Below are 55,657 nucleotides of genomic sequence, written 5' to 3' on the forward strand. Positions count from 1 at the left end.
GCGCCGCCCACATCGCGACCGAGAACCTGCCCGAACTCAGCGCGATGCTGCCGGACCTGATCGTCTCGGACGTGCTCACCGCGGGCGGCGGGATGGCGGCCGAGCGGCTCGGCCTGCCGTGGGTCGAACTGTCCCCGCATCCGCTGTACCTGCCCTCGAAAGCGTTGCCGCCGATCGGCAGTGGTCTCGCGCCGGGGGAGGGCGTGCGCGGGCGGGTGCGCGACGGTGTGCTGCGCACGATGACCGCCCGCGCGGTCAAGGCGGGCAATCGGCAGCGTTCGGCGGCGCGCGAGAGCATCGGCCTGCCCGCCGAGGATCCCGGCCCCACCGCCCGGCTGGTCGCGACGCTGCCCGCGCTGGAGGTCGACCGGCCCGACTGGCCCGCCGACACCCATGTCGTCGGGCCGCTGCTGTGGGAGCCGACCGACGCGATCCTGCCGGTCCCGCCGGGCGACGCGCCGCTGGTGATGGTGGCCCCGTCCACCGCGCATACGGGGGTGGACGCCATGGTCGACACCGTGCTGGCCGGACTGGCCGGGCTCGGTGTCCGGGCCGCGGTCTCCATGCTCGACACCCCACCGGCCGAGCTGCCCGACTGGGCGACCGCCGGGCTGGGCCGCCAGGACACCCTGCTCACCGAGGCGGCGGTGGTCGTCGGCGGCGGTGGCCACGGCCTGCTCGCGAAATCCCTGGCCGCCGGGGTGCCGGTGGTGACCGTGCCCGGCGGCGGTGACCAGTGGGAACTGGCCAATCGCGCGGTGCGCCAGGGGAGTTCGGTGCTGGTGCGGCCGCTGACCCCCGAGGCGGTCGGCGCCGCGGTGCGGCAGGTGCTCGACGACCCGGCCTACACCGCCGCGGCCCGGCGCGCGGCCGCCGGGCGGGCCGAGGTGGAGGATCCGGTCGAGATCTGCCAGAAGGCGGCCGAGCGCTGATCCCTGGGGTCGCGGGGGTGCGCTCGGGCGCCGGTGACCCTGTCGGGTGTCGCCGAGCGCGAGTATCTTGGGCTTCGTGCGGTTGACCGAATTCCAGGAGCTGATGCAGACCGAGTTCGGCGTGGCGCGCGCCGACGCCATGCTGGCCGATCACGTGATCCCGGCGCTCGGGCGGACCGGTGCCGCCGCGATCGAGGCGGGCGTCGACCCGCGAGACGTGTGGCGCGCCCTGTGCGCCGACTTCGATGTTCCCCGAACCCGATGGTGAGCAGGTCATGGCTGTGACAGCGCAGAACCCGGACACCCGGCCGTACCGGTTCGACGAGCGGCTGCGGATGATCCCGGTCGATCCCGAGACGCTCGCGGCCAGGGTCGCGGTCGCCGACCCCCACGATTTCGGCGGCCTGCGCAGGCTCGGCATCGCGCTGATGCTGCTCGGCCGCCACGACGAGGCCCTCGACCGGCTCGATCAGGCGCTGGAACTGGCCGATACCGAGCGGCGCCGGATCACCGTGTGGATCAACCTCGCCGACGTGTACCGCTACCAGGGCGAACCCGCGCCCGCGGAGATCCTGTACCGGCGCGCGCTCGACGCCAGCCGCGCCCTCGATCCCGAGCTCGTCTCCTTCGCCGCCCATCACCTGGGCAAGTCGCTGGCCGAGCAGCACCGGCCGCGGGAGGCGCGGGAACTGCTCAACGAGGCGATGCGGCTGCGGGTGGCCGACGGCGACTCCGAACTCATCGAGTCCACCCGGGCGGCCCTGGACCATCTCGACGAACTTGCCCTGCCGCTGCCGCCCGCGATCGCCGAGCTGCTCGGCCCGGTGCCCGCGTGGTCGGACGACCACGAGGGCCGTGGCGGCAATCTCGCGCGGTCGGGCGGGTACTGGATCAAGCGCGGGCCGCGCGCCGTCGCCGAGCACGCTCGGCTGATCTGGTTGCGCGACAACGGTATCGCGGTGCCCGCCGTGGCCGCCTTCGCCGAGGACATCCTGGTGCTGGCCGACGCCGAGGCCCGTTCGCTCACCGATCTGGCCGGTGATCCGGCCGAGGTCGGCAGCGTGATGGGGCGGGCCCTGCGCGCGCTGCACGCCCTGCCGGTCACCGGCTGCCCGTTCGACGGCCGCCTCGAGGTGACCCTCGCGCAGGCCCGCAGGCAGGTCGTCGAAGAGTTCGTCGACACCGCCGATTTCGACCCCGACCATCGCGAACTCACCGCGGAGGCGATCCACGAGCACCTGGTGGCGCAGCGCCCGTCCGAGGAGGATCTGGTCGTCGCGCACGGCGACTTCACCCCGGGCAATGTGCTCGCCGGTGGCGTGCTGATCGATGTCGGCGCGCTGGGGGTGGCCGACCGCTATCGCGATCTGGCCCTCGCCGAGCGCGACCTGGCCGGGGATTTCGGCATCGACGCGGTGGCCGCGTTCTTCACCGCCTACGGCCTGACCGGGCCCGACCGCGCGAAGCTCGAGTACTACCGGCTGCTCGACGAATTGTTCTGAGGCCGTGGCGCTGCGGCGCTCAGCTGGTCTTGGCGTAGTGCCGCGCGGCCTTGGTGCGGTTGCCGCAGGTCGCCATGGAGTGCCAGCGCCGGGTGCCGTTCTTGGACGTGTCGTAGAAGAACAGCACGCAGTCCGGGTGCGCGCACTGGCGGATCCGGTGCGGCGCCGCGGCGATCAGGCGCAGCAGATCGTCGGCCGCGAGCCAGCCCGGCAGCCAGGCCGGATCGGCTACCTCGGGGATGTCGCGCGGGCCGTCGGCGGTGAGTTCACGGCGCAGCCTGCCGCGGTCGAGCACCTGATTGAGCGCGGTGGGGTCGGCGGCGGTGACCGCCGCGTGGACGGCGTCGCGGGCGGTGTGCAGCGCGGTGAGGGTGTGCTCGTCGGCGGGCACGCGGTCGGCGAGTCCGGTGAGCTCGAGCCACAGCCGCAGCCCGTCGAGATCGGTGAGCAGGTCACCGGGGGTGGCGCCCGCCCACCGCGTGTTGAGCAGGTCCAGAGCCGGTGGTTCGCCGGTGTGCGGACGGGGATCGCGCATGCCTGAGGTTACCAACTCATCTCCTAACCACTGTCGCGATTTCACGGGTTGACGACGCTGTCGGGTCACCCTACTGTCTAACCTGTCAACACTGGATAGATAGTTAACATTCCGGAAGGGGTCCCCCGTGCGACCGCTACTGCCACCCTTCGACCTCGAATCCGCGCGCGCCAAGGTGCTCGCCGCCGAAAACGCCTGGAACACCCGCGATCCCGAGCGGGTCGCCGCGGCCTACACCGAGGATTCGGTGTGGCGCAACCGCGACGAGTTCTTCACCGGCCACGCCGCCATCGTCGAGTTCCTCACCCGCAAGTGGTCCACCGAGAACGGCTACGCCCTGCGCAAGGACCTGTGGGCCTTCCACGACAACCACATCGCCGTGCGCTTCCAGTACGAGTGGCACGACGAGACCGGGCAGTGGTGGCGCAGCTACGGCAACGAGCAGTGGGAGTTCGCGCCGGACGGGCGGATGGCGCGGCGCGAGGCCAGCATCAACGACGTGCGGATCGACGAATCCGAGCGGCGGATCTTCGGGCCGCGCGCCGAAGGCGACGATTCGGTGCTGCCGCAGCGGTGACGGCGAGGTCCGCGGTGCGTGATGTGCGCCGGGTTTGCGGGTCCTCGCGTGTTGCCGGGCGCGTCGCTTGACTCGAATGGGTGTTCGACTAATCTGGGCGCCAGAACTTGTCGGTGCCGGCCTCTACTGTGGGCGCCAACCAGAGAGACACTCACCTCGAGAAGGGGACCACATCATGGCACCGCAGGCCTACGATCGCGACAAAGCGCTGGAGCTGGCACTGGCGCAGGTGGAGAAGAGCTTCGGCAAGGGCGCGGTCATGCGCCTGGGCGAGGAGGCCCGCCAGCCCATCTCCGTCATCCCGACCGGCTCCATCGCGCTCGATGTCGCGCTCGGTATCGGCGGGTTGCCGCGCGGTCGCGTCGTCGAGATCTACGGCCCGGAATCCTCGGGTAAGACCACGGTCGCGCTGCACGCGGTGGCCAACGCCCAGGCCGCCGGCGGCGTCGCCGCGTTCATCGACGCCGAGCACGCGCTGGACCCCGACTACGCCCGCAAGCTGGGCGTCGACACCGACGCGCTGCTGGTCTCCCAGCCCGACACCGGTGAGCAGGCGCTCGAGATCGCCGACATGCTGGTGCGTTCCGGCGCCATCGACATCATCGTCATCGACTCCGTCGCCGCCCTGGTGCCGCGCGCCGAGATCGAGGGCGAGATGGGTGACAGCCACGTCGGTCTGCAGGCCCGTCTCATGAGCCAGGCGCTGCGCAAGATGACCGGTGCGCTCAACAGCTCGGGCACCACCGCCATCTTCATCAACCAGCTGCGCGAGAAGATCGGCGTCATGTTCGGCTCGCCGGAGACCACCACCGGTGGTAAGGCGCTGAAGTTCTACGCCTCCGTGCGCCTGGACGTGCGCCGCATCGAGACCCTCAAGGACGGCTCCGACGCGGTCGGCAACCGTACCCGCGTGAAGGTCGTCAAGAACAAGGTGAGCCCGCCGTTCAAGCAGGCCGAGTTCGACATCCTCTACGGCCAGGGCATCTCCAAGGAGGGCTCGCTCATCGACATGGGCGTCGAGCACGGCTTCATCCGCAAGTCCGGCTCCTGGTACACCTACGAGGGCGACCAGCTGGGCCAGGGCAAGGAGAACGCCCGCAAGTTCCTGCTGGAGAACACCGACGTGCGCGACGAGATCGAGAAGAAGATCAAGGAGAAGCTGGGCATCGGCGCCGACCTGACCGCCGAGGCCGACGCGCCCGCCGACTTCTAGCCGATGGGCTCGCCGACCTCCGGCGGCCGGGCGTCCCGCGACGCGGTGGATCCGGTCGAGGACATGCGCAGGCAGCTGGCCCGCCTCGGCATCGAGGTAGCGCCGGAACCGCCGCAGCGGCGAGACCGTCACCGCGACAGCGCGGACACCGAACTCGTCCGGTCGGCTCGGGCACACCGGGCCGAACTGGACGCCAGGGGAATTCGGTCGGGTGCGGGCGATCCGCAGCGCGCGCACCCGACCGGATTCGCCGATCATGATCAACCACACGATTCCGCTGCGCGGATCGGGGATGATCATGAAGAGTGGGGGAGCGGGGCGCGGCCCCGTGGCGCGCGGCGCGGACGGAAGTCCGGCCGGCGCGAGAAAGACTCCCTGTCGACCGGCGTCGGTGGTGACGACGGGCGGCAGGTGGATCCGGTGGCGGCCGGATCCCAGCCGGGAGAGCCCGACAGGCGGGCCGGCACACGCCGGCTCGCCCCGGGCGACCGTCCGAAGGCGACCGTCGACCAGGCCAAGGACGCCTGCCTCAATCTGCTGGCCGTGCGCGCCCGCAGCCGGGCCGAGCTGGAGAAACGTCTCGGGGAGAAAGGCTTCCGGCTCGAGGTGACCGCGGCCGCGCTCGACCGGCTCGCCGAAGTCGGCCTCGTCGACGACGGCTCCTTCGCCGAACAGTGGGTGCACGAGCGCCATACGTACTTCGGCCGCGGAAAGCGCGCCCTGCAGCGCGAACTGCGCGACAAGGGCGTCGCCCCCGCCGAGGCCGAGAACGCGCTGGCGAGCGTCACCGACGACGCCGAACGCGCCCGCGCCACCGACCTGGTCCGCCGCAAACTGACCACCCTGTCCCGAGACCTGGACCGCGACAAGGCCGTCCGGCGTCTCGTCGGCATGCTGGCCCGGCGCGGCTATGACCAGTCCACGGCGTTCGCCGTCGTCACGGCCGAACTCGCCGAGGCAGGCTTCGAACAGGCACCCCCGCGGCCGCGCCGGGTGTCCGGGCCCGATGCGGGCGCGACCGGACCGTCCCACGATGTCCGGCGACTCGAACGACCCGAGGGCGCGCCGCGCTGCCCGGTCCCCGGCGACGAGCAAGACGCCGCCGACCTGGTCCGCCGCAAACTCCGCGGCATGCCCACCGATCTCGACCGCGCCAAGGCCACCCGCCGCCTGGTCGATATGCTCGCCCGCCGCGGCTACAGCGCCTCCATCGCCTACGCGGTCGTCAAAGCCGAACTGGCCGAGGCCGATCGCTGAGTCGGTGGCGAACGCCCTGAGCGCACCGCCCGCGCGAGAACCGCCCCGGGTCGGAGGCGCGGCGCGTAGGATGATTCGGCGCCGGTGAAACGTGGTTTCGCGCAGGCGGATTCGAGCGTCGCAAGCTGCGGCGGGGGTGTGGTGACGGGGTGTTTCACCCGAGGTCGGGGTGGGCATTCCGGGGGACAGGGCCCGGTGTGGCCGCCGAACTACGGGGAGGTGGACCCTGGACGCGTTGTGGTCGTTCGTGGTGAACCGGCGCGAGCAGTTGCTGGTCGATTCGTATCTGCACGTGTCGGCGGTGGTGCAGTCGCTGGCGCTGGCGACGATCGTCGCGGTGCTCGTCGGGGTGCTCGTGTACCGGAGCCCGCTCGGCTCCGCGGCGGCGACCGCGAGCGCGGGGGCGATCCTCACCGTCCCGTCGTTCGCGCTGCTCGGCCTGCTGATCCCGTTCCTCGGCCTCGGGGTCGGGCCGACGATCGTGGCACTGGTGCTGTACGCGCTGCTGCCGATCCTGCGCAACACCGTGCTCGGGCTGGCGTCGGTGGATCCGGCGGTGATCGATGCCGCGCGCGGCGTCGGGATGAACCGGCTGCGGCTGCTGACCGCGATCGAGCTGCCGCTGGCGTGGCCGTCGATCCTGGCCGGGATGCGGGTCAGCACCCAGATGATCATGGGCATCCTGGCCCTGGCCGCGTACGCGAAAGGCCCCGGCCTCGGCAATCTCATCTTCTCCGGGCTCTCGCGTCTGGGCAGCCCGAACGCGGTGCCGCAGGCACTGACCGGGACCGTGCTCATCGTCGTGCTCGCACTCGCGCTCGACGGCGTCCTGATGCTGCTCGGCCGGCTCACCATCTCGAGGGGAATTCGTGACTGACACCGACACCACCACCGGCACCGCCGCGGTCTCCGGGGTCGAGATCGTGCTCGACCGGGTCACCAAGCGCTATCCCGACCAGCCCGATCCGGCGGTCGAGGAGGTCAGCATGACCATCCCGGCCGGGGAGATCGTGGTGCTGGTCGGGCCCTCCGGGTGCGGCAAGACCACCACCATGCGGATGATCAACCGGCTGATCGAGCCGACCTCGGGCACCGTCACCATCGGCGGCCGCGACGCCGCCGCCATCGACGCCGACGAATTGCGCCGTGGCATCGGCTATTCCATCCAGCAGGCCGGGCTGTTCCCGCACCTGACCGTCGCCAGGAACATCGCCACGGTGCCGGGCCTGCTCGGCTGGGACCGCAAGCGCACCCAGGCCCGCGTGGACGAGATGCTCGGCCTCGTCGGCCTCGACCCCGCCGTCTACCGAGGCCGCTATCCGCGCCAGCTCTCCGGCGGGCAGCAGCAGCGCGTCGGGGTGGCCAGGGCGCTGGCGGCCGATCCGCCGGTCCTGCTGATGGACGAGCCGTTCGGCGCCGTCGATCCGATCACCCGTGCGCTGCTCCAGGACGAATTGCTGCGCCTGCAGGGCGAACTCGGCAAGACCATCGTCTTCGTCACCCACGATTTCGGCGAGGCCGTGAAACTCGGCGACCGGATCGCCGTCCTGGGCGAGCGGTCCCGCATCCTCCAGTACGACACCCCGGCGGCGATCCTGGCCGCCCCCGCCGACGACACCGTCGCCGGATTCGTCGGCAACACCGCCACCATCGACCGCCTCGGTCTCGCCGTCCTCGCCGACCTGGACCTGGACCAGGGCATCGCCGTCCCCGAGGACACCGCCCCGGCCGACCTCACCGACCGCCTGCGCACCGCGCGGCAGGACTGGGGCATCGTCCTGTCCGCCGACCGCACCCCGGCCCGCCGGATCGCGGCGGGCGAACTCGCGCACGCGGATTCACTGCGCGACCTCGGCGCCCCGATCCGGACCACACTGCCCACCGACGCGACCCTCCAGGACGCGCTCGCGATCCTGCTCACCGAACGCACGGCCTCGGCCGTGGTCGTCGACAACACCGGCGCGTTCGCGGGCGTGGTCACCGTCGACACGCTGATCAGCCACCTGGCCGCCGCCGGGACCGCCGAGACGGTCCAGGCATGACCGCGAACGCGCCCGCCGCACCCGCCGCGCAGCGGCGCGCCGAATTCCTGCGGCTGCTCGTGCAGCCGGTGATCGTGCTGATCCTCACCGTCGGCGTGCTGGTGTGGGCGTTCCGGCGCGACCTCACGCTCACCCAGCAGGCCAGCATCAGCGCAGGCAACATCGCCGAGGTCACCTGGCAGCACATCCTGATCACCGCGGCGGTGGTGCTCATCGTGGTCGCGGTGGCGGTGCCGCTGGGCACGCTGCTCACCCGGCCCGGCTTCCGCGGGTTCGCGCCGATCGTCGTCGGCATCGCCAATATCGGGGCCTCGGCGCCCGCCATCGGCCTGATCGTGCTGTGCTACCTGGTCACCCGCACCACCGGATTCTGGGTCGGGGTCGCGCCGATCGCGTTCTGCTCGCTGCTGCCGGTGCTGCGCAACACGATCCTGGGCTACCAGGAGGTCGACCCGGCGCTGGTCGACGCCGGTCGCGGACAGGGGATGTCGGCGGCGCAGGTGTTGCGGCGCATCGAGTTCCCGCTCGCGGTGCCCTACATCCTGGCCGGGCTGCGCACCTCGCTGGTGCTGGCCGTCGGCACCGCGACGCTGTCGTTCCTGGTGAGCGCGGGCGGGCTCGGCATCCTCATCGACACCGGCTACAAGCTGCGCGACACCGTCACCCTGACGGTGGGCGCGGTGCTGGCCGTGGCCCTTGCCCTGTTCGTCGACTGGCTGGGCGCACTGGCCGAACAGTTCCTCGGACCGAGGGGGTTGCGGTGAGGATCACCCGATGGCTCGGCGTGGCCGGGGTGCTGCTGCTGGCGAGTTGTGGTCTGCAGTCGGGCGGTTCGGTGCCGCTGCCGGTGGGACCGGGCAGCATCGTGGCCGTGCCCGCGCTCGACGGGGTCGCGGTCACCGTGGGCTCCAAGGACTTCACCGAGGCCAACATCCTCGGCTACCTGATCGAATTCGCGCTCACCGCGGCGGGCGCGAACGTGCGTGACCTGACCAATATCCAGGGCTCCAACAGCCTGCGCGACGCCCAGCTGCACGGTCAGGTCGACATCGCCTACGACTACACCGGCACGGGCTGGATCAACTATCTGGGCAACGAGACACCCGAACCCGACGAGGTGCGCCAGTTCGAACTCGTCCGCGACGCCGACCGCGCCGAGCACGACATGGTGTGGGCCGCGATGGCGCCGATGAACAACACCTACGCCCTGGTCACCAGCAGGCGCACCGCCGAGGAGACCGGGGTGCGCACGCTGTCGGACTACGCGGCCCTGATCGCGAAGAACCCGGCCGCGGCCGGTACCTGCGTGGGCACCGAGTTCAACGTCCGCCAGGACGGCTACCCGGGAATGGCCCGCAAGTACGGCATCGATGTCGGTGCCGTGCCGAAACAGATCGTCCAGGACGCGCTCGTCTACCAGGCGACCGCCGACGCGAAGCAGTGCCGGTTCGGCTCGGTCGCCGCCACCGACGGCCGCATCCCGGCGCTGGATCTGGTGTTGCTCGACGACGACCGCGGCTTCTTCCCGAAGTACAACGCCGCGCTGGTCATGCACGGCCCGTTCGCCGACGCGCACCCCGAAGTCGCGTCGATCATGGCGCCGATCTCCGCGCGGCTGACCAACGCGGTGATCACCGAGCTCAACCGCCAGGTCGATATCGGCGGCCGCGAACCGGCCGACGTCGCCCGCGACTGGATGGTCGCGGAGGGACTGGTCACCGCGGGCTGACCCACCGCGGCGGTTTGCCGAACTGTTACCGGCGTCCGCCCGGGATGTCCGAAACGCGGGACTTCTTCACACCACGCGCTCAGCTTCCCGGGCCATGATGGACGGCGGTGGAGACACCGGCAACCGAAACGCGGAGCGGCGTGGGGGTCCGCTTCCCGACTGGGAGGATGACGCATGACGATCGAATTCCGCAAGGTGACCGTCCTGGGGACGGGGGTGCTCGGATCCCAGATCGCGTTCCAGACCGCCTTCCACGGCTTCGAGGTGACCGCCTACGACATCGACGACAAGGCGATCACCGCGGCGCGCGCCCGATTCGACGAACTCGCCACGGTGTACCAGCAGGACGTCGACGGCGCCGACGCGAGCAACACCACAGCGACCGCCGCGGGTATCGCGCTCACCACCGATCTGGCCGCCGCCGCGAGTGCGGCGGACCTGATCATCGAGGCGGTGCCCGAGGTCCTCGAGATCAAGCGCGACCTCTACGGCAAGCTCGCGACGCTCGCGCCCGAACGCACCGTGTTCGCGACGAACTCCTCGACGCTGCTGCCCAGCGACATCGTCGACGCCACCGGCCGCCCCGACCGGTTCCTGGCGCTGCACTTCGCCAACCACGTCTGGAAGTTCAACACCGCCGAGGTGATGGGCACCGAGCGCACCGATCCGGCGGTGTTCCAGGCCGTGGTCGCGTTCGCCCGGGCCATCGGCATGGTGCCGATCGAATTGCACAAGGAGAAGGCGGGCTACGTCCTCAACTCACTGCTCGTGCCGTTCCTGAACTCGGGCATCGAACTCGCCGCGGGCGGCTACGCCGAACCCGCCGCCGTCGACGAGACCTGGCGCATCGCCACCGGCGCCCCGATGGGCCCGTTCCAGATCCTCGACATCGTCGGCCTGAGCACCCCGTACAACATCCTGGTCAACGGCAACGACGCGCACAAGAAGCTCGCGGCCTGGCTCAAGGAGAACTACATCGACAAGGGCAAGCTCGGCGCCGCCACCGGGGAGGGGTTCTACCGCTACACCGCTTAGTCCCGCTCGACATCGCCGCCAACGGACAGAGGAGTCGGATGTACTACAGCAGTGGTAACTACGAAGCGTTCGCCCGTCCGCGCAAACCCGAAGGGGTGGACCGCAAGTCGGCCTGGTTCGTCGGGGCAGGCCTGGCATCGCTGTCGGGCGCGGCCTTCCTGATCAGGGACGGGCAGCTGCCCGGAGACCGCATCACCGTCCTGGAACGGCTGAAGCTGCCCGGCGGCGCGCTCGACGGCATCAGGGAACCGAAGAAGGGGTTCGTCATCCGCGGTGGGCGCGAGATGGAGAACCACTTCGAATGTCTGTGGGATCTCTACCGTTCGGTGCCCTCGATCGAGATCGACGGCGCCAGCGTGCTCGACGAGTTCTACTGGCTCAACAAGGACGACCCCAACTTCTCGTTGCAGCGCGCCACCGTGAAACGCGGCCAGGACGCGCACACCGACGGCCTGTTCACCCTCACCGATCGCGCGCAGAAGGACATCGTGAAGGTGTTCCTGGCGACCCGCGAGCAGATGGAGAACAAGCGCATCGACGAGGTGTTCGGCGCGGACTTCCTGGCCAGCAATTTCTGGCTGTACTGGCGCACCATGTTCGCGTTCGAGGAATGGCACAGCGCGCTCGAGATGAAGCTGTACCTGCACCGGTTCATCCACCACATCGGCGGCCTGCCGGACTTCTCGGCGCTGAAGTTCACCAAGTACAACCAGTACGAGTCGCTGGTGCTGCCGCTGTACCGCTGGCTGCTCGACCAGGGGGTGGAGTTCCGGTTCGACACCGAGGTCACCGACGTCGACTTCGACATCAGCGGGCCGCGCAAGCAGGCCACCCGGCTGCACTGGGTGTCCGAGGGCGTCGACGGCGGCGTCGACCTGACCGCGGACGACCTGCTGTTCGTCACCATCGGCTCGCTCACCGAGAACTCCGACGAGGGCGATCAGCACACGCCGGCGAAACTCGACGAGGGCCCGGCCCCGGCCTGGGATCTGTGGCGGCGCATCGCGGCCAAGGACCCCGCGTTCGGGCATCCCGACGTCTTCGGCGGCCACATCCCGGAGACCAAATGGGAATCGGCCACGGTCACCACCCTCGACGAACGCATCCCGCGCTACATCCAGAAGATCTGCAAGCGTGACCCGTTCAGCGGCAAGGTGGTCACCGGCGGCATCGTGACGGTGCGGGATTCGTCCTGGCTGATGAGCTGGACGGTGAACCGGCAGCCGCATTTCAAACAGCAGCCCGCCGACCAGATCGTGGTGTGGGTGTACGCGCTTTTCGTCGACAAGCCGGGCGATTTCGTGAAGAAGCCGATGCAGGACTGCACCGGCGCGGAGATCACCCAGGAATGGCTCTACCACCTGGGCGTGCCCGAGGCGGAGATCGCGGAGATGGCCGCCGACGCCGCGACCTGCGTGCCGGTGATGATGCCGTACGTGACGGCGTTCTTCATGCCCCGCCAGGCGGGCGACCGGCCCGACGTGGTGCCAGCGGGCGCGGTGAACTTCGCCTTCATCGGCCAGTTCGCCGAGACGACGCGCGACTGTATCTTCACCACCGAGTACTCGGTGCGCACCGGCATGGAGGCGGCCTACCGGCTGCTCGACATCGAGCGCGGGGTGCCGGAGGTGTTCGCCTCCACCTACGACATCCGGTCGCTGCTGGCCGCCACCAGCCGCCTGCGTGACGGTGCGGAGATGAGCTTGCCCGGACCGGATTTCGTCCGCCGCCGGCTGCTGAAGAAGCTCGACGACACCGAGATCGGGCCGCTGCTGCACGAGTTCGGCCTCCTCGGCGAGGACTAGCGAACACACCGCGGGGCCCGATCCGTCCGGACCGGGCCCCGCGGTGGGTCGTCGACTAGTTCTTGGTGATGTCCACGCCGGGAGCGGCGTCGGTGACGATCGAATCGGTGGCCAGGACCGCACCGCCGCCCTTCTTGCGCCGCGACCGCAGCCGCTTCTCCAGCGTGGTCGCCAGGAAGGTCAGTGCCAGGTTCAGCGAGATCATGATCAGCGCCACGACCATCAGCGCGGGGATGGTGTTCTGCTGCGCGGCACCTTCCTGCTGACCGGCGCGCACCAGTTCCACGTAGGTGATCTGGTAGCCCAGCGCGGTGTCCTTGAGCACCACCACCATCTGCGAGACCAGGGCGGGCAGCATCGCCGTGACCGCCTGCGGCAGCAGGATCAGGCGCATCAGCTGGGTCTTGCGCATGCCCAGCGCCACCGCGGCCTCGGTCTGGCCCTTGGGCAGCGACCGGATGCCCGCGCGCACGATCTCGGCGATGACCGAGGCGTTGTAGATGACCAGCGCGATGACGACCGCGGCCAGCGCCAGATCGTCGGACCGGAAGACCTTGTACTCGCCGAACACGGCGAACAGGAAGATCATCAGGATCAGCACGGGGATCGCCCTGGCCAGCTCGACGATCGCGCCGGCGATCCAGCGGACCCACTTGTGGTCCGACAGCCGCAGGATGCCGAAGATCATGCCGAAGATCAGCGCGAACACGATCGAGATGACCGCCGCGGTCAGCGTGCCCCGCAGACCCGGCAGCAGGTAGGTCTCCCAGACACCCGCTTCCAGGAACGGCTTCCACTTCTCGGCGGTGAACTGGCCCTGCTCGGCGAACGCGTCGTACAGCAGCCAGCCGAAGGCGGCCAGCGCGACGACGACCAGGACCGAGTAGAAGTGATGCCGGACGCGCGCGCGGGGGCCCGGCGCGTCGAACAGGACCGACGCTGCGCTCATCGGGCTACCTCGAATCGCTTGGCCAGCCAGCCGAAGAACAGGCCGGTCGGCAGGGTGAGAATGACGAAGCCGAGGGCGAAGATCGCGCCGATCGCGAGCAGCGCGGCCTCGTTCTCGTTCATCTCGCTCATCAGGAACGCGGCCTCGCCGACGCCGATCACCGAGGCGATGGTCGAGTTCTTCGTCAGGGCGATCAGCACGCTGCCCAGCGGGGCGATGACCGCGCGGAAGGCCTGCGGCAGCACCACCAGGCGCAGGTTCTGCGCGAAGCCGAAGCCGAGCGAGCGGCCCGCCTCGGACTGGCCGAGCGGCACCGTGTTGATGCCCGCGCGCAGCGACTCGCACACGAACGCCGCCGTGTAGACGCTCAGGCCGACGATCGCCCAGCGATAGTTGTTGTCCGCCAGCGAATCACCGGCCAGCTTCCAGCCCAGCGTGGTGTACAGGCCGAGCGAGCAGAAGACGATGATCAGCGTCAGCGGGGTGTTGCGGAAGATCGAGACGTAGACGGAGCCGACCCAGCGCGCGACCGGGATGGGGGACACGCGCATGCCGGCGACGAGGGTGCCGAGGACCAGCGCGCCGATCGCGGAGAAGAACGTCAGCTTGATGGTCACCCAGAAGGCGTCGAGGATTTCGGAGTCGTACCTCGAGATCAGGTCGAACACGGACGCGCGTCCTCCGATCGATGTGGAAGGGTCAGCGGGACTTCACCCGCGATGGCGGCCCGGGAAGTCCCGGGCCGCCATCGCGGAGGTGATCAGTAGCGGTCGACGGTCGGCGGCTGCGGGATCGCGAAACCGGTGCCCGCGAAGGACTTCTCCAGCGCGGCCTTCCACGAACCGTCGGCGATCATGGCCTCGATCGCGTCGTTGATCTTGGTGCGCGCCTCGGACTCGCCCTTCTTGATACCGATGCCGTACTTCTCGGTGGTGAAGGGCTTGTTGACGAGCTTGTAGGAGCCCGGCGACTGCGCGGCGTAGCCGGCGAGGATGACGTTGTCGGTGGTGACCGCGTCCATCGCGCCGCCACGCAGCGCCTCGATGCACAGCGAGTACGTGTCGTAGGTCTGCAGCTGCGCCTGCGGGTACTTGTCCTTGATGTTCTGCGCCGGGGTGGAGCCCTTGACGGAGCAGACCTTCTTGCCCGCGAGCGAGTCGGGGCCGGTGATGTCGGTGTTGTCGGCGCGCACCAGCAGGTCCTGGCCGGCGATGTAGTACGGGCCGGCGAAGTCGACCTTCTCCTTGCGCTTGTCGGTGATCGAGTAGGTCGCGACGACGTAGTCGACCTGACCGTTCTCCAGCAGCGTCTCGCGCTGCGCCGACGGCGACTCCTTGAAGGTGATGTTCTCCGGCTTCACGCCCAGCTTGTCGGCGACGTACTTGGCCACCTCGACGTCGAATCCGCTGTAGGTGCCGTCGGTGTTGCGCAGGCCGAGGCCCGGCTGGTCGAACTTGATGCCGACGGTCAGCTTGCCGTCCTTGGCGTGGTCGAGCACCGACCCCTCGTCACCGCCGCCGCAGCCCGCGGTGAGCGTGGCAGCCAATGCCAGTGCCGCGGCGCCGATTCCGACCCGCATCGCACGATTGATCCTCATCGAGTGTCCTTCTCCTGGTGATGGGTGGATGGTCAGTGACTGAGAATTTTGCCGAGGAAGTCCTTGGCACGGTCCGAGGCGGGCGCGGTGAAGAAGGTCTCGGGCGCGGTGTCCTCGACGATCTCGCCGTCGGCCATGAACAGCACGCGGTCGCCCGCCCGGCGGGCGAAGCCCATCTCGTGGGTCACGACGAGCATCGTCATGCCCTCCTTGGCGAGCGAGACCATCACCTCGAGCACCTCGTTGACCATCTCCGGGTCCAGCGCCGAGGTGGGCTCGTCGAAGAGCATGACCTTCGGGTCCATCGCGAGCGAGCGGGCGATGGCCACGCGCTGCTGCTGACCACCCGAGAGCTGCGCCGGGTACTTCTCGGCCTGGTTGGCGATGCCGACCCGGTCGAGCAGGGCGAGCGCGTTCTTGCGCGCGTCGTCCTTCTTGATGCCGCGGACCTTCAGCGGCGCGAGCATGACGTTCTCGAGGATCGTCTTGTGCGCGAACAGATTGAACGACTGGAACACCATGCCGACCTCGGCGCGCAGCGCGGCCAGCGCCTTGCCTTCGGCGGGCAGGGCGACACCGTCGACGGCGATGTCACCGGAGTCGATCGGTTCGAGCCGGTTGATCGTGCGGCACAGGGTGGACTTGCCCGAGCCCGAGGGGCCCAGGACGATCACGACCTGCCCGCGCGGAACTTCCAGGTTGATGTGGCGCAGAACGTGGAGATCACCGAAGTGTTTGTCCACGTTGCGCATCGAGATCATCGGCGGCGCGCCAGCAGTGGCTGCGGCGTCGGCTTTCCCGGTCGCGGGTGCGGCGTCGTCGGTCATGGTCAGAAACCTTAGGCGTTCTTCGGAGATTTGCCCGGCTTTCCGTGACTCGCCGCAACGGCACGCCGAAACGACACCGGCCGGTAACCTGCCGGTACCACGGGGGACTCCCGGACGCGACGCAGACCACCGCGGGTGCGGCCCGTACCCTGGACGGGTGGATTCGAACGGACAGAACGCGACGGAGCGCGCGCAGACGCAGGCGCGCAGTTACGAGGTCCGCACCTTCGGCTGCCAGATGAACGTACACGACTCCGAACGCTTGTCCGGCCTGCTCGAAGACGCGGGCTATGTGAAGGCGGCGCCCTCGGACACCCCCGACCTGGTGGTGTTCAACACCTGCGCGGTGCGCGAAAACGCCGACAACAAGCTCTACGGCACCCTCGGTCACCTGGCGCCGGTCAAGCAGGGCAGGCCCGGCATGCAGATCGCCGTCGGCGGCTGCCTGGCGCAGAAGGACCGCGAGACCGTCGTGCGCAAGGCGCCCTGGGTCGACGTGGTGTTCGGCACGCACAACATCGGCTCGCTGCCGGTGCTGCTCGAGCGGGCAAGGCACAACGAGGAAGCCCAGGTCGAGATCCTCGAATCGCTCGAGGCGTTCCCCTCGACGCTGCCCGCCAAGCGGGAATCGGCCTATGCGGGCTGGGTGTCGATCTCGGTGGGCTGCAACAACACCTGCACCTTCTGTATCGTGCCCGCGCTGCGCGGCAAGGAGGTCGACCGCCGCCCCGGTGACGTGCTCGCCGAGGTACAGGCCCTGGTCGACCAGGGTGTGCTCGAGGTGACGCTGCTCGGCCAGAACGTCAACTCCTACGGCGTGAACTTCGTCGACCCGGAGCAGCCACGCGATCGCGGGGCCTTCGCCCAGCTCCTGCGCGCGACCGGGCAGATCGAGGGCCTGGAGCGGGTGCGGTTCACCTCCCCGCACCCGGCCGAGTTCACCGACGACGTCATCGAGGCGATGGCGCAGACCCCGACCGTGTGCCCGCAGCTGCACATGCCGCTGCAGTCCGGGTCGGACCGGGTGCTCAAGGCGATGCGCCGCTCCTACCGCAAGGAGCGCTTCCTCGGGATCATCGACAAGGTGCGTGCCGCGATGCCGCACGCCTCGATCACCACCGACATCATCGTCGGCTTCCCGGGTGAGACCGAAGAGGACTTCCAAGAGACCCTGGACGTGGTGCGCCGGGCGCGGTTCACCAGCGCCTACACCTTCCAGTACTCCAAGCGGCCGGGGACACCCGCCGCCGAGCTGCCCGACCAGCTGCCCAAGGCCGTCGTGCAGGAGCGTTACGACCGGCTGATCGCGCTGCAGGAGCAGGTCTCCCTCGAGGCCAACCAGGCACTGATCGGCACCGAGGTGGAGCTGCTCGTCGCCGACGGCGCGGGCAAGAAGAACGCCGCCACCGCCCGGATGAGCGGCCGCGCGCGCGACGGCAGGCTGGTGCACTTCCGGCCCGGCGCCGACGCCGGGATCCGGCCGGGCGACCTCGTCGTCGTCGACATCACCGAGGCCGCGCCGCACCACCTGATCGCCGACGGCGTGGTGAAGTCGCACCGGCGCACCAGGGCGGGCGACGCGCACGAGCGCGGCGTGACGCCGAAGACCGAACCGATCGGCGTCGGCCTCGGGCTGCCGCGGATCGGCGCGCCCGCGGTCGAGCCGGTCAGCAGTGGCTGCTCGACCGGCTGCTCGTGACCGCGACGCCGGAGGAACCCGAATCTACTACCGGACGTAGTGGGTCGGGTGCCGGTGGCGCGGACGGGGATGGCACAGTAGAGCCCGGCGCACACGAGACCAGCAACGAGCAGCCTGCGGACAGGAGCGATGACGCGGTGAACCGGGTGGACGACAAGGAATTCGAACAGTTCCGCGGCGAACTCGACGCGGTGGAACGCCGCATCGCCGGCGAGATCGATCCCGGCGCGCGGGCGCTGGTCGTGGCGGGCGCGGTCTTCGCGCTGCTGATCTCGCTGGTGCTGCCGACGGCGGGCACCGCGCGCGGCTTCGACGTGCTGCTGAACACCGAGGCCGCGGGCGTCGAGCATATCGGCCTGCCCTCCCGGATCTTCGTCTGGCTGGTCATCGTCTTCGGCGTCGGCTTCTCGCTGCTCGCGCTGACCACTCGCCGCTGGGTGCTGGCCTGGCTGGCCTGCGCCGGTTCGGCGGTCGCCAGCGTGTTCGGCGTACTGTCGATCTGGCACCGGCAGACCCCGGGCCTGGGCAACTACGAGGGCGCGGGCCCCGGCATCGGCCTGATCCTGGGCACGATCGCGATCATGGTGCTCACCTTCCACTGGATCCGCGTCGTCTGGAGCCGGACCGCCGTGCAGCTCGCCGCCGAGGAACAGCGCCGTAACGCCGCGCGCGAGGCGGAGGAACGCGACCGCAAGCGCCTGACCGGCGAAGAGTAGTCCCCGAACGAAGAAACCCCCGACCGGACCGGTCGGGGGTTTCTTGCTGTCTCAGCGGTTGCTGACCGCGCCTTCGGCGGCCTCGGCCCATTCCCGCCACTGCTTGGCCTGCTCGAGCGCCTTTTCCGCGTCGCGCTTCTTGCCCGCCGCGGTGGCCTTGGCGGCCTGCTCCTCGAACTGGGCGACCCGCTCGCGGAACTGCGCGGCGCGCGCCACGGCCTCCGGATCGGTGCGGCGCCACTGCTGGTCGGCGGCGTCGCGCACGCGCTTCTCGATCGCGCGCAGCTTGCCTTCCAGCTCCTGCATGCGCTCGCGCGGCACCTTGCCGATGGCGTCCCACTTGTCCTGCAGTTCGCGCAGCGCGTTGCGGGCGCCGTCGAGCCCGGTGGCCGGGTCGATGTGCTCGTAGGCGCGCAGCAGCTCCTGCTTGGCGGTGGCGTTGTGCTCGAACTCGGCGTCACGCTCGGAGACCGCCGCGTTGCGGGCGGCGAAGAACACGTCCTGGGCGCTCTTGAACCGCCGCCACAGCGCCTCGTCGGCCTCGCGTGGTGCGCGGCCCGCCGCCTTCCACTCGGTGAGCAGATCGCGGAACACCGCGGCCGTGCCGGTCCAGTCGGTGGAGCCGGACAGCTCCTCGGCGCGCACGCACAGCTCTTCCTTGCGCGTCTTGGCCGAGGCGCGCTCGCGGTCGAGCTCGGCGAAGTGCGCGCCGCGGCGGCGGTTGAACGCCTCGCGGGCCTTGGAATAGCGCTTCCACAGGGCGTCGTCGACCTTGCGGTCGACCCCGCGGATGGACTTCCACTCGTCGAGGATCTCGCGCAGCCGATCGCCCGCGTGCTTCCACTGGGTGGACTCGGCGGCGATCTGCTCGGCCTCGGCGGCGAGGGCTTCCTTGCGCTCGGTGTGCTCGTGCCGGGCGCGCTCCTTCTCCTCCTTGGCGTGCGCGGCGGCTTCCTCGGAGTGCTCGGCGATCGCCTGCAGGCGATCGGCCAGACCGTCGATGTCGCCGATGACGGCCGCGGTCGGCAGCGACTCGGCGATCGTCAGCGCGGCGGCCTTGGTCTTGCGGGCGTCGGCGCCCGCGGCCAGCCTGGCCTCGAGCAGCGCGACCTCGGTGGCCAGGTCGTCGAAGCGGCGGCCGAAGTGCTCGAGCCCCTCGGCGGCGTCGCCCGCCTGCCAGGACCCGATGATCCGCTCGCCGTCGGCGGTCTTGACCCACGCGGTGCCGTCCTCGTCGACGCGGCCCCACTTGCTGGGGTCGGTCACCGTCGGCACGACCACCGCGTGCGGATGCGGTTGATCGGGGCCCGGCGCCGGTTTCACGGCGTGGGGCTTCGGCGGACGCGGAGACTTTCCGCCGGGCTTGGGGGTACCGGACGGTCGCGGGCCCGGACCGGGGGTGGGCTTCGCGGTTCCGTTGCTGTCGGTCATTGCTCTCCGTCCCTGCCGCGCGTCACGGCTGCCTGGTTACGCCCTAGCACATCCCATTGAACCCGGTCGGAGCCGAGGAAACCATCGATCCGAGCGATCGGATGCCGGATTTCCTGGGATTTCGTCCCGGACGACGTGGGTAGTCGCACCTGAAAACACTAGCAATCTCGGTGGGCATCACCGCGCCGGACACTCGCAGACGCCTCCCTCGTCGCGGTGCGGCGGGTGCGGCCCCCCACCCGCGCTCCGGCTACGGTTACCCGGTGTTCTCGATAGCGGCCCTGGTCCCGTCGCCGCCGATGCTGGTGCCCGAACTGTGTGGGCGCCCGGTGGCGGCCGACAGCGATCCCGACGACCCGACCGCGGTGCTGCGCGCCGCCGCCCTCGCCGCCGCGGCCGCGCTCGCCGCGGCGGCCGACCGCTGGACGGTCCTCGGCGTCGGCGCGCACGACCAGAACTTCGCGGCCACGACCAGAGGGACGTTTCGTGGTTTCGGCGCCGACGTCGTCGTCGGGCTCGGCCCGGCCGGCCCGGATCCGGTCCCAGCAGACCCCCAGCTTCCGCTGCCGGTGCTGGTCGCCGGATGGTTGCGCGAGCGGGTCGCGCCCGGGACCTCGGTGACGGCGCGGCTGCTCGCCGCCGACACCGCGCCGGCGGACTGCGTCCGCGCTGGCGCGGCGCTGCGGGCCGCACTCGACGCCGATCCCGCCCCGCACGCAGTGCTCGTCGTCGCCGACGGCGCGGCGACGCTGACGGTCGGGGCGCCCGGCTATCTGGACGAGCGTGCGGCACCGGTCCAGGACGCGCTCGACGCCGCGCTGCGCGACGGCTCGCGCAGCGGTCTGGCCACGCTCGACCCCGCGCTGTGCGCGCAGCTGCTGCTCGACGGGCGAGCCGCCTACCAGGTACTCGGCGGTCTGTTCGCCGCCGATCCGGCCGATCCCAGGGTGCGTACCCTCTATCAGGGCGCACCCTATGGTGTCGGCTACGACGTGAGCGTGTGGGAACCCGGTGGGCAGGAAGGTAGCGGCGAGTGACGAGCAGGCCGGGGCGCCCCATCGCGGTCGTCGGCCCCACCGCCACCGGCAAGTCCGATCTGGCGCTCGACCTGGCCGAACGGCTCGACGGCGAGATCGTCAACATCGACGCGATGCAGCTCTACCGCGGCATGGACGTCGGCACCGCGAAACTGCCGCCGGACCAGCGCCGGGGCATCCCGCATCATCTGCTCGACGTCCTCGACGTCACCGAGACCGCGACGGTCGCCGCCTACCAGAGCGCCGCGAGCGCCGTCGTCGCGGACATCACGGCGCGCGGGCGCACCCCGGTCATCGTCGGGGGCTCGATGATGTACGTGCAGGCGCTGCTGGACCAGTGGGATTTCCCGGCCACCGACCCGGCGGTCCGCGCCCGCTGGGAGACGCTGCTGGCCGAGGGCGGTGTGGTGGCCGTGCACGCCGCGTTGCGCGCGGCCGATCCGGTCGCGGCCGCCACCATCCTGCCCACCGACGGCAGGCGGATGGTGCGCGCGCTCGAGGTCGTCGAGCTGACGGGGCAGCCGTTCGCCGCGTCGGCGCCGACCATCGGCACGCCGCGCTGGGACACCGTCATCCTCGGCGTCGACCGGGAGACCGCCGCGCTGGACGCCCGCATCGAGGCCCGCACGGCCCTCATGTTCGACACCGGTCTGGTCGAGGAGGTGCGTGGGCTGCTCGAGGTCGGCCTGCGTGAAGGCCAGACCGCCCGTCGCGCGATCGGCTACGCCCAGGTGCTGGCCCATCTCGACGGTGAGTACGACCTCGCCCACGCCCGCGAGCGCACCCTGATCGGCACCCGCCGGTACGTGCGCAGGCAGCGGTCGTGGTTCCGCCGCGATCCCCGGGTGGCCTGGGTCGACGGCGCCGATCCCGAGCTCGCCGCGACCGCGCTGGCCCTGCTCTCCACGCACCGAACAGACCCGACAGGACGGACAGCGCAGTGACGCGACGAGTGAGTACCCGCAACGCCTCGGTGCAGGTGTGGCAGGCCTATCTCAACAACCGGACGAAACGTCATCGTGACGGCCGGTTCCTCGTGCAGGGCGTGCGACCGATCACCCAGGCGCTGGCCAACGACTGGCCGCTGGAGACCCTGCTCTACCGGCTGGGCACCCCCGAACTGTCCAGCTGGGCGCGCGAGGTGCTCGACACCGCCGATGTGCCACAGGTCGGGCTGGTGCCCGAGCTGATGGCCGAGCTGGGGGAGAAGGCGGCGAGCGTGCCGGAGATCGTCGCGGTCGCGGTGTCGCGTCAGCCGGACCTGGCCGACTACGCGCCGGGCGAACCGGGCGAGGACGCGCCGGTCGTGGTCGTGTTCGATCGCCCGAACTCGCCGGGCAACCTGGGCACGCTGATCCGCTCGGCGGACGCCTTCGGCGCGTCGGGCGTGATCGTCACCGGCCACGGCGCCGACCAGTTCGACCCGCAGGCCGTGCGCGCCTCCACCGGCTCGCTGTTCGCGGTCCCGGTGCTGCGCGCGGCCGGGCCCGCCCAGGTGCTCGAGTTCCGCGACCGCCAGGTGGCTCGCGGCATCCCCACCCGCATCGTCGGCACCGACGAGGACGCGCCGAGCACCATCTACGACTACGACTTCACCGAGGCCACGATCCTGGTGGTCGGCAACGAGACCACCGGGATGAGCTCGGCCTGGGCCGAGGCCTGCGACGACCTGGTGACCATCCCGATGGGCGGCACCGCCAGCTCGCTGGGCGCGCCGTCGGCGGGCGCGATCAGCCTGTACGAGATCGCCCGCCAGCGGCGCACCTTCGCCCGGTAACGCGGCACCCGGCGGCACAGGGGAGAATGACGACGTGTCCGACATCGAATTCAGCAAAGGCCACGGCACCCAGAACGATTTCGTGGTGCTGCCCGACCCGCAGGTCCGGCTCGACCTGACCGTCGACCGGATCGCCGCGCTGTGCGATCGGCAGCGCGGTCTCGGCGCCGACGGCGTGCTGCGGGTCGCGACGGCGGGCGCGCTGGTCGAGGCGGGTGTCCTCGCCGCCCTGCCCGCGGGTGTCGCCGCCGCCGACTGGTTCATGGACTACCGCAACGCCGACGGCTCGATCGCCGAGATGTGCGGCAACGGCGTGCGGGTGTTCGCGCACTACCTCGCCGCGTCCGGGCTGGAATCGCGCACCGAGTTCGTGGTCGGCAGCCGCGCGGGCGCCCGGCCGGTCGTGGTGCACGCGGCCGGACCGGTCGACGGTGAGGTCACCGTCGACATGGGCGTCGTCCGGGAACTCGGGCCGTCCACCGCCACCCTGGGCGGCTGGGCGCTGTCGGGTATCGGCATCGATGTCGGCAATCCGCACCTGGCCTGCGTCGACGTGGGACTCACCGCCGACGCGCTGGCCAAGCTGGATCTGGCCGTCTCGCCCGGCTTCGATCCCGACCTGTTCCCGCACGGGGTCAACGTCGAGATCCTCACCGCCCTCGGCCCCGACAACGCGGTCGACATGCGCGTCTACGAACGTGGCGTCGGCGAGACCCGGTCCTGCGGAACGGGAACCGTGGCCGCCGCGGCCGCCGCGCTGACCGCCGCCGGCGTCTCGGTGGGCACCGGATCCGGCGAGGTGACCGTGCGGGTCCCCGGCGGCCAGGTCCGGGTCACGGTCGATCGGGGCCGGGCCTGGTTGCGCGGTCCGTCGGTGCTGCTGGCCACCGGCACGCTGTCGCGGGACTGGTGGGACGCGCTGGAGCGCCGATAACCGGATGCACGGTGTCACCGTGACGTGGCAGCATAGAGGGCGTATGACGAAACCAGAAACCCCCACAGACCCCCACTCGACCGAGCACACCGCCGCGGCCGAGCCCGACGTGGCCGCCGATCGCGGCGACGTCGACGACGCGCTGGCCCGCCACGCGGCCCGCATGCGGCAGCCCGGCTGGTCCCCCGAACCCACCGTCGGCGAGATGCAGCTCGACGAGCGCTCCTCGCTGCGCCGTGTCGCCGGACTGTCCACCGAACTCACCGACATCACCGAGGTCGAATACCGGCAGCTGCGCCTGGAACGGGTCGTGCTGGTCGGGGTGTGGACCACCGGCAGCTCCGCGCAGGCCGAGGCGAGCATGGTCGAGCTGGCCGCGCTGGCCGAGACCGCGGGCTCGGAGGTCCTCGAAGGCCTGATCCAGCGCCGCGACAAGCCCGACCCGGCCACCTACATCGGTTCCGGCAAGGCCGAGGAACTGCGCACCGTGGTCCTCGAGACCGGCGCCGACACCGTGATCTGCGACGGTGAACTCACCCCGGCGCAGCTGACCGCGCTGGAGAAGGTCGTCAAGGTGAAGGTCATCGACCGCACCGCGCTGATCCTCGACATCTTCGCCCAGCACGCCACCTCCCGCGAGGGCAAGGCCCAGGTCGCGCTGGCGCAGATGGAGTACATGCTGCCCCGCCTGCGCGGCTGGGGTGAGTCGATGTCCCGCCAGGCCGGTGGCCGCGCGGGCAGCAACGGCGGTGTCGGTCTGCGTGGTCCCGGTGAGACCAAGATCGAAACCGACCGTCGCCGCATCCGCGAGCGGATGGCCAAGCTGCGCCGGGAGATCCGCGAGATGAAGACCGCGCGCGACACCATGCGCGCGCGCCGCGCCGGCAGCGGCGTCCCCGCGATCGCGATCGTCGGCTACACCAACGCGGGCAAGTCGAGCCTGATGAACGCGCTCACCGGCGCGGGCCTGCTGGTGCAGGACGCGCTGTTCGCCACCCTCGATCCGACCACCCGGCGGGCCGCGCTCGACGACGGCCGCGAGATGGTGTTCACCGACACCGTCGGCTTCGTCCGGCACCTGCCCACCCAGCTGGTCGAGGCGTTCCGCTCGACGCTGGAGGAGGTCACCGGCGCCGATCTGCTGCTGCACGTCGTCGACGGGTCCGATCCGCTGCCGCTCGAGCAGATCAAGGCGGTCCGCGAGGTGATCACCGACGTGATCAAGGAGCAGGGCACCGCCGCGCCGCCGGAACTGCTGGTGGTCAACAAGATCGACGCGGCCGACCCGAACGAGCTCACCCGGCTGCGCGGGCTGCTGCCCGACGCGGCCTTCGTCTCGGCGCAGACCGGTGCCGGGGTGGAGGAGCTGCGCGAGCGGCTCTCGGAGGTGCTCGGCGGGCTCGATGTCGACATCAGCGTGCTGCTGCCCTACAGCCGCGGCGATCTGCTGGCGCGCATCCACGCCGACGGCCGGATCATCACCTCCGAGCACGAGGAAGGCGGCACCAGGGTCCGCGCGCGGGTACCGCACGCGCTGGCCGCCGCCCTGTCGGAATACGCGCATTCGGGCCCGGCGGAGGCCGTGCCGAACTGATCCGACCAGCGGGGTTTGCCGCGAGTTAGCGGTCAACGCCGATGCGACACAGCCATTTTCGGGCGCTATGGTCGATTGTCGACAGCAGGAGGGTGTTATGTCGAATGACCAGCGGGGTCCAGGAATGGTGAACGAGAACAGGGCGGGATCGGTCGAGCAGGGCGACCGGATCCTCTCCGACAACGCGCCGTTGAATCCGACGCCGAGCGAGTGGGAGATCCGCGCGTTCGAGGCGGTGTTCGCGCCGGTGCGGGCGTGGGCGAGTCCGCGGTTCTACGGTCTGGAGAACATCCCGGCCGAGGGGCCGGTGTTGATCGTGGCCAACCACAATCTGCTCGGCGGGATCGACGCGCCGTTGCTGATGCCGGAGATTCTGCGGCAGCGCGGACGTTTGGTGCGCGGCCTGGCCGAGCACGTGCTGATGGTGCCCGGCGTGCGGGAGATCCTGCATCGCTTCGGCGCGGTGCGCGGCACCCGCAACAACTGCCTGGCGCTGCTGGAGCGGGGCGAGGCCGTGGTCGTGTTCCCCGGTGGCGGCCGGGAGGCGATCCGACGCAAGGGTGAGAAGTACGTGCTCAAGTGGGAGGGTCGGACCGGCTTCGCGCGGATGGCGATCCAGGCGGGGGTGCCGATCGTGCCGCTGGCGATGATCGGTGTCGACGACGCGTTCGACATCGTCTTCGACGGCCAGCACCCGGTGATGCGCCCGCTGCGCTGGACCTGCAGCCTGCTCGGTATCAACCCCGAGCTGAATCCGCCGATGGTCAAGGGCATCGGCCCGACGCCGCTGCCCCGCCCGGAACGGTTCTACTTCTCGGCGGGCGCGCCGATCGACCCGGCGCCCTGGCTCGAGGCCGACGACCTCGACGCCGCGGCCATCGATCTGCGCGATGTCGTGCGCAAGGGGCTCGAGGAAGAACTCCAGTTCCTGTTCAACGAACGCGAGCGCGACTCCGGCCGCACCCTGATCGGTCGCCTGCGCGGCGCCCTGCCCTTCTGACCTTCGCCGGCCGGCGCCGTGGAATGCCCGCGGCGCCGCCCGCGTTAACCGCTATGCGGACCATAGTCCGGATGACGGAAGGTGACGACGATGGCGACGGCGCAGGTACAGGTGGTCCCGGGCGCGGAACGTGCGCACTGGTGGAACGCCTGGCTCGACTCCCGGCAGTCCTTCCCGGCGACGGGCAACTTCGTCCTCGAGGACAACGCGCACGGGCTGCTGCTGGTGCACAACGAGGACATCGTCGGCCCCGGTGAGGGCTTCGACACCCATCAGCACCGCGACACCGAGATTCTCACCTGGGTCCTGGAGGGCACCGTGGTGCACCAGGACTCGGCCGGGCATTCCGGGGTGATCCATCCGGGCCTGGCCCAGCGGATGAGCGCGGGCACCGGCATCCGGCACTCCGAACGCAACGGCGCGGGCTACCGGGAACGCGAGCGCCTGCACGTCGTGCAGATGTGGATCCCGCCGGACACTCCCGGCGTCGGGCCGAGCTACCAGGAACTCGACATCGAGGACGCGCTGCGCCGCAACGCCCTGCTGCCCGTCGCCTCCGGCATGTCGCGCCACCGTGCCGACGCCGCGATCGGCATCGGCAACCGGCACGCCACGTTCCATGTGGCGCGGCTGGACCCGGGACACTCGATCACCGTGCCCGACGCGCCCTACGGGCACGTCTTCGTCGCCCGCGGTTCCGTCGACTTCGAGGACCACGGCGCGCTGGCGCAGGGCGACGCCGTGCGCCTGACCGCCACCGGCGGCCACCGCGTCACCGCGCTGACCGCCGCCGAACTGCTGATCTGGGAGATGGACGCGGCCGTGCGCGACTGAGCGCGCGCAGGGCCCCGGCTCAGATCTTGCGGATGACGGTGACGACCTTGCCGAGAATTTGCGCGTCGTTGCCCGGAATCGGTTCGAAATGCGGGTTGTGCGGCATCAGCCACACGTCCTTGCCGGTGCGCTTGAACGTCTTCACCGTCGCCTCGCCGTCGATCATGGCGGCGACGATGTCGCCACCCTCGGCGACGTTCTGCTGCCGGACCACGACCCAGTCGCCGTCGCAGATGGCCGCGTCGACCATGGACTGGCCGACGACCTTGAGCAGGAACAGTGAGCCGTCGCCGACCAGCTCGCGGGGGAGCGGAAAGACGTCCTCCACGGCCTGCTCGGCCAGGATCGGCCCACCGGCGGCGATCCGGCCGAGCACCGGAACGAAGGTCGGCGTCGGCCTGCTCGCGTCGACCTCGTCGGGCGCGTCGACGGGCAGCGTCGTCACCGAGCGGACCGCCTCGTCCAGGCCGCGGACATTCACCGCGCGCGGACGATTCGGGTCGCGGCGCAGATACCCCTTGCGCTCGAGCGCGCGCAGCTGGTGTGCCACCGAGGAGGTGGAGGTGAGCCCGACCGCGTCGCCGATCTCGCGGATGCTGGGCGGATAGCCGCGCTCGGTCACCGAGGTGCGGATGACGTCGAGGACCGTGCGCTGACGCACGGTGAGATCCGCGCCGGATCCCGATGTGACGGTGCCGGTAGCGCTTTCGTCACCCGTGTCGTCTGTGTGGGTCACCGTGTCCCGCCCTTCCGCTGGTCGATTTCGCCTTTCCGACGTTAGTCGTGCCACGCCGAAGTATCAAACATCTGTTCGAGCATGTCGGGCGTTTCGTGCTGACATCGCCTCGGCGGCGTGGTAGAAATCGAACATCAGTTCGTCGCACAGGTGTTCGAACAATGTGTGACACAGCGGCTTCACCAGCACTTCCTTCAGCAGCGGAGCACACCACCCCGGAGGTTCTTCCGATGAGCACAGCGACCAGCGCCCTGCGTTCCTACGACCATGCCGCCTACCCCGAGCCGATCGTCCGGCGTCGCCGCGACGCCCGTGTGCGACGGCCGTTCTCGCTCGTGCGCGGCGTCGGCGCCGGCTCGCTGGTCCGCCGCCCCGCGCCGGTGCCGCCGCCGCTGGTGGCGAGTCCCGAGATCTCGCGCGGGCCCGCCGCAGAGGTGTTCGCCGCGTACGGGACCGACGGTCTGGCCGCCGCCCGTGACGTGCTCGTCGCGGCATCGGCGCGGCCGGTCGACGCCGAGCTCGATCGCGCCTTCGCCACGGTGCCGCAGACGGAGGCGCCGCGCCGCACGCGCGAGCCCGCCCGGACCGAGCAGGGACCGCGGCAAGCGGGCCGTCGCACCGACGCGGCGCTGTACGACCGCGTGTCCGGCGCTCGGCGGGCCAGGGGAGTGCATCCGGTGCGCCGGGTCGAACAGGCCCAGATCGGTTTCGCCGCACTGGCGGTGGCGGCCCTGGTGACGGCGATCGTCGTCGTGGCCTTCCTCGGTCTGGCGCACCTGCGTGCCGGGAGCTTCGGTGATCGGTTCGAGCCGGCGAATCCCGGGATTTCGCAGTCGGTGGACGCCGGGACGGGCGGACTGTCCGGGACAGTCAACTAGGGTGAAAAGACCTGGACAGAAAGGGTTTTCGGATCGTCCGGGCGGTTCGGAAGATCAACGGCGTCACCGAAAAGCGTCCCAGAACTAGAACGCGTTGCTACCGTGACGGGCATCCCGAACCGAGGCGGGTAGGGGCCTCGGCGTTACCGGTTGCGAGGTCATATGCGCCGCTCTTCGATCGTTGTGCTGCTCTGTCTGCTCCTCGGCGCGGTAGCGGCGCCACCGGCCGACGCGGCTCCCGCGTACACCGGCTATCTCGATCTCCCCGCGCTCAACGCCGACGGCGAGTTCGGCGGCGGTCTGCACCCGGCGCTGCCACTGACTGAGTCACCGCTGCGGGAAGCCCTGACCGAGGCGCGCGCCGACGGTATCGCGCCCGCGCGCTACGCGACCCTGCTGCACCAATATTGGCTCGTGGTCGCCACCGGCAACGCGGCCATCGATCTGGCCGCCTGGGAGCCCGCGCGCGGCGTCGCCGCCAATTCGGCCACCTTCAGCCAGGTGTACGTCAACTACTTCCGCATCGCCGCGGCCCGGCCCGACTTCTACTGGGCGGGCCTGGCGGGGATCGCGGGCGGTTCCTTCGCCTCCGGCTTCTTCGACGTCGGTGACATCGGCGCGGTGCTCTCGGTCGGCGGGATCCACGAACTCGGGACCGCCGTCGCCGAGCTGCTGCGGGCCACCCCGCCCGAACTCGTCGCCGAGGTGCCCGCCGACATCACCGGGCTGGCGCTGCACGGCCCGCGCCTGACCGCCGCCGACCTCGCCTGGTACCAGACCCGGCTGATGATCATGCAGAAGCACATCTTCACCGACCTGGTCCCGCAGCACGAGGTCTACCTGGCCGAGGGGATGGCGGGCATCGAGGAACTGTTCGCCGCGGGCGTGATCGACGACAGCATGCGCACGGCCTGGGCGGGCATCGACGGCGGCACCGCGGCGGGCCGCGCGGACTCGCTGGTCCGGATGACCGACCGCGAACAGAACCACATCGTCGCCGACCAGTGGGACGTCACCGCGGCCGGTCGCGACGGTATGGGCCGGGTCCTCACCTACGTCACCACGGTGGCGGGCAAGCCCGCCGTGCCCGGCGTGCGCGCACCCGGCGTCTACGCGCCGGCGACGGTGCGCGCCGGCGGACTCGGCTTGCGGATGCCGCTGCCCGACTTCAACTGGGCCGACCGCGACGCGCGCTGGGCCTACATCACCGCGGACCTGGTGCCGCGCCATCTCGACCTCACCGCCGACCCGGTGCACGCGGTGTCGGTCTTCGCCGAACCCTTCCCCGCCAAGCTCACCCGGGGCCGGATGTTCGCCCGGTTGCCCGAGCTGATCGCGGACCTGACCACGCAGTGGCAGGTGGTGCAGTAGTGACAGGTATTCTGTCAAGTGCCATGGAGTGCGCCTCGACGAAGGAACCCTCGGATGCATTGCCCGTATTGCCGACACCCTGACTCGCGAGTCGTCGACTCGCGTGAAGTCGAGGAGGGTACGGCGATCCGCCGCAGGCGGTCGTGTCCGTCCTGCGGTCGCCGGTTCACCACCGTCGAGACCGCGATCCTGTCGGTGGTCAAGCGCAGTGGTGTCACCGAACCGTTCAGCCGCGAGAAGGTGATCGTCGGTGTCCGGCGCGCCTGCCAGGGCCGCGAGGTCGACGACGACGCGCTCAACCTGCTGGCCCAGCAGGTCGAGGACGCGGTGCGCGCCAAGGGCTCTCCCGAGGTGCCCAGCCACGAGGTGGGCCTGGCCATCCTCGGTCCGCTGCGCGATCTCGACGAGGTGGCCTACCTGCGTTTCGCCTCGGTGTACCGATCCTTCACCAGCGCAGCCGATTTCGAGCGCGAGATCACCGAGATGCGCAAGGCGCGCGCGGCGGCCGTCGCGGCGCCGACCGACTGACCCGCCGGTCGGTCAGCGCCGGATCGCGCCGATCGCCTTCTCGATCCGCTTGGCCGACACCGGATACGGCGTGCCGAGCTTCTGCGCGAACAGGCTCACCCGCAGTTCCTCGATCATCCACCAGATCTCGGTGACGTCGCGGGCGTTGCGGCGGCCCTCGGGCAGGCCGCGGACCAGCTTGTCGTAGGCCGCCAGCATCCGGTCGACCTCGACCATGCCCTGGCGATCGCGCACGGCCGAGCCGGGCAGCGATTCCAGCCGCTGGGCCGCGGCGAGCAGGTAGCGGGGGAGTTCGCGCAGCCTGGCCCGCCCCCACTCGGCGACGAAACCGGGGAACAACAAGTCATCGAGCTGCTGGCGGACGTCGTCGGCGATATCGGTCTCGGTGGTGTCGGCCAGTGCCGCGCGGGCCCGGTGCGCGGCCGACAGTACCGGCGCCACGGCCCGGATCAGCCCGGTGACGGCGCCGGCCAGCTGGGGCCGGACGGTGGCGACCAGCGCGTCGAACTCCGCGGGGGTCCGGACCGGTCCACCCGCGGCGGCGATGAGTTCGTCGGCGGCGGCCACCCGGCAGTCCTCGACCAGCTTGTCCAGCGACCCGTCGGGGTTCTGGCTCAAGGCCAGCCGGTCGGCGGCGGGCAGCCCGGCGGTGACGGCGCGGGTGGAGGTCGGGATCGCGGCGAGCAGCAGGGTGCGCACGCCGGCGCGCATGGCGGCGGCCTGCTCGGCGGGCGAGCTGAGCACCCGCACAGCCACCCCCTCGCCCTCGGGTACCAGCGCCGGATACCCGGTGACGGTCTGCCCGGCCACCTCGCGGCGCACGGTCGACGCGACCGAACCCAGCGACTCGGAGGTCCACACGGTGGCGGGCGCCCGCTCCGCGCCCGCCGTGGCCCGTGCCACCGAGGCCGACACCTGGGCGGCCAGCTGGGTTTTCAGCTGGGCGAGATTCTTGGACTTGGCGAGCACGGTGCCCCGGCCGTCGACCGCGGCGAAGGTCATCCGCAGGTGATCGGGGAGCGTGCCGGGTGCGAGATCGTCGGCGGTGATGGTGACCGAACCCAGCCGGGAGAGCTCCCTGGCCAGCCCGGTGCGCAGCGGCTCGGCGCGGGGGACCAGCTCGCGCAACGCGGCCGCCGCGAAGTCGGGAGCGGGAACGACCTGGCGGCGCAGCGTCTTCGGCAGGGTCTTGATGAACGCGGCGGCCAGTTCCTCCCGCATGCCGGGGACCAGCCAGTCGAAGCCGACGGCCCGCACGTGCGCGAGCTGCTCGACCGGGATACGCACCGTCACCCCGTCGTCGTCCTGGCCGGGCTCGAACTGGTAGGTCAGCGGGAAGCTGAGCTCGCCCTGGCGCCAGGCGTCGGGGAAATCGGTCGGATCGAGCGCGGCGGCACCGGCGTTGACGACGGTGTCGGTCGAGAAGTCCAGCAGGGCGGGATCGGTGCGTTCGGCCTTGCGCCACCAGCTGTCGAAATGCCGCACCGAGACGACGTCGGCGGGGACGCGCTGGTCGTAGAACTCGAAGAGCACCTCGTCGTCGACGAGGATGTCGCGGCGCCGGGCCCGATGCTCGAGGTCGGCCACATCGTCGATCAGCGCGCGGTTGCGGGCGAAGAATCCGTGTCGGGTCTGCCATTCGCCCTGCACCAGGGCGTGCCGCAGGAACAGCTCGCGCGACAGTTCCGGATCGATCCGCCCGTAGTCCACGGGACGGCCGGTGACCAGCGGAACGCCGTAGAGCGTGGCCCGCTCGTAGGCCCGCGCCGCGCCCCGCTTCGACGACCAATGTGGTTCGGAGTAGGTGCGTTTCACCAGATCGCCCGCGAGCCGCTCGGCCCATTCGGGTTCCACCTTCGCCGCGATCCGGCCCCACAGCCGCGAGGTCTCCACCAGTTCGGCCGCCATCACCCAGCGCGGCGGCTTCTTGGCCAGCGAGGACCCGGGGAAGATCATGAATTTGGCGTTGCGCGCGCCGAGGAACTCCCGCGACTCCGCCTCGCGCACCCCGATATGCGAGAGCATGCCCGCCAGCAGGGATTGATGGATCTGGGCGCTCGGCCACGGCATGGCCTCGTCGGCGGCCGAATCCGCTGATCCGCGAGCGTCTTTCGCCGCCGTGGTGTCCGTCGCCGATCCCCGCTCCGGCCGCGCCCCGCGCCCGCGTCGGGACGAGCCGCGCTGTCGCGCCGACGACCGGTCGCCCGCGTCGGCGGTCGACAGCGGTTGCTCGCGGTCGGTAGCGCGTCCGCCGCCGCGCCGCCCGCGCTGCGGGGCCGCACCGTCCTCGGTGGCCGCGTCGGCGTTCTCCCGGGGGGCGTTCCCCGCGTTCCAGCCGAGCCCACGGGTGATCGTGCGCAGCTGACCGTGCAGGTCCTGCCACTCCCTGATCCGCAGGTAGTGCAGGAACTCCTCGCGGCACATCCGGCGGAACTGGTTGGACGACAGCGACTTGCGCTGTTCGGTCAGGTAGTCCCACAGCCGCAGGTAGGCCAGGAAATCCGACCCTTCGACGGTGAACCGCGCGTGCCGGGTGTCGGCGGCCTGCTGATGCTCCACCGGCCGTTCGCGCACGTCCTGGATGGACAGCGCCGCCACGATCACCAGCACCTCGTCCAGGCACCCGTTGCGGTGCGCTTCGACGAGCATGCGCGCCATCCTGGGGTCGACCGGCAGCTGCGACATCTCCCGGCCGATCGGGGTGAGCGTGAGATGGCCACCCGAATCCGCTTCGCCGTCCACCGCTTTCGCGCTGCCGTGGGCCAGCGCGCCCAGTTCCTCGAGCAGCGCGATGCCGTCGCGGATGGCGCGGCGATCGGGTGCCTCGACGAACGGGAAGCTCTCGATGTCACCCAGGCCGAGCGCCGTCATCTGCAGGATGACCGCGGCGAGGTTGGTGCGCAGGATCTCCGGCTCGGTGAACGCGGGCCGCGACTCGAAATCGTCCTCGGAGTACAGCCGGATGCAGATGCCGTCGGCGACGCGGCCGCAGCGGCCGGAACGCTGCCGGGCCGAGGCCTGCGAGACCGGCTCGATCGGCAGCCGCTGCACCTTGGTGCGCATCGAGTAGCGGGAGATGCGGGCGGTGCCGGGGTCGACCACATAGCGGATGCCCGGCACGGTCAGCGAGGTCTCGGCGACGTTGGTGGCCAGCACCACCCGGCGGCCGGTGTGCGGCGCGAACACCTTGTGCTGCTCGGCCGCCGACAGGCGCGCGTAGAGCGGCACGATCTCGGTGCGCGGGAGTCTCAGGTCGCGCAGGGTGTCGGCGGTGTCGCGGATCTCGCGTTCGCCGGACAGGAACACCAGTACGTCGCCGTCGCCCTCGGCGAACAGTTCGGTGACCGCGTCGGCGATGGCGTCGGTGGGGTCGCGGTCGACGACGCGGGTGTCGTCCTCGTCGTCCTCGGTGCCGGGCAACTCCAGCGACAGCGGGCGATAGCGCAGCTCGACCGGATACGACCGGCCCGACACCTCGACGATCGGCGCCGGCGTGCCCTGCGCGTCGGCGAAGTGGCGGGCGAACAGCTCGGGATCGATGGTCGCCGAGGTGATGATCACCTTGAGGTCGGGGCGCCGGGGCAGCAGCTGCTTGAGGTACCCGAGCAGGAAGTCGATATTGAGACTGCGCTCGTGCGCCTCGTCGATGATGATCGTGTCGTAGCGGCGCAGCAGCCGGTCGCGCTGGATCTCGGCGAGCAGGATGCCGTCGGTCATCAGCTTGACCAGCGTGCGGTCCGAGGCCTGATCGGTGAAGCGGACCGTGTAGCCGACCACGTCACCCAGCTCGGTGCCCAGTTCCTCGGCGATGCGCTCGGCGACGGTCCGGGCGGCGAGGCGGCGCGGCTGGGTGTGGCCGATGGTGCCGCGGATGCCGCGGCCGAGCTCGAGGCAGATCTTGGGGATCTGGGTGGTCTTGCCCGAGCCGGTCTCGCCCGCCACGATGACGACCTGGTGCGCGGCGATCGCGGCGGCGATGTCGTCGCGGCGCGCGGAGACCGGGAGTTGTTCCGGGTAGGTGATCCGCGGAACCGCCGCGCGGCGATGGGCCACGCGGGTCTCGGCGGCGGCGATCTCCGCCTCGAGCGCGGGCAGATCCTCGGGGCGCGACCGGTCGAGCTTGCGCCGGAGCCGGTGTTCGTCGCGCAGCGAGACCTCCGCCAGGCGGGTGCGCAGCGCGCGGGTACCGGTGCTAGCTGTCCTGGTCATTGCGCCTACCAGCCTAGCGAAGGCCGCCACCGGTTTTCCCGGCACGCCGCCGACGGCCGGTGCGGCGGAGACCAACGACACACCGTCGGCCCGGCACTGCGGCCCGCGCGTGTCCGGAGCCGTCGCCATCGATGCCGCGACGCGACGCCGTAGACCGGCGTTTTCGCCGTCGGGGCGTGCGATGATCCCGACATGAGCGCAGCGGTGGGCACGGCGTGGTGGATCAGGGTTCTGCGGATCGGGTTCGGCGTCCTCGGCGTGGTCGCGCTGCTGTGGATCCCGCTGCGCAACATCGACTCCGCGACCTTCTCGCTCACCAACTACCTGAGCTACTTCACCATCGAGTCGAACATCCTCGGCGTGATCGTGTTGCTGGTCGGCGGATTCCTCGCCCCGCAGGGCCGTGGCTGGCAGCTGTTCCGCGGCGCGGCGACGCTGTACATGCTCATCACGATGGTCGTCTACGCGGTCCTGCTGTCCCGGATCGACGTGATGCTCAACGACAAGTGGATCAACGACGTCATGCATCGGTACCTGCCGCTGGTGCTGGTCGTGGACTGGCTGCTGGTGGCGATGCCGCAGCGGTTGCGCCCGAGCCCGGCGCTGATCGGCCAGTGGCTGATCTTCCCGCTGATCTACGGCGTCTACACCCTGATCCGCGGCCCGATCGCCGACTGGTACCCCTATCCGTTCATCGACCCGCGGCAGCAGGGCTATCTGTCGATGGCGATCGGGCTGGTCGTGCTGACCCTGGTGTTCGCGGCGCTGGCGGTTGCCATGGCGTCGCTGGGTGACCTCCCCGCGTGGTGGCGGGAGCGCAAGTCCGCGGACTGAGACATCCGCGAGTCCGGCGAGCGCGACCGGGCCGGTTCGGGTAAGTGTGGAGCCATGAATGCGCTCTGGCATGGATTCGCCGATATGGGTGCCGTCACTCGGGACGGTGCGTTCGTCGTCGCTCGCGGTGACGGTGCCTACGTCTACGACACCGCGGGCACGCGGTACCTCGACGCCACCGCCGGGCTCTGGTTCGCCAATGTCGGGCACGGTCGCGCCGAGATCGCCGACGCGGTCGCCGAGCAGTTGCGCACCATCGCGCACTACTCCAACTTCGGTGACCTCACCGAACCGCCGACCCAGGAACTGGCCGAGAAACTGTCGGCGATCGCGCCGGTGCCGGGCAGCAAGATCTTCTTCACCTCCGGTGGCTCGGACTCGGTGGAGACCGCCGCCAAGCTGGCTCGCCGCTACTGGCACGAACTCGGCCGCACCGACAAGAAGATCCTGGTCGGCCGCCGCCTGGCCTACCACGGCATGCACTACGCGGGCACCTCGATCGGTGGCCTGGCCGGCAACCGGGAAGGGTACGGCGAACTCGTCGCCGACACCCGCACCGTCGAGTGGGACGACGCGAAATCGCTGCTCGCCCTGATCGAGGACATCGGCGCCGAGCAGATCGCGGCCTTCTTCTGCGAGCCGATCATCGGCGCGGGCGGGGTGTACCTGCCGCCGGAGGGGTACCTGGCCGAGGTGCGCCAGATCTGCCGCGACAACGACATCCTGTTCGTCGCCGACGAGGTGGTCACCGGTTTCGGCCGGATCGGCGGCACCTGGTTCGCCTCCACCAAGTTCGCGCTCGAACCCGACCTCGTCACCACCGCCAAGGGCCTGACCTCGGGCTACGTGCCGATGGGCGCGGTCTTCATCGCACCGCACCTGGCCGAGCCGTTCTTCGCGGGCGGCGTCTGGTGGCGGCACGGCTACACCTATGGCGGGCACGCGGGCGCGGCGGCGGCGGCACTGGCCAACCTCGCCATCGTCGAACGCGAGGGGCTGCTCGAGGAGGCGGCTCGCCTGGAGACCACCCTGCACACGCTGCTCGCGCCGCTGGCCGAGCATCCGCGCGTCGCCGAGGTGCGCAGCGGTCTGGGCGCGGTGGCCGCGGTGCAGCTGGCCGACCCGTCCGAGGGGCCGGGCCTGGTGAAAACCCTGCGCGAGCACGGCATCTCGGGTCGCGCAGCCGGTCAGGGCGCCATGCAGATCTCGCCGTCGTTCGTGATGACCGACGCCCAGGTCGCCGAGCTCGTCGAGGGCTTCACCCGCGCCCTGGGCTGAGCGCGGGGCCGGTGGCTAGAGGGCCAGCGTGAAGAACTGGCTGTGTGGATCGAGGACGTAGTCGGCGAAGGGCGCGCACTCGGTGAACCCGTGCCGTAGGTAGAGGCGGCGGGCGGGTGCGAAGTACGCGTTCGAGCCGGTTTCCAGGCTCAGCCGCGTGTAGCCGCGTCGTCGCGCCTCCGCGACGATATCGGCCAGCACCCGCGCGGCGACGCCGCGGCCGGTGAACCCGTCGGCGGTGCGCATGGACTTGATCTCGCCGTGGCCCGCGTCGAGTTCCTTGAGCGCGCCGCACCCGGCCAGCTCGGCGCCCGCCCAGGCACTCCACACCGTGACCGCGGGATCGCGCAGGGCGGCCAGGTCGAGGGCGTGCATGCTGTCGGCGGGGGAGTTGGCGGCCATCTCGGTGTGATGGCCGGTCAGCAGGTCGCGGATCGGGGCGTCGGAGAGGTCGTCGACCGTCACGCGCAGAGCTTGCGCCGAGGCCACGGAGGGTGCGTCGGACATCGGTCCATGATCCGTCATCTCCCGCGGGTGCTCTCGCCTGGGGGCAAACCCGCCCGCGGGGACGCCGGTCGATGCGAGCATGGGGTGCGCGGGTCTCGACTCGAAGGTGGTGGGGTGTGGCCGAATTCGTTGAGCACTATGCACTCGTCCGGTGGCCGGTGGTCGCCGCGTTCGTGCTCGCGACGATCATCGTCGCGCGGCGGTTGACCGGCCGGGTGGCGCCCGGGCACCGGGTCGACGCGGCGGCCGACAGCGCCCACCTGCTCATGTGCCTGGTGATGCTGGCCATGCTGATCTTCCCCGCCGCGACCCATCCGCTGGCCGTGCGCGGTGTTCTCACCGCGCTCACGGTCGCCTTCGCGATCCTGCTGGCCGAGCGTGTCGTCGGCCTGGGGGCACAGGGCGCCGCGGGTCCGGACGGCGTCTTGGCACTCGGCTATCACACCGTCGCCGCCGCGGCGATGCTGTACGCGATGGCCGGGCACGGCGGCGGGCACACGGTGAGTGGCCCGGCCTGGCCCGCGCTGGCGCTGGCCGCGTTGTTCGCGCTGGACGCCCTGTTCGCGCTCGGTACCGTCGGTCACGGACCGCGCCCGCACCGGTTCGTCCACCCGGCCGGTGCCCATCCACTGAGCTCGGCGCTGATCCCCCATGTGGTGATGGATATCGGTACCGCCTTCATGCTGATTGCCGCGATCGGGCGGTGAATACCGATCCACAACCGCTCGCGCTGCGAATTGCCGTTGTGTGGACAGGAATTCGACGATGAACCGGCAGCGTGGTCCCGACCCGGCGGTCGGTGGCGTCGAGCGGTCCGTCCCCGACCTCCCGTCCGAGCCGGACGACCGCGAGGCGCTGCGCACCCTCTTCCGGGCCACCGGCGCGGCGGCCTTCGGGCTGGCGCTGCGGGTGCTGCACCGGCGGGGTGCGGCCGAAGACGTTGTCCGCGAGGGATATCGGCGACTCCGCACGACCCCGTGGACGGCCGACGCCGAGCCGCCGGACCCACCGGCCGACCTCGTGGACGACCACGGTCCCGATCTCGGGACGCCGTGGGGCCGTTCGGCATTCGTCGGTGGGCAGCGGCGGGACCCCGGCTCCGACACCGGCTTCGGCCGGGGCGCGGTCTACGGCCGCGACGGCTCCCGGGTCGGCGGCGACCGCCCGCCCGTGGGCGAGCCGGAACTGCCCGCGCCCTACCGGGGGCGCGGGGAACCGCAGTTCGACGCCGAGCAGACCTGGCTGCTCGCCCAGGTCCACCGGCTCGCGATCCAGCGATTGCGGCTGGACCGGCACGACCGCGACGACATGCCCTGGCTCGCGGCGTCGGCCCGGCTCGGCTTCGCCGATCCGCTCGACAGTCACTGCGAGGTGTTCGTGCTCGCCTACTACGGCGGGCGCACCTACCGGGCGATCGGGCGTGAACTGGGCCTGCGGGTCCCCGTCGTCACCCGGCTGCTCGCCGAGAGCGTGGAGCGGCTGGCCGAGCAGCGCACCATCCGCGTCGGCAGCACGCGGCACTGGTGTCCACCGGGTTCGGTGCTGGCCCTCGCCGACGCCTACGCCCTCGACGCGGTCGCCGAACTCGAACACCACCACATCGAGAACAAGCTGGCCACCATGACCACGCCCGGCCTCGCGCAGTTCGCCGACCGGGTCCGCGGCGTGCACGACGTGCTCGCGCGCCTGGCCGCCGACGACCAGCGCACCCCACCCCGGCACCTGGAGACCCGCATCCTCGCCGACCTGTCCGGACCCGGCACCCCACGACGCGGGCACTGGACCGCCCGCCCGCCCTGGCTACGCCGCTTCGGCGGCCCGCTGGGGAGCTGAGCTCAGAGCACCACCACGTGGTCCTCGGCGACCCGGCCGCCGAGGCGCACCCAGCCGTCGGAATCCCATTCGGTGTAGAGCTGGGACCCCTGGCCCTGGGTCACCACCAGACCGCGGCGCAACTGGGCGGTGAGCGCGACCGCCGCCGCGCCGGTGGCCTCGTCCTCGGCGATGCCCATGGCGGGGGCGAACATGCGGGAGCGCAGGGCGCCGCGCGGTTCGTCGGTCCAGGTCCAGAAGTAGTGCTGGCCGGTGCTGAAGTCGTCGGGCCGCAGCAGCGCCAGTTCCTCGGCCGTGGCCAGCTCGTGGAAGGTGAAGTCGGGCGCCCATTCGGCGCGGGCGGTGATCCAGGTCAGGCCGTCGGTCTGGGCGACGGCGACGGGTCCCGCGGGGACCTGGAGGGTGTGTACCGGCGTGCGCTGCACGGCCAGCCACCACGCGGTGCCGACGCTCGGATGCCCGGCGAACGGCAATTCCACGGTGGGCGTGTAGATCCGGACGTCGGCGATCCCGTCCACGGGGTCCTGCACGACGGTGGTCTCGCTGAAGCCCAGCCGCGCGGCCAGCTCCTGCTTGTCGAGCGCGACGACGTCACCCGCGCGGGCGATGCCGAGCGCGTTGCCGAGCTGCCCGGCGGGGTCGGTGAACACTCGGACGACCTCGACCTGGATGTCCGGGGCATCGGGCACATCATGTGCGTTCATGATCGCGAGCCTACCGGCCGGTACGCGGGCCCGGCAGGATCGCGCGCCCGGTCGTGTCCTCGGGAAACGACCGCGGCCCCCGACCGGATTCCGGTCGGGGGCCGCGGGGCGCTACCTCAGACGGCGGCCGAGGCCAGGGCCTCGGTGGACTGCACCGCCTGGCCGACACCGGCGACGATGGCCGCCGCGCGCAGCGACTCGAAGATCACCTCGCGCGAGGCACCGGCCTCACGCAGCGTCTTCTCGTGCGCCTCCAGGCAGTGCGCGCAACCGTTGATCGAGGAGACCGCGAACGACCACAGCTCGAAGTCGGCCTTGTCGACACCGGGGTTGCCGATGATGTTCATCCGCAGCCCGGCGCGCAGATCGTCGTAGCGGCCGTCCAGGAACGCCTTGCCGCGGTAGAACACGTTGTTCATGCCCATGATCGACGCGGCGCCCAGCGCGGCCTCGTAGGCCTCGGCGGACAGCACGTCGGCGGCTTCCTCGGCGATCTCGCGCAGCGTGGTGGCCGAGCGGGTCGCGGCGGCCGAGGCGAGCAGGGTGCCCCACAGCTGCTGCTCGCTGAGCACCGTGGTGCGCGCGATCGACGACAGGTTGAGCTTGAGGTCCTTGGCGTACTCGGGGAGGGAGTTCTTCAGGTTCTCGATGCTCATGACAGTGGGGCTCCTCTGGGTGTTCGGTGGGAAGGGGGGATCAGACGCTGGCCGAGAGCAGCTCGCCCGCGTTGATGGTCGGATCGCCCTTCTTCCAGTTGCAGGCGCACAGCTCGTCGGACTGCAGGGCGTCGAGCACGCGCAGCACCTCGTCGACGTTGCGGCCGACCGAACCGGCGGTCACCGAGACGAACTGCACCTCGTTGTTCGGGTCGACGATGAAGGTGGCGCGATCGGCGACGCCGTCGGCGTTGAGAACGCCGGTGGCCGCGGCCAGCTCACGCTTGAGGTCCGACAGGATCGGGAAGGGGAGGGTCTTGAGATCCTCGTGCTGGGCGCGCCACTGGAAGTGCACGAACTCGTTGTCGACCGAGGCGCCGAGCACCTGGGCGTCACGGTCGGCGAACTCCTCGTTCAGCTTGCCGAAGGCGGCGATCTCGGTGGGGCACACGAAGGTGAAGTCCTTGGGCCAGAAGAACACGATGCGCCACTTGCCCGCGTGGTCGTCGCTGGTGATCTGGGTGAAGTAATCGTCCGGCTGCTGCGCGTCGACCTTCGACAGGTCACCTCCGATGACGGCCTTGAGGTTGTATGCCGGGAACTGGTCGCCGATGGTCAGCAGAGCCATGCTCATCTCCTCATTCGTGGTGTGGTCGCGCTCGTCGTGTGAGCCCGCGGTGATCTTGCCGAAAGCGTACTGAAAGGTAAAGCCGATCGCTCGTCGTACACTGATAGGCGTGACTGATCAGACTTATCAGCCAACCCTGTCGCAGCTGCGTGCGTTCGTCGCCGTGGCCGAATATCGGCATTTCGGCACCGCCGCAGCGCGTTTGACTGTGAGCCAACCCACGTTATCGCAGGCACTGGCATCACTGGAAAACGGCCTCGGACTGCAGCTCATCGAGCGCAGCACCCGTCGCGTGCTGGTCACCGCGGCCGGGATGCGGCTGCTGCCGCAGGCGATGGCGACGCTCGAGGCGGCCGACCGTTTCGTGGCCTCGGCGACCGGTGACGGACTCGGCGGCGTGCTGCGGCTGGGCATCATCCCGACCGTCGCGCCCTACGTGCTGCCGGACCTGCTGCCCGAACTGCGCCGCAAACTGCCCGCCCTGGTGCCCCAGGTGGTGGAGGACCAGACCGCCCGGCTGCTCGACGGGCTGCGCACCGGTGTGCTCGACGTCGCCCTGCTCGCGCTGCCCACCGACGCCCCCGGCCTGGTCGAGATCCCGCTGTACTCCGAGGAATTCGTGCTCGTCACCCCGCGCGGGCACGAGCTGGCCGGGCGCACCGATCTGGCCGCGCCGGTGCTGGCCGACATGCCGCTGCTGCTGCTGGACGAAGGCCATTGCCTGCGCGACCAGACGCTCGAGCTGTGCCGCACCGCCGAGGTGCACCCCGGCGCGGTCGGCGACACCCGCGCCGCCTCGCTGACGACCGTGGTGCAGTGCGTCGCGGGCGGCCTCGGGGTGACCCTCATCCCGCAGATGGCCGTGGCCACCGAGACCGCGCGGGCCACCCTCGACACCGCGCGCTTCGCCGATCCCGCGCCGGGCCGCACGATCGGGCTGGCATATCGGGGGTCATCCGCGCGGGCCGAGGATTACGAATACCTCGCAGCTGTGATCCGATCGAAGCGGCCCTTTTAGATCTCATCTGTTCGTACGACGATATTCCGGGCCGTCGGTGCTGTCCTTTATAGGGTGACGATTCCGTCGTGGGATCGGCACGACAAATGTGGGAGACAGTCGAAGGAATGGCCATGTACAAAGTACGTTCAACCATCGCGGTGCTCGCTTGTGCGCCGATGATCGCTCTAGGTGCCGGCGTCGCCGGCGCAGCACCCGCGGCGGACCCCGTCCCCGTCGCACCGGTTCCGGTTCAGGTCGAGCCCGTTGTGTTGTCACCGTTCATCACGATCCCCGGTGCCTTCCTCGCATGCGGCATCGTCCTGATCACCGTTCCCTTCTTGTACCCGGTCTGCGTGGTCTGACACGCAGATGCCGAAAACGAGAAGCAATCAAGGCACTCCCGCACTTCAGCGCGGGAGTGCCCCTACGACATGGGGTCGGTGGTGGATCGCCGCCGCCACGCTGCTGCTGGTCTGGGGCACCGTCGGCACTGTCGGGACGGCGCAGGGAGCCGCCCCGGTGACGCTCGGTGGTGGCTCCGGCATCGTCCTCGACGACGGCTCGACCTGCACACTCACGACGATCGGCCGGGATGGTGCCGGTCGGCTGGTCGGCTTCACGGCCGCGCACTGCGCCGCCGCCGGTGAGGGCATGGGAGTGGCCGCGGAGGCCGATCCCGAGGCAGGCAACGTCGGCACGATCGCGGTGCTCGGCAGCGATCTCGACTACGCGGTCATCGCCTTCGACGAGAGCGCGGTGATCCCGGTGAACCGGGTCGGCTCGACCACGATCACCGACGTCGGCGTGCCCGCGCAATTCCCGGCCGTCGCCTGCAAGGAAGGACGGACGACAGGGCAGACCTGTGGGCTGGTCTACGGAGACGTCTTCGGTGGCGCCTCGTGGACGCTGACCCAGATCTGCGTGATCCTCGGTGATTCCGGCGCGCCCGTCGTCGTCGGTTCGACGCTCGTCGCGATCGTCAACGGCTATATCGGGCTGCCGTGCATCGGCCCGCAGGTCGGCGCGAATTTCTCGCTGATTCTCGCGGATGTCGACGCACGCGGCGGAATCGGTGCAGGATTCCATCCGATTTGATTGCGAATAGTTACTGCGCGGAAATGGCAGTGGTCAACAGAAGCCGAACCAATTCCGCCTGCCGATGTGTTTTCGTCTTCGCGAAAATATGCTGCAGGTGCGTGCGGGCGGTGAATACCGAGACGGAGAGCTGATCGGCGACGGCGGGCAAGCCGTCGCCGCGCAGCACCCCCATGGCGACCATGGTCTCGGCGTCGGTCAGGCCGTACAGATCGTGCAGGGCCTCGGGCTCCGGCTCGGGGTCGTGGTCCGGATCGACCAGCAGGAGCAGCACCGCGCGGTGCCACAGTCCGTCGCCGGCGATGCCGTCGAGCGGGGACACCCGCAGAATCAGCGGCTTGCGGCCGGAACAGCGGGTGATGGCCACGTTGCCGCTGGAGAATCCGGGGTCGGCGGCGCAGTTGATCAGGTCCCTGAGCTGTTTCTGGGTGGTCGGGGATCCGGCCCGCAGACAGCCGAAGGCGTCCACCGACAACCCGTCGGACGCCTCGGTGATCCGCTCGGCCATCGAGTTGGCGAAAACCAGCGCCGCGTCGGTGGTGACGATCATGATCCCGTAGTGCGCCTGCTCCAGGGTCGCGAGCGCGAAGGCCCGGTCCCGGGACAGTTCGACCAGCTTGGACTGGGTGCGCAGCGCGCCGCGCAGGTGCGGCACGAGCACCCGCAGCAGCGCCAGGCCCGCGGGATGGCCGGTGATCGACTGGTGATCGGGCATCGTCAGGCAGATCCACGACGACGGGCGATCGTCGCTGAGCCGGGCCAGGAAACTGTTGGACAGGCCGTTCGCACTGACCTGGTCGGCCAGCGCGCTGCCGTGCTCCGGCACGGCGAACAGGTCGTCACTGGTGGCGGTGCTGCCGACCGGCAGCTGTTGGACCCGCTCGGCGACGCGCTCGAGCTGCGCGGGCAGATCCGGCGGGCTACTGGCCCCCGCGGATTTGATCGCGAACCGGTCACCGGCCGGATCGGCGATGACCAGGAAGCCGTGGACCGCGCCGAAGGTGTCGGTGATCTCCCCGATCACCGAGTCCCACCGGTCCGGGTCGTTGCCCGCGCCGTAGATCGCGGCGATCAAGTTCGAAAAACGTTGTAGCGCTATCGACATGATGGCCCTTCCTCGGCCACGGGTTGTCGGCGCGCTGCCGTTGTGCGGCGAGCGCCGCCCGGGAAGTCCCAACCTTCGAATCGTAATCGATCTTCGGGCGCGGCGAAATGCTCGCCGATGTCTTCCGGCCGCGGACGCAGGCTGCTCACCTGCTATCTTGAACGTCGTTCAATTCCATGGTGAAGGATGTCCGCTGTGTCCGATATCGAGAAATCCCCTAAGCCCGCGGTCGGTTTCGCCGCGCGGGACCTGGCGCAGATCGCGGTGTTCGCCGCGCTGATCGCCGCCCTGGGGCTGCCGGGTGCGATCACCGTCGGATTCAGTGGCGTGCCGATCACCCTGCAGACCCTCGGGGTGATCCTGACCGGCGCGATCCTCGGCGCGCGCAAGGGCACCGCCGCCGTCGCGATCTTCATCGCGCTGACCCTGATCGGCCTGCCGCTGCTCTCGGGCGGTCGCACCGGCTTGACCGCGCTGGCCTCGCCGACCGCGGGCTATCTGATCGGCTGGATTCCCGCCACGCTGGTGATCGGGTCGCTGACCGCGCTGATCCTGCCGAAGTACCCGATCGTGCCGGGCCTGCTGATCAACGCGCTCGGCGGCATCGTGGTCATCTACCTGTTCGGTACCGCCGGCCTGCTGGTCCGCACCGACCTCGGGCTCTGGGCCGCGATCTCGACCAACTTCGCGTTCGTGCCGGGCGACCTGGCCAAGGTCGTCATCGCCACCGTGGTGGCCAAGGGTGTGCACCGGGCCTATCCCGGACTGATCCGTGGCTGAGCGCGCGGGCAGGCGGCGCGCGTGAGCGAGATCGTCCTCGACGGGGTGGGCCACCGGTTCGGCGACCGGACCGTCCTGCGCGAGATCGACCTGCGGATCATCGAACAGCGGGTCGGGCTCATCGGCGCCAACGGCTCGGGGAAGTCGACGCTGGCGCGGATGCTCAACGGCCTGCTGAAGCCGACCTCGGGCACCGTCACCGTCGACGGGATCGACGCCGCCCGCAAGGGTGCCCAGGTGCGGCGCAAGGTCGGCTTCGTGTTCACCGATCCCGACACCCAGATCGTGATGCCGACCGTCACCGAGGATCTGGCGTTCTCGCTGCGGCGCAGCGGCCTGAGCCGCGCCGAGATCGCGGCCAGGGTGACCCGGATGCTGGACCGATTCGGGCTGAGCGCGCATGCCGACCATCCGGCGCATCTGCTCTCGGGCGGGCAGAAGCAGCTGCTCGCGATCGGGTCCGCGCTGATCCGCGAGCCCGAGGTGATCGTCGCCGACGAGCCGACCACCCTGCTCGACCTGCGCAACGCCCGCCGGGTGTCGGAGGCGCTGAACGCCCTCGACCAGCAGGTGATCGTGGTGACCCACCAGCTCGCCCTGCTCGACGGCTTCGATCGAGTCGTGGTGCTGGACAACGGGTCCCTCGCCTACGACGGCCCGCCCGCGGACGCGGTCGGCGCGTACCGGCGGCTCGTCGAGTGATCGGCCTCTACCGTCCCGGCGATTCCCCGCTGCACCGGATGCCCGCGGGGGCGAAGCTGGTGCTGCTCGTCGTCGCGATCGTCGCGATGACCGTCTTCGTGCGCGGTCTGCCAGGGGTGGGTGTGCTCGTACTCGTGATCGCCTGCCTGTTCGCGCTCGCGCGGATCTCCTGGCGGGTGGCGCTGGCCCAGATCCGGCCGGTGCTGTGGATGACGCTGATCATCGGTGTGTTCCAGTTGCTCACCACCTCGCCGACCCGGGCGGTCGTCGTCTGCGCTGTGCTGCTCGCCTCGGTCGCGCTCGCGGCGCTGGTCACCGTGACGACCAGGGTCACCGACCTGCTGGACGCCCTCACTCGCGCGCTCGGGCCGCTGCGCCGGGTCGGGGTGGATCCCGAGCGGGTGGGGCTGCTGCTGGCCCTGGCCATTCGCTGCGTTCCGTTGCTGGCGCAGATCGTGCACGACGTCGCCGAGGCGCGTCGCGCTCGCGGGGTGTCCTGGTCGGCGACGGCCCTGGTCACGCCCGTGCTGGTGCGCGCGTTGCGGACCGCCGACGCGATGGGGGAGGCGTTGGCGGCGCGCGGCGTCGACGACGACTGACGGTGGGCTCTTGCCATTAGTAGACGACCGGTCGTATAGTCATTGGCATGGCACGGCCCCGGCGTAGCGACGACACCCGAGCACTCCTGATCGAGGAGGGCGCGGTCGGCCTGCTGTCCAACGGCTATCACGGCACCGGCATCAAGCAGGTGCTCGACAAGGTCGGCGTGCCGAAGGGGTCGTTCTACAACTACTTCGACAGCAAGGAGAGCTTCGCGCACGCGGTGATCGAGCATCATTCGCTCTGCGTGCAGCGCAACCTGGCCGAGGCTTTCGCCGGCGCCCCCGACGCGCTCACCGGTCTGCGCCGCTTCTTCGGCACGCTGACCGCGGACTTCGTCGCCGCCGACTACACCGGTGGCTGCCTGATCGCCAATCTCGGCGGTGAACTCGAGGGCAGCGAGACTTTGCGCACCGCGCTCTCGGCGGCCTGGGCGGCTTGGCGCGACGGTGTGGCCGCCGCCCTGCGGACCGCGCAGGCCGAGGGAACGGTGCGCGCCGACATCGACGCCGTCGATCTCGCCGATCTGCTGCTGGAGTCCTGGGAGGGTGCGGTCATCCGGATGAAGATCGACCGCACCGTCGAGCCGCTGGACAAGTGTCTGCGGCGCCTGCTCGACGACTACTTCCGGCCGTAGCCGAGCCATGTCCCGCCTCCTAACCCTGCCGGTCGTCCATCCTGAGACGACCGGTCGTATCCGAACTCGAAAGGAACAGTCGATGTCGACTCCGAAGACGGTCGTCGTGACCGGGGCATCCAGCGGAATCGGGCGCGATGTCGCCCGCGCCTTCGTCGCCAGAGGCGACGCTGTGATCCTGGGTGGCCGCGACGCGGACAAGCTCGCCGCCGTCGCCGCGGAACTGGACGCGCCGGATCGCGTGGCCACCGTGGCCGGTGATATCGGCTCGCCCGCAACGGGATCGGCGTACGTCCGCGCCGCCCTCGAGCGATTCGGCCGGGTCGACGCGCTGATCAACAGCGCGGGCGTGTTCGGCGCGACCCCCTTCGTCGACGTCACCGAGGCCGAGCTCGACCGCTATCTCGGAGGCAACCTCAAGGGCACCTACTTCACCACCCAGGCCGTGGTGCGCCAGCTGCTCGCCCAGGGCGACGGCGGCAGCGTCGTCAACATCGGCACCGTGCTCATCGACCACGCGATGACCGGGCTGCCCGCGTCGGCCGCACTGATCAGCAAGGGCGGCGTGCACGCCCTGACCACCAGCCTGGCCGCCGAACTCGCGCCCGCCCGGATCCGGGTGAACGCGGTCGCGCCCGGCATCATCCGCACCCCGCTGTTCGGTGACGGCGACGAGCGTGCCGCCGCGGGTGCTGCGCTGCTCGGCCGGATCGGCGAGGTCGCCGACACCACGGCGGCCGTGCTGTACCTGACCGACGCCGAGTTCGTCACCGGCCACATCCTCCCCGTCGACGGCGGGTTCATCTCGGGTAGAGCGGCGTAGAAAGGAAACCAACCATGCCGTATGTCAACATCAAGGTCACCGATGAAGGGGTCACCCCGGAGCAGAAGGGACAGCTGATCAAGGGCGTCACCGACCTGCTGTTCGAGGTGCTCGGCAAGTCGCCCGACAGCACCTACGTGGTGATCGACGAAGTGGCGCTGACGGATTGGGGCGTCGGCGGGGTCAACGTCGCCGAGTATCGCGCCCAACGCGCGGCGCGCGGCTGAGAGTGCCACGGTGCGCCGGGTGCGGGTCTCCCGCGCCCGGCGCACCGCCGTTCGTCAGGCCGGGCCGTCGAACGGCACCGCGGCGTCGAGGGCGAACCAGCCCATCGGGATCCGCTTCCCGCGGGTCAGGAAGTAGCTCGGGCCCAGCCACAGATCCGGCTCGATCTCGCGCAGTTCGTCGTAGATCCGCCGGGCGGGCCGCCGCGAACCGACCCGCGGATCGTTGTAGTCGAACAGCACCGCCGCGCGCCCGTCGAGCACGGAATCACCCACCGTCGCCACGAAATTCAGCGCCCGCATGCCGCCGAGCAGACGGAAGACGTTGTGGCCGACCGCCACCCCGCCGTCCACGTGACGAAACGATTTCGCCACCCAGAAATACGACGGCCGCGCCATCACCGGCCCGAGCACCCGCTCGGCGGACCCGGGGAACGACCGCATCGTCACATCACCGTCGAGCCGCGCGAAGTCGCGTTCGGTCACCGCGGGCGCCGCGTCGAACAGCGCGCGGAACTCGGTGAGCCCGGCCCGCGACAGGGCGTCCAGGCGCGGGCGATGGCCCGACGGCGCGCGGACCGGCATCAGACCGTCGGCGGACAACGGTGTCGGCGTCATGAGCGGACTCGATTCTGTCGATGCTGTGCATCTTGCATACTGCCAACGTTCGGCGAGCCACGACACCGGAATCGGCAGCCCGGTGGTGATCCGCGGAAACGACGAAGGCGGTGACCCGGGGTCCGGGTCACCGCCTTCGGTGGCTGTCGCGAAGCGAGCTCAGGCGCGCAGGGCGTAGGGCTCGATCGCGCCGCGCTCGAGGGCGCGGGCGTCGATGGTCTCGGCGCGGTAGGGGAGCAGGGCCAGGCGGTCGGTCATGCCGCGTACCGGGTCGTCGATCTTCTCGTTCAGGCCGAACAGGAAGGTCCACTCGTGCTCGTCGCTGCCGTAGGGGACCACGGTGGCGAACTGCTCGTGGAACCGGCCCCACGAGCGCTTGAGGGTCTCGTTGCGCCACATGGTCGCGCACCCGGCCTGGGCCGACAGCACGCCGCCGGGCGCCAGCAGTGCCTTACATCGGGACAGGAACTCCGCCTCGTAGAGGCGGTTGTGCTGGGCGTCCTCGACGCGCTCGTCCGGCAGATCGATGACGATCACGTCGTAGCGGGTGCCCGCCTCCTGCGCGTTGGCCAGGAAGTCCCAGCCGTCGGCGTAGTGCACGTGCACCGGACCCTCACCGGCGACCGCGGCCGCCAGTTCCTCGGTGGTGTAGCCGTAGGGCAGGTGCCGGGCGCACAGCTCGACCTCGCGCTGGTCGATGTCGACGTGGTCGACCAGGGTCGCGCCCGCCGCCACCGACATCTGCGAGGCCACACCCTCACCGGAACCGATGATCAGCACCCGGTCCAGCTTCTCGGCCAGCACGAACGCCGGGACCATCATGGCCTCGTGGTAGGTGACCTGGGAGAACTCGGTGGACTGGCGGTCGTCGTCGGAGAACAGGGAGATGCCCTGATCGGTCCGCGCGATCACCATGTGCTGGAACGGGGTGTTCGTGTCCACGATCACCTCGTGCAGATCCCAGATCCGGGTCAGGCCGTCGCCCACCGGTTCGTAGATCTTCTCGGCACCGTGGCCGCGCTGGACGACCTTCATCCGAACATCCTTGGGAGACAACTTGTCTCGCAGGAGTTCTACCGCCTTCGTCGCACCGGCGCCGATGCTGCCGCAGGTGAAGACGTCGACGAAGATGTCGCCGGACTCCGGATAGGTGTGAATCGAGGCGTGGGACTCCGACAACAGGGCGAGGACGGTCACCCCCTGCGGATCGAACTTTTTGTGAACGACATCGCAGATGGTGACGCCCGCCGCGATCAGAGACTCACGCAACGCCGATTCGAGTCGTTCGAGATCGTCACACAGGTCTGTGTCGACACCACCGAACTCGGCCAGCACGTGCCAGCCGGTGAATTCCGCCGTCATGGGCAAACTCACTCTCGCTCAGCGCCCGAGACATGAACGGTCAAGGGCGGAAAACCATTGAAGGACACCGACGAATAACTCGCGGTATAGGCGCCGGTGTCGAGGATCTGGATCTGATCACCGGCTCGCAACGTGGTCGGCAGAAGGACCTTCGTGCGTTGATACAGTACATCGTCGCCGTCGCAGGTCGGACCCGCGACCACCGCCGCACCCACCGGATCGCCGTCGCGATCGGTGACGAACCGGTAGGCGATGTACTCGTTCTCCGTCTCGGCCATACCGTTGTACCGGCCGATGTCGAGATACACCCAGCGCCGGCCATCCGGCGCGAATCGCACGCCGACGACCTCGGCGTGAATGGTGCCCGCGTTGCCCACCAGCGCGCGGCCGGGTTCGACGACCAGGCCGGTGGACTCGGGCAGGAACTCGGCGGCGGCCGCGGTCATGGCGGCCGCGATCGCGTCGAGTTCGGGGGCCGCGTCGACGTAGGAGATCGGCAGACCGCCGCCCACGTTGACCGCGGCGACGTGAATGTCCTTGTCCGCCAACGCGGTCACGATCTCACCAGCCTGCCGGATGCCGATCCGCCAGGCGGCCGGATCGAGCTGCTGGGAGCCGACGTGGAAGTACGGGCCGCCCACCACCAGGCCCAGATCGCGGGCGCGCACCAGCAGCCGCAGCGCCTCGCTCGGCGCGCAGCCGAACTTGGTGCCGAAGGGAGTGCGCGACTCCGGCGCCGAGGACAGGAACCGGCACTCGACCTCCGCGCCGGGGGCGTGCTCGGCGATGCGCAGCAGATCGTCCTCGGTGTCGAAGGCGTAGCGGCGCACCCCCAGGGCGAAGGCGCGCGCGATGTGGGCGCTCTTCTTGATGGGGTTGCCGTAGCAGAGCTTGCCCGCGTCGATCCCCAGGCGCAGCGCCTGGTCGATCTCGCCGATGCTGGCCACGTCGAACTCGGCGCCCTCGGCGTCGAGCAGGGTCAGCAACTCGTCGACCGGTGCCGCTTTCACCGCGTACCTGATCCGGGTGCCCCGGCTGCGCCGCGCCGACACGGCGGCTGCGAGAGCTCGGTAATTGGCACGTACCCGTTCGGGGTAGATGACAAGGTACGGGGATTCGGGCATAGTTGAACTTTCGGTCGGCGGCCGGGAGAGACTATCAGCGGCGCCTACCCAACAACGAATCCGTCAAACATTCGTCATTTTCGACGATAGTGAACGGGTATCACTCAGCCCGCCGACACCGTGACCTCGTCGAACACGACCTCGCCCGCGGCGTCGGACTCCTCCAGATCGACGATGGCCGTCAGCGCCCAGCCGTGGTCCCCGGCGGGGTCGTCGAGCACCTGGCGCACGTGCCAGAAACCCGGCCGCCGCTCCACCTGGAACAGCTGCGGGCCGCGGGCGTCGGGGCCGGTGCCGATCGTGGCGTACTCGTCGAAATAGGGGGCGAAGTCCTCGGCCCAGTCGGGGCCGGGGCTCAGTTCGTCGAGGTCGTACCAGCGCTGTCGCGAGGCCAGTTCGACCCGGCGGAACATGGCGTTGCGCACCATCACCCGGAAGGCGCGCTCGTTGGCCGAGATCGGGCGCACCGACTCCGCGCCGAACGCGACCTGCTCGGCGTCGTTCTCCGCGCCGGGATTGGTGAGCTGCTCCCATTCGTCGAGCAGGCTCGAATCCACCTGGCGGATCAGCTCGCCCAGCCATTCGACGAGGTCGTCGAGCTCCTCGGTGCGCGCCGCGTCGGGCACCGTGCGGCGCAGCGCGCGGTAGGCGTCGGCGAGATAGCGCAGCACCACGCCCTCGGAACGGGCCAGCTCGTAGAACGAGATCAGCTCGGCGAAGGTCATCGCGCGCTCGATCATGTCGCGCACCACCGACTTCGGCGACGGCGCGAACTCCGAGACCCAGGGATGCCCGGCCCGGTAGGTCTCGAACGCGGGCTCGATCAGCTCGGCCAGCGGCTTGGGCCAGGTGACCTCTTCCAGGAGCTCCATGCGCTCCTCGTATTCGATACCGTCGGCCTTCATCTCGGCCACCGCGGCGCCGCGGGCCTTGTGCTGCTGGGCCATCAGCAGCTGGCGCGGGTCCTCCAGGGTCGCCTCGATCAGCGAGACGACATCGAGTGTGTAGGTGGGGCTTTCGCGATCGAGTAGTTCGAAGGCGGCCAGCGCGAACGGTGAGAGCGGCTGATCGAGAGCGAAGTCACGCTGCAGGTCGACGGTGAGCCGGGCCATTCGGCCCTTGGCGTCGGGTTCGGTGAGCTGTTGCACCACACCGGTATCGCGCAGCGCGCGGTAGAGCCGGATCGCGCGCAGGATGTGCTTGCGCTGGGCGGGCCGCGGCTCGTGGTTGTCCTCGAGCAGGTGGCGCATGGCGTCGAAGCAGTTGCCGGGCCGGGCGATCACGTTGAGCAGCAGGGCGTTGGTCACCGCGAAGCGCGACACCATCGGCTCCGGCTGCGCGGCGACGAGCCGGTCGAAGGTCTCCTCGCTCCACGAGACGAACCCCTCGGGTGGCTTGCGGCGCTGCACCTTCCGCTGCTTCTTCGGGTCGTCGCCCGCCTTGGCGATCAGGCGCGCGTTCTCCACCTCGTGCTCGGGCGCTTGGACGACGACGGTGCCCATGGTGTCGAAGCCGGCGCGACCGGCGCGGCCCGCGATCTGATGGAACTCACGGGCTTTGAGCCTGCGGGTGCGGACGCCGTCGAACTTGGTGAGCCCGGTCAGCAGCACCGTGCGGATCGGCACGTTGATGCCGACGCCGAGGGTGTCGGTGCCGCACACCACCTTCAGCAGGCCGTCCTGGGCGAGCTTCTCCACCAGCCTGCGGTACTTGGGCAGCATGCCCGCGTGGTGCACGCCGATGCCGTGCCGGATCAGCCGCGAGAGGGTCTTGCCGAAACCGGCGGCGAACCGGAACTCGCCGATGGCGGCGGCGATCGCGTCCTTCTCGGCGCGAGTGGCGAAGTTCACGCTGGTCAGCGCCTGCGCGCGTTCCAGCGCGGCGGCCTGGGTGAAGTGCACGACGTACACCGGCGCCTGATGGGTGGTGACCAGTTCTTCGAGCGTCTCGGTGATGGGGGTGCGCACGTAGGAGAACGTCAGGGGGACAGGGCGTTCGGTGCCCGCGACCACCGCCGTGGAGCGGCCGGTGCGGCGTTCGAGATCCTCGGCGAAGAAGTCGACCTCGCCCAGGGTCGCCGACATCAGCAGGAACTGCGCGCGCGGCAGCTCGATGATCGGGACCTGCCAGGCCCAGCCGCGATCGGGATCGGCGTAGAAGTGGAACTCGTCCATCACGATCTGGCCGACCTCGGCGTCGGGGCCCTCGCGCAACGCCAGGTTCGCCAGGATCTCCGCCGTCGCGCAGATGATCGGGGCGTCGGCGTTGACCGCCGCGTCGCCGGTGACCATGCCGACGTTCGCCGCGCCGAACACCTCGCACAGCGCGAAGAACTTCTCGCTGACCAGCGCCTTGATCGGCGCGGTGTAGTAGCTGCGCTGCCCGTTGGCCATGGCGAACAGGTGCGCGCCGACCGCGACCAGGGACTTGCCCGAGCCGGTCGGCGTCGCCAAGATCACGTTGGACCCCGAGGCCAGCTCCATCAGCGCCTCGTCCTGCGCCGGATACAGGGGGGTGCCCTGCTCGGCGGCCCACGCCGCGAACGACTCGTAGAGCGCGTCGGCGTCGGTCCCGGGGATTTCGAGCAGGTCGGTCAGATCCACTCCGACCACCCTAGTGGGCGGGGTGGGCGTGGCCCCCGTCAGCACGGCCCGGCGGGTCAGTCCTCGCTGTCGCGGGCGTTGTCGCCGTAACCGCCCTGCTCGGCGAGGAAGCGCTCGAACTCGGCGCCGAGCTCCTCGCCGCTGGGCAGTTCACCGTCGCCGGCCAGCAGGCTGGATTGGCTCTCCTGGGCGGTCACGAAACTGTCGTACTGGCGTTCCAGCGCCGTCACGACGGTCTCGACCTCCTCGTTGCCCGCGATGTGCTCGGCGACCTGCTCGCGCACGCGCGCGGCCGCCTCGCCCAGCGCGGTGAGCGGCAGCTCGAGGCCCGCGCTGTCGGCGACGTTCTCCAGCAGCGTCTGGGCGGCTTCCGGGTAGTCGGTCTGGGCCAGGTAGTGCGGCACGTGCACGGAGAATCCGAGCGATTCGTGGCCGTGCTGGGCCATCCGGAACTCCAGCAGCGAGGACGCGCTGCCGGGCACCTGCAGCTCACCGGGCCAGCGCTGGTGGTCACCGATCAGCGAACGGTCCGAGGAATGCGCGGTGACACCCAGCGGCCGGGTGTGCGGAATCGCCATCGGGATCGCGGACAGCCCGATCGTGCGGCGCACACCGAGCTGCTCGGCCAGCAGCCGCACCGCGGTGGTGAACTTCTCCCAGCGCAGATCCGGCTCCAGGCCCGCCAGCAGCAGGAACGGGGTGCCCGCGGTGTCGCGCAGTGCCCACAGGTTCAGCTCGGGCTCGGCGTACTCGGCGAAGTGATCGGTCTTGAACGTCATCAGCGGACGGCGCGAGCGGTAATCGAGCAGCTCGTCGACGTCGAAGGAGGCGACGAGCTCGGATTCCAGGCTCTCGCGCAGATGGGTGGTCGCCAGGCGCACGGCGTGACCGGCGTCGGTGAAACCTTCCAGCCCGTGCACCAGCACGGGGCCCGCGCCGTCGTCCGACGACAGCTGCGGTGCCGGGAACTCCAGCTCGTACATGTGCGACTGGTCATCCATCGCGTACTCCTTCCTGCGCGGTCCACCAACGCTCGCGGCGGGGGAGGCGTTCTCCATTGTCCCCCACGCGAGCAGAAGCGTCGCACACGGCCGGAGGACGGCTCGTCCTGCTACACAACAGCCACCGCTGCCTCGACATTCCCGCGCGGCGTGGCGATCACGCCCCGACCGGCCCGGTGCGGCACAGTGGGAGGGGTGAACGTGGCGGAAACGACACCGGCCCACCACGGCGATCCGGTCCGGCGCCCCGGGCAGCGGCGCCGGACCCTCGTCTGCGCGGTGGCGGTCGCCGGGCTCGCGCTGACCGGGTGTGGCGAGAGCATCAGCGGCACGCCGGTCGCCCAGAGCGCGATGGCGGTCCGGCACGTCGACGGCGCGCTCGCCGATCTGCTGCCCACCGCGCAGCAGTTCCCGGCCCGGTATCCGGCCGTGGTGCTGCCGCCGCAGGCCGCGGCCGCGGCGGCGGGCGACCTGGACGGGGTCGGGGCCGGGGCCACCGTCAGCCCGTCGCGATGCACGCCACCGGACCCCGAGCCGGGCGGCGAACCGGCCGCGGTCGCGGTCGGCAACGACGACGCGAGCCGGGCCACGCTCACCGTCGAACTGTCGCGCACCACCGAGGCGGCCGCCCGCCTGCGCGACCGGCTCGCGGGGTGCGAGCAGATCCGGGTCAGCCGGGCCGGCGCGGAATCGACCGTCTCGACCGTGCTCGGCACCGCCGTCCCGGGAGGTGCCGACGACGCGGTGTCGTTGCGGCGCACCGTCGTTCCCGATGTCGGTGGGCCAGGGCTGACCCAGA

55 protein-coding genes and 2 pseudogenes (2 of these 57 only partly in view) are annotated in these 55,657 nt (G+C 70.4%); 39 read left to right on the forward strand and 18 right to left on the reverse strand.

The annotated features are described in order from the left end of the window. From ACFVW6_RS20995 to ACFVW6_RS21005, 3 genes are all read left to right on the forward strand, one after another. A protein-coding gene (locus ACFVW6_RS20995) for a glycosyltransferase (protein WP_378831239.1) crosses the window boundary here: on the forward strand, window positions 1–932 show its 3' portion. Its footprint begins 220 nt before the window's first position; 932 of the gene's 1,152 nt are visible here — the last part of the coding sequence; its start codon lies beyond the left edge, outside the window; its stop codon occupies window positions 930–932. A gap of 76 nt (window positions 933–1,008) precedes the next feature. Then, window positions 1,009–1,200, forward strand: coding sequence for a DUF3046 domain-containing protein (locus ACFVW6_RS21000; protein WP_355277699.1), 192 nt, complete (start codon window positions 1,009–1,011; stop codon window positions 1,198–1,200). A 7-nt stretch (window positions 1,201–1,207) separates the two neighbouring features. After that, window positions 1,208–2,434, forward strand: a complete 1,227-nt coding sequence (locus ACFVW6_RS21005) for a phosphotransferase (protein ID WP_378831237.1) — start codon at window positions 1,208–1,210, stop codon at window positions 2,432–2,434. Between the two features lie 19 nt (window positions 2,435–2,453). Here ACFVW6_RS21005 and ACFVW6_RS21010 read toward each other — a convergent pair whose 3' ends face one another. Continuing rightward, a complete protein-coding gene (locus ACFVW6_RS21010) occupies window positions 2,454–2,969 on the reverse strand; it encodes a CGNR zinc finger domain-containing protein (protein WP_355277694.1) in 516 nt (171 codons plus the stop codon). Between the two features lie 127 nt (window positions 2,970–3,096). Between ACFVW6_RS21010 and ACFVW6_RS21015 the strand changes: the two genes are divergently transcribed. The 10 genes and pseudogenes from ACFVW6_RS21015 to ACFVW6_RS21060 all read left to right on the forward strand — a co-directional run bounded on the left by ACFVW6_RS21015 (window position 3,097) and on the right by ACFVW6_RS21060 (window position 12,627). Next, on the forward strand, window positions 3,097–3,546 hold the full coding sequence (locus tag ACFVW6_RS21015) for a nuclear transport factor 2 family protein (RefSeq protein ID WP_378831234.1): 450 nt from the start codon (window positions 3,097–3,099) through the stop codon (window positions 3,544–3,546). 175 nt (window positions 3,547–3,721) lie between these two features. Continuing rightward, on the forward strand, window positions 3,722–4,759 hold the full coding sequence (gene recA, locus ACFVW6_RS21020) for a recombinase RecA (RefSeq protein ID WP_019048052.1): 1,038 nt from the start codon (window positions 3,722–3,724) through the stop codon (window positions 4,757–4,759). 420 nt (window positions 4,760–5,179) lie between these two features. Then, window positions 5,180–5,722: pseudogene (locus ACFVW6_RS21025) on the forward strand (regulatory protein RecX); the annotation flags it as partial. Window positions 5,723–5,863: 141 nt separating this feature from the next. Further along, a pseudogene (locus ACFVW6_RS21030) lies at window positions 5,864–6,016 on the forward strand (recombination regulator RecX); the annotation flags it as partial. A 226-nt stretch (window positions 6,017–6,242) separates the two neighbouring features. Continuing rightward, on the forward strand, window positions 6,243–6,893 hold the full coding sequence (locus ACFVW6_RS21035) for an ABC transporter permease (protein WP_365011142.1): 651 nt from the start codon (window positions 6,243–6,245) through the stop codon (window positions 6,891–6,893). After that, window positions 6,886–8,058: an ABC transporter ATP-binding protein gene (locus ACFVW6_RS21040; protein WP_378831232.1), complete on the forward strand. Its 1,173-nt coding sequence runs from the start codon at window positions 6,886–6,888 to the stop codon at window positions 8,056–8,058. The genes ACFVW6_RS21035 and ACFVW6_RS21040 overlap by 8 nt, the downstream gene beginning before the upstream one ends. Then, window positions 8,055–8,822, forward strand: coding sequence for an ABC transporter permease (locus ACFVW6_RS21045; RefSeq protein WP_378831230.1), 768 nt, complete (start codon window positions 8,055–8,057; stop codon window positions 8,820–8,822). The genes ACFVW6_RS21040 and ACFVW6_RS21045 overlap by 4 nt, the downstream gene beginning before the upstream one ends. Then, a complete protein-coding gene (locus ACFVW6_RS21050; RefSeq protein ID WP_378831228.1) occupies window positions 8,819–9,787 on the forward strand; it encodes a glycine betaine ABC transporter substrate-binding protein in 969 nt (322 codons plus the stop codon). The genes ACFVW6_RS21045 and ACFVW6_RS21050 overlap by 4 nt, the downstream gene beginning before the upstream one ends. A gap of 174 nt (window positions 9,788–9,961) precedes the next feature. After that, window positions 9,962–10,822 carry a 3-hydroxyacyl-CoA dehydrogenase gene (locus tag ACFVW6_RS21055; protein ID WP_378831226.1) on the forward strand — a complete coding sequence of 287 codons (861 nt, stop codon included), beginning with the start codon at window positions 9,962–9,964 and terminating at the stop codon, window positions 10,820–10,822. Window positions 10,823–10,860: 38 nt separating this feature from the next. Next, the gene (locus tag ACFVW6_RS21060) at window positions 10,861–12,627 is read left to right on the forward strand and encodes an oleate hydratase (RefSeq protein ID WP_378831223.1); all 1,767 of its coding nucleotides are present in this window, start codon (window positions 10,861–10,863) and stop codon (window positions 12,625–12,627) included. 55 nt (window positions 12,628–12,682) lie between these two features. On the opposite strand, the gene ACFVW6_RS21065 is transcribed toward ACFVW6_RS21060, so the two are convergent. The 4 genes from ACFVW6_RS21065 to ACFVW6_RS21080 form a co-directional block, all read right to left on the reverse strand. After that, on the reverse strand, window positions 12,683–13,576 hold the full coding sequence (locus ACFVW6_RS21065) for an amino acid ABC transporter permease (RefSeq protein ID WP_378831221.1): 894 nt from the start codon (window positions 13,574–13,576) through the stop codon (window positions 12,683–12,685). Next, window positions 13,573–14,244: an amino acid ABC transporter permease gene (locus ACFVW6_RS21070; RefSeq protein ID WP_355277669.1), complete on the reverse strand. Its 672-nt coding sequence runs from the start codon at window positions 14,242–14,244 to the stop codon at window positions 13,573–13,575. The genes ACFVW6_RS21065 and ACFVW6_RS21070 overlap by 4 nt, the downstream gene beginning before the upstream one ends. Window positions 14,245–14,336: 92 nt before the next feature. Then, a complete protein-coding gene (locus ACFVW6_RS21075) occupies window positions 14,337–15,173 on the reverse strand; it encodes a glutamate ABC transporter substrate-binding protein (RefSeq protein ID WP_355277667.1) in 837 nt (278 codons plus the stop codon). A 32-nt stretch (window positions 15,174–15,205) separates the two neighbouring features. Then, window positions 15,206–15,934: an amino acid ABC transporter ATP-binding protein gene (locus ACFVW6_RS21080; RefSeq protein WP_355277854.1), complete on the reverse strand. Its 729-nt coding sequence runs from the start codon at window positions 15,932–15,934 to the stop codon at window positions 15,206–15,208. Window positions 15,935–16,157: 223 nt separating this feature from the next. On the opposite strand from ACFVW6_RS21080, the gene miaB reads away from it, so the two are divergent. Both miaB and ACFVW6_RS21090 read left to right on the forward strand, forming a co-directional pair. Beyond that, window positions 16,158–17,699, forward strand: coding sequence for a tRNA (N6-isopentenyl adenosine(37)-C2)-methylthiotransferase MiaB (gene miaB / locus ACFVW6_RS21085; RefSeq protein WP_365006895.1), 1,542 nt, complete (start codon window positions 16,158–16,160; stop codon window positions 17,697–17,699). A 137-nt stretch (window positions 17,700–17,836) separates the two neighbouring features. Then, window positions 17,837–18,415 (forward strand): hypothetical protein, encoded by a 579-nt coding sequence (locus tag ACFVW6_RS21090; protein ID WP_355277665.1) that lies wholly within the window; start codon window positions 17,837–17,839, stop codon window positions 18,413–18,415. Between the two features lie 51 nt (window positions 18,416–18,466). Here ACFVW6_RS21090 and ACFVW6_RS21095 read toward each other — a convergent pair whose 3' ends face one another. Beyond that, window positions 18,467–19,846 carry a DUF349 domain-containing protein gene (locus ACFVW6_RS21095; protein ID WP_378831216.1) on the reverse strand — a complete coding sequence of 460 codons (1,380 nt, stop codon included), beginning with the start codon at window positions 19,844–19,846 and terminating at the stop codon, window positions 18,467–18,469. A 263-nt stretch (window positions 19,847–20,109) separates the two neighbouring features. Here ACFVW6_RS21095 and ACFVW6_RS21100 point away from each other — a divergent pair, with 263 nt between their 5' ends. From ACFVW6_RS21100 to ACFVW6_RS21130, 7 genes are all read left to right on the forward strand, one after another. Continuing rightward, window positions 20,110–20,883, forward strand: coding sequence for a hypothetical protein (locus ACFVW6_RS21100; RefSeq protein WP_378831212.1), 774 nt, complete (start codon window positions 20,110–20,112; stop codon window positions 20,881–20,883). Beyond that, window positions 20,880–21,827, forward strand: coding sequence for a tRNA (adenosine(37)-N6)-dimethylallyltransferase MiaA (gene miaA, locus ACFVW6_RS21105; RefSeq protein WP_355277660.1), 948 nt, complete (start codon window positions 20,880–20,882; stop codon window positions 21,825–21,827). The genes ACFVW6_RS21100 and miaA overlap by 4 nt, the downstream gene beginning before the upstream one ends. An 8-nt stretch (window positions 21,828–21,835) precedes the next feature. Further along, complete coding sequence (locus tag ACFVW6_RS21110) at window positions 21,836–22,660, forward strand: TrmH family RNA methyltransferase (protein WP_316575495.1); 825 nt, start codon at window positions 21,836–21,838, stop codon at window positions 22,658–22,660. Between the two features lie 43 nt (window positions 22,661–22,703). Then, window positions 22,704–23,594: a diaminopimelate epimerase gene (gene dapF, locus ACFVW6_RS21115; protein ID WP_378831332.1), complete on the forward strand. Its 891-nt coding sequence runs from the start codon at window positions 22,704–22,706 to the stop codon at window positions 23,592–23,594. Between the two features lie 163 nt (window positions 23,595–23,757). Continuing rightward, a complete protein-coding gene (gene hflX, locus ACFVW6_RS21120) occupies window positions 23,758–25,188 on the forward strand; it encodes a GTPase HflX (protein WP_355277849.1) in 1,431 nt (476 codons plus the stop codon). Window positions 25,189–25,312: 124 nt separating this feature from the next. Next, on the forward strand, window positions 25,313–26,188 hold the full coding sequence (locus ACFVW6_RS21125) for a lysophospholipid acyltransferase family protein (protein ID WP_378831209.1): 876 nt from the start codon (window positions 25,313–25,315) through the stop codon (window positions 26,186–26,188). A 90-nt stretch (window positions 26,189–26,278) separates the two neighbouring features. Continuing rightward, a complete protein-coding gene (locus tag ACFVW6_RS21130) occupies window positions 26,279–27,022 on the forward strand; it encodes a pirin family protein (protein WP_378831206.1) in 744 nt (247 codons plus the stop codon). A gap of 19 nt (window positions 27,023–27,041) precedes the next feature. On the opposite strand, the gene lexA is transcribed toward ACFVW6_RS21130, so the two are convergent. Further along, window positions 27,042–27,758 carry a transcriptional repressor LexA gene (lexA, locus tag ACFVW6_RS21135; protein ID WP_355277648.1) on the reverse strand — a complete coding sequence of 239 codons (717 nt, stop codon included), beginning with the start codon at window positions 27,756–27,758 and terminating at the stop codon, window positions 27,042–27,044. Window positions 27,759–27,988: 230 nt separating this feature from the next. Between lexA and ACFVW6_RS21140 the strand changes: the two genes are divergently transcribed. From ACFVW6_RS21140 to nrdR, 3 genes are all read left to right on the forward strand, one after another. Then, a complete protein-coding gene (locus ACFVW6_RS21140) occupies window positions 27,989–28,636 on the forward strand; it encodes a hypothetical protein (RefSeq protein WP_378831203.1) in 648 nt (215 codons plus the stop codon). Window positions 28,637–28,798: 162 nt separating this feature from the next. Further along, window positions 28,799–30,007 (forward strand): hypothetical protein, encoded by a 1,209-nt coding sequence (locus ACFVW6_RS21145; RefSeq protein ID WP_378831201.1) that lies wholly within the window; start codon window positions 28,799–28,801, stop codon window positions 30,005–30,007. 54 nt (window positions 30,008–30,061) lie between these two features. Further along, window positions 30,062–30,535, forward strand: a complete 474-nt coding sequence (nrdR, locus tag ACFVW6_RS21150; RefSeq protein ID WP_355277642.1) for a transcriptional regulator NrdR — start codon at window positions 30,062–30,064, stop codon at window positions 30,533–30,535. 12 nt (window positions 30,536–30,547) lie between these two features. Here nrdR and hrpA read toward each other — a convergent pair whose 3' ends face one another. Then, window positions 30,548–34,744, reverse strand: a complete 4,197-nt coding sequence (hrpA, locus tag ACFVW6_RS21155) for an ATP-dependent RNA helicase HrpA (protein ID WP_378831197.1) — start codon at window positions 34,742–34,744, stop codon at window positions 30,548–30,550. A 192-nt stretch (window positions 34,745–34,936) separates the two neighbouring features. On the opposite strand from hrpA, the gene ACFVW6_RS21160 reads away from it, so the two are divergent. Together ACFVW6_RS21160 and ACFVW6_RS21165 are read left to right on the forward strand one after the other, a co-directional pair. Further along, window positions 34,937–35,578, forward strand: a complete 642-nt coding sequence (locus ACFVW6_RS21160) for a Pr6Pr family membrane protein (protein WP_378831195.1) — start codon at window positions 34,937–34,939, stop codon at window positions 35,576–35,578. A 54-nt stretch (window positions 35,579–35,632) separates the two neighbouring features. Next, entirely contained in the window at window positions 35,633–36,856 is a 1,224-nt protein-coding gene (locus ACFVW6_RS21165; protein WP_378831192.1) for an aspartate aminotransferase family protein, read from the forward strand. 15 nt (window positions 36,857–36,871) lie between these two features. Here ACFVW6_RS21165 and ACFVW6_RS21170 read toward each other — a convergent pair whose 3' ends face one another. Further along, window positions 36,872–37,363, reverse strand: a complete 492-nt coding sequence (locus ACFVW6_RS21170; protein WP_378831190.1) for a GNAT family N-acetyltransferase — start codon at window positions 37,361–37,363, stop codon at window positions 36,872–36,874. A 116-nt stretch (window positions 37,364–37,479) separates the two neighbouring features. On the opposite strand from ACFVW6_RS21170, the gene ACFVW6_RS21175 reads away from it, so the two are divergent. Beyond that, entirely contained in the window at window positions 37,480–38,070 is a 591-nt protein-coding gene (locus ACFVW6_RS21175; RefSeq protein WP_378831187.1) for a DUF5134 domain-containing protein, read from the forward strand. Between the two features lie 58 nt (window positions 38,071–38,128). Continuing rightward, window positions 38,129–39,196, forward strand: a complete 1,068-nt coding sequence (locus ACFVW6_RS21180) for an RNA polymerase sigma factor (protein WP_378831185.1) — start codon at window positions 38,129–38,131, stop codon at window positions 39,194–39,196. Between the two features lie 2 nt (window positions 39,197–39,198). Here ACFVW6_RS21180 and ACFVW6_RS21185 read toward each other — a convergent pair whose 3' ends face one another. From ACFVW6_RS21185 to ACFVW6_RS21195, 3 genes are all read right to left on the reverse strand, one after another. Beyond that, window positions 39,199–39,900, reverse strand: a complete 702-nt coding sequence (locus ACFVW6_RS21185) for a PhzF family phenazine biosynthesis protein (RefSeq protein ID WP_355277625.1) — start codon at window positions 39,898–39,900, stop codon at window positions 39,199–39,201. Window positions 39,901–40,016: 116 nt separating this feature from the next. Next, window positions 40,017–40,556, reverse strand: coding sequence for a carboxymuconolactone decarboxylase family protein (locus ACFVW6_RS21190; RefSeq protein ID WP_355277623.1), 540 nt, complete (start codon window positions 40,554–40,556; stop codon window positions 40,017–40,019). Window positions 40,557–40,596: 40 nt separating this feature from the next. Continuing rightward, window positions 40,597–41,184, reverse strand: a complete 588-nt coding sequence (locus tag ACFVW6_RS21195; RefSeq protein WP_019048020.1) for a peroxiredoxin — start codon at window positions 41,182–41,184, stop codon at window positions 40,597–40,599. 109 nt (window positions 41,185–41,293) lie between these two features. On the opposite strand from ACFVW6_RS21195, the gene ACFVW6_RS21200 reads away from it, so the two are divergent. The 3 genes from ACFVW6_RS21200 to ACFVW6_RS21210 all read left to right on the forward strand — a co-directional run bounded on the left by ACFVW6_RS21200 (window position 41,294) and on the right by ACFVW6_RS21210 (window position 43,279). Beyond that, on the forward strand, window positions 41,294–42,202 hold the full coding sequence (locus tag ACFVW6_RS21200; RefSeq protein ID WP_355277620.1) for a hydrogen peroxide-inducible genes activator: 909 nt from the start codon (window positions 41,294–41,296) through the stop codon (window positions 42,200–42,202). Between the two features lie 107 nt (window positions 42,203–42,309). Continuing rightward, window positions 42,310–42,546: a hypothetical protein gene (locus tag ACFVW6_RS21205; protein ID WP_355277618.1), complete on the forward strand. Its 237-nt coding sequence runs from the start codon at window positions 42,310–42,312 to the stop codon at window positions 42,544–42,546. 85 nt (window positions 42,547–42,631) lie between these two features. Continuing rightward, window positions 42,632–43,279 carry a serine protease gene (locus tag ACFVW6_RS21210; RefSeq protein WP_378831330.1) on the forward strand — a complete coding sequence of 216 codons (648 nt, stop codon included), beginning with the start codon at window positions 42,632–42,634 and terminating at the stop codon, window positions 43,277–43,279. A gap of 10 nt (window positions 43,280–43,289) precedes the next feature. Here ACFVW6_RS21210 and ACFVW6_RS21215 read toward each other — a convergent pair whose 3' ends face one another. Then, window positions 43,290–44,384, reverse strand: coding sequence for a helix-turn-helix transcriptional regulator (locus ACFVW6_RS21215; RefSeq protein ID WP_378831179.1), 1,095 nt, complete (start codon window positions 44,382–44,384; stop codon window positions 43,290–43,292). 186 nt (window positions 44,385–44,570) lie between these two features. On the opposite strand from ACFVW6_RS21215, the gene ACFVW6_RS21220 reads away from it, so the two are divergent. The 6 genes from ACFVW6_RS21220 to ACFVW6_RS21245 all read left to right on the forward strand — a co-directional run bounded on the left by ACFVW6_RS21220 (window position 44,571) and on the right by ACFVW6_RS21245 (window position 48,153). Beyond that, entirely contained in the window at window positions 44,571–45,164 is a 594-nt protein-coding gene (locus ACFVW6_RS21220) for a biotin transporter BioY (protein ID WP_378831177.1), read from the forward strand. Between the two features lie 21 nt (window positions 45,165–45,185). Further along, the gene (locus ACFVW6_RS21225) at window positions 45,186–45,866 is read left to right on the forward strand and encodes an energy-coupling factor ABC transporter ATP-binding protein (RefSeq protein WP_378831174.1); all 681 of its coding nucleotides are present in this window, start codon (window positions 45,186–45,188) and stop codon (window positions 45,864–45,866) included. Beyond that, window positions 45,863–46,465 (forward strand): energy-coupling factor transporter transmembrane component T family protein, encoded by a 603-nt coding sequence (locus ACFVW6_RS21230; RefSeq protein WP_378831172.1) that lies wholly within the window; start codon window positions 45,863–45,865, stop codon window positions 46,463–46,465. Before ACFVW6_RS21225 ends, ACFVW6_RS21230 begins: the two co-directional genes overlap by 4 nt. A 47-nt stretch (window positions 46,466–46,512) precedes the next feature. Continuing rightward, entirely contained in the window at window positions 46,513–47,103 is a 591-nt protein-coding gene (locus ACFVW6_RS21235; protein WP_378831169.1) for a TetR family transcriptional regulator C-terminal domain-containing protein, read from the forward strand. 82 nt (window positions 47,104–47,185) lie between these two features. Beyond that, window positions 47,186–47,926 (forward strand): SDR family NAD(P)-dependent oxidoreductase, encoded by a 741-nt coding sequence (locus ACFVW6_RS21240; RefSeq protein ID WP_378831167.1) that lies wholly within the window; start codon window positions 47,186–47,188, stop codon window positions 47,924–47,926. A gap of 14 nt (window positions 47,927–47,940) precedes the next feature. Continuing rightward, window positions 47,941–48,153: a 4-oxalocrotonate tautomerase family protein gene (locus tag ACFVW6_RS21245; RefSeq protein WP_355277604.1), complete on the forward strand. Its 213-nt coding sequence runs from the start codon at window positions 47,941–47,943 to the stop codon at window positions 48,151–48,153. A gap of 54 nt (window positions 48,154–48,207) precedes the next feature. On the opposite strand, the gene ACFVW6_RS21250 is transcribed toward ACFVW6_RS21245, so the two are convergent. The 5 genes from ACFVW6_RS21250 to ACFVW6_RS21270 form a co-directional block, all read right to left on the reverse strand. After that, a complete protein-coding gene (locus tag ACFVW6_RS21250) occupies window positions 48,208–48,768 on the reverse strand; it encodes a hypothetical protein (RefSeq protein WP_378831164.1) in 561 nt (186 codons plus the stop codon). Window positions 48,769–48,927: 159 nt separating this feature from the next. After that, window positions 48,928–50,130, reverse strand: coding sequence for an adenosylmethionine decarboxylase (gene speD / locus ACFVW6_RS21255; protein WP_355277591.1), 1,203 nt, complete (start codon window positions 50,128–50,130; stop codon window positions 48,928–48,930). Between the two features lie 8 nt (window positions 50,131–50,138). Continuing rightward, window positions 50,139–51,254 (reverse strand): type III PLP-dependent enzyme, encoded by a 1,116-nt coding sequence (locus ACFVW6_RS21260; RefSeq protein ID WP_378831161.1) that lies wholly within the window; start codon window positions 51,252–51,254, stop codon window positions 50,139–50,141. Between the two features lie 104 nt (window positions 51,255–51,358). Further along, window positions 51,359–53,857 carry a DEAD/DEAH box helicase gene (locus ACFVW6_RS21265; protein WP_378831158.1) on the reverse strand — a complete coding sequence of 833 codons (2,499 nt, stop codon included), beginning with the start codon at window positions 53,855–53,857 and terminating at the stop codon, window positions 51,359–51,361. A gap of 56 nt (window positions 53,858–53,913) precedes the next feature. Then, window positions 53,914–54,858 (reverse strand): PAC2 family protein, encoded by a 945-nt coding sequence (locus ACFVW6_RS21270; RefSeq protein ID WP_355277582.1) that lies wholly within the window; start codon window positions 54,856–54,858, stop codon window positions 53,914–53,916. Between the two features lie 195 nt (window positions 54,859–55,053). Here ACFVW6_RS21270 and ACFVW6_RS21275 point away from each other — a divergent pair, with 195 nt between their 5' ends. After that, window positions 55,054–55,657: the 5' portion of a sensor domain-containing protein gene (locus tag ACFVW6_RS21275; protein ID WP_378831156.1), read on the forward strand. The gene runs 137 nt beyond the window's last position; the window shows 604 of its 741 coding nt (coding positions 1–604); the start codon lies at window positions 55,054–55,056; the stop codon falls past the right edge of the window.

It is taken from the genome of Nocardia sp. NPDC058244 (genome assembly GCF_042882065.1).
GTDB lineage: Bacteria > Actinomycetota > Actinomycetes > Mycobacteriales > Mycobacteriaceae > Nocardia.

What these genes read in the sequence shown, in the direction of transcription:
- ACFVW6_RS21145 (WP_378831201.1), top strand. Translation starts at nt 28,799, where the DNA reads ATGCGCCGCTCTTCGATCGTTGTGCTGCTCTGTCTGCTCCTCGGCGCG.
- ACFVW6_RS21055 (WP_378831226.1), top strand. Translation starts at nt 9,962, where the DNA reads ATGACGATCGAATTCCGCAAGGTGACCGTCCTGGGGACGGGGGTGCTC.
- ACFVW6_RS21010 (WP_355277694.1), bottom strand. Translation starts at nt 2,969, where the DNA reads ATGCGCGATCCCCGTCCGCACACCGGCGAACCACCGGCTCTGGACCTG.
- ACFVW6_RS21170 (WP_378831190.1), bottom strand. Translation starts at nt 37,363, where the DNA reads ATGTCCGACGCACCCTCCGTGGCCTCGGCGCAAGCTCTGCGCGTGACG.
- ACFVW6_RS21125 (WP_378831209.1), top strand. Translation starts at nt 25,313, where the DNA reads ATGGTGAACGAGAACAGGGCGGGATCGGTCGAGCAGGGCGACCGGATC.
- ACFVW6_RS21060 (WP_378831223.1), top strand. Translation starts at nt 10,861, where the DNA reads ATGTACTACAGCAGTGGTAACTACGAAGCGTTCGCCCGTCCGCGCAAA.
- ACFVW6_RS21270 (WP_355277582.1), bottom strand. Translation starts at nt 54,858, where the DNA reads ATGGATGACCAGTCGCACATGTACGAGCTGGAGTTCCCGGCACCGCAG.
- ACFVW6_RS21205 (WP_355277618.1), top strand. Translation starts at nt 42,310, where the DNA reads ATGGCCATGTACAAAGTACGTTCAACCATCGCGGTGCTCGCTTGTGCG.
- ACFVW6_RS21190 (WP_355277623.1), bottom strand. Translation starts at nt 40,556, where the DNA reads ATGAGCATCGAGAACCTGAAGAACTCCCTCCCCGAGTACGCCAAGGAC.
- hrpA (WP_378831197.1), bottom strand. Translation starts at nt 34,744, where the DNA reads ATGACCAGGACAGCTAGCACCGGTACCCGCGCGCTGCGCACCCGCCTG.
- ACFVW6_RS21240 (WP_378831167.1), top strand. Translation starts at nt 47,186, where the DNA reads ATGTCGACTCCGAAGACGGTCGTCGTGACCGGGGCATCCAGCGGAATC.
- ACFVW6_RS21140 (WP_378831203.1), top strand. Translation starts at nt 27,989, where the DNA reads ATGAGCACAGCGACCAGCGCCCTGCGTTCCTACGACCATGCCGCCTAC.
- hflX (WP_355277849.1), top strand. Translation starts at nt 23,758, where the DNA reads ATGCGGCAGCCCGGCTGGTCCCCCGAACCCACCGTCGGCGAGATGCAG.
- ACFVW6_RS21220 (WP_378831177.1), top strand. Translation starts at nt 44,571, where the DNA reads ATGTCCGCTGTGTCCGATATCGAGAAATCCCCTAAGCCCGCGGTCGGT.
- ACFVW6_RS21250 (WP_378831164.1), bottom strand. Translation starts at nt 48,768, where the DNA reads ATGACGCCGACACCGTTGTCCGCCGACGGTCTGATGCCGGTCCGCGCG.
- ACFVW6_RS21180 (WP_378831185.1), top strand. Translation starts at nt 38,129, where the DNA reads ATGAACCGGCAGCGTGGTCCCGACCCGGCGGTCGGTGGCGTCGAGCGG.
- ACFVW6_RS21005 (WP_378831237.1), top strand. Translation starts at nt 1,208, where the DNA reads ATGGCTGTGACAGCGCAGAACCCGGACACCCGGCCGTACCGGTTCGAC.
- ACFVW6_RS21245 (WP_355277604.1), top strand. Translation starts at nt 47,941, where the DNA reads ATGCCGTATGTCAACATCAAGGTCACCGATGAAGGGGTCACCCCGGAG.
- ACFVW6_RS21185 (WP_355277625.1), bottom strand. Translation starts at nt 39,900, where the DNA reads ATGAACGCACATGATGTGCCCGATGCCCCGGACATCCAGGTCGAGGTC.
- ACFVW6_RS21095 (WP_378831216.1), bottom strand. Translation starts at nt 19,846, where the DNA reads ATGACCGACAGCAACGGAACCGCGAAGCCCACCCCCGGTCCGGGCCCG.
- speD (WP_355277591.1), bottom strand. Translation starts at nt 50,130, where the DNA reads ATGACGGCGGAATTCACCGGCTGGCACGTGCTGGCCGAGTTCGGTGGT.
- ACFVW6_RS21165 (WP_378831192.1), top strand. Translation starts at nt 35,633, where the DNA reads ATGAATGCGCTCTGGCATGGATTCGCCGATATGGGTGCCGTCACTCGG.
- ACFVW6_RS21215 (WP_378831179.1), bottom strand. Translation starts at nt 44,384, where the DNA reads ATGTCGATAGCGCTACAACGTTTTTCGAACTTGATCGCCGCGATCTAC.
- ACFVW6_RS21080 (WP_355277854.1), bottom strand. Translation starts at nt 15,934, where the DNA reads ATGATCTCGATGCGCAACGTGGACAAACACTTCGGTGATCTCCACGTT.
- ACFVW6_RS21160 (WP_378831195.1), top strand. Translation starts at nt 34,937, where the DNA reads ATGAGCGCAGCGGTGGGCACGGCGTGGTGGATCAGGGTTCTGCGGATC.
- recA (WP_019048052.1), top strand. Translation starts at nt 3,722, where the DNA reads ATGGCACCGCAGGCCTACGATCGCGACAAAGCGCTGGAGCTGGCACTG.
- ACFVW6_RS21235 (WP_378831169.1), top strand. Translation starts at nt 46,513, where the DNA reads ATGGCACGGCCCCGGCGTAGCGACGACACCCGAGCACTCCTGATCGAG.
- ACFVW6_RS21260 (WP_378831161.1), bottom strand. Translation starts at nt 51,254, where the DNA reads ATGCCCGAATCCCCGTACCTTGTCATCTACCCCGAACGGGTACGTGCC.
- ACFVW6_RS21065 (WP_378831221.1), bottom strand. Translation starts at nt 13,576, where the DNA reads ATGAGCGCAGCGTCGGTCCTGTTCGACGCGCCGGGCCCCCGCGCGCGC.
- ACFVW6_RS21075 (WP_355277667.1), bottom strand. Translation starts at nt 15,173, where the DNA reads ATGAGGATCAATCGTGCGATGCGGGTCGGAATCGGCGCCGCGGCACTG.
- ACFVW6_RS21045 (WP_378831230.1), top strand. Translation starts at nt 8,055, where the DNA reads ATGACCGCGAACGCGCCCGCCGCACCCGCCGCGCAGCGGCGCGCCGAA.
- nrdR (WP_355277642.1), top strand. Translation starts at nt 30,062, where the DNA reads ATGCATTGCCCGTATTGCCGACACCCTGACTCGCGAGTCGTCGACTCG.
- ACFVW6_RS21195 (WP_019048020.1), bottom strand. Translation starts at nt 41,184, where the DNA reads ATGGCTCTGCTGACCATCGGCGACCAGTTCCCGGCATACAACCTCAAG.
- ACFVW6_RS21130 (WP_378831206.1), top strand. Translation starts at nt 26,279, where the DNA reads ATGGCGACGGCGCAGGTACAGGTGGTCCCGGGCGCGGAACGTGCGCAC.